Genomic DNA, 56853 nt, shown 5'->3' on the forward strand with positions numbered 1-56853 from the left:
CAGGCTGCCGCGCCGGCCGGCGACGTCGCCCGATGCCGAGACGCGCGGCGCACGTCCGGCGCTGCGGCCCTCCTCGCGCGTGGTCAATGTCTCGCGCGAGGACCAGCAGGCGCTGTCGTCGGGACGGCGCGGCGTCGCGGTGCCCAACCAGCCGCGCCGGCCGGTCGACGTGCCAATCGTCGTCGACCGGACCCAGGCGCCGGTCGGCCGGGCCCTGCCGAACGCCAATCCGCTGGGCCGCGGCGCGGTGATCGATCCCGTCACCGGCGAGGTCGTCTCGTTCGCCCGCAGCCCGGCTCAGGAGCAGGACCCGTTCGCCCCGACCGGCCTGCGGCTCGGCAGCTTCATCGTCACCCCGACCGCGGATGTGACGCTCGGCTACGATTCCAATCCCCGTCGCCTGAACAACGGCGTGCAGGGCTCGCTGTTCACCCAGTCCTATGGCGAGGTCCAGGCGCGCTCCGACTGGTCGCGCCACGAGCTCACCGCGCGGCTGCGCGGCACCTATTCGGCCTATGCCTCGACGCCCGACGTCAACCGCCCCGAGCTCAATGCCGTCGTCACCGGCCGCATCGACCTCGCCCGCACGACCCGCATCGATACCGAGGCGCACTACAACCTGACCGCCCAGTCACCCGGCTCGTCGAACCTGCCGGGGCAGCCGGGCACCGGCCTGCGCAACCTGCCGCTGATCCATCAATATGGCGGCAGCGCCGCGCTGGTCCAGGACTTCGGCCGGCTGCAGGTCACGCTGCGCGGTACGATCGACCGCTATACCTACGAGGACGCGACCGCCGCCGACGGCACGCTCATCCCGCAGGGCGACCGCAACTACAACGCCTATGGCGCGCGCCTGCGCGCCTCCTACGAGCTGACGCCGGGGCTGCGGCCCTTCGTCGAGGTCGGCATCGACCGCCACGCCTTCGACACGCTGCTGTCCTCCGGCGGCATCCAGCAGGGCTCGACCTCGACCAGCTATCGCATCGGCTCGACCGTCGAGCTGACGCGGCTGATCACCGGCGAGATCGCGGTCGGCTATCTCATGCGCAACAATATCGACCCGACGCTGGCCGATATCCGGGTGCCGACCTTCGACGCGACGCTGGTCTGGACGCCGACCGCCCTGACCACCGTGCGCTTTGCCGCGCGGTCGGCGATCGACGAGACCTTCACCACCAATGCGGCCGGCATCCAGCGCCGCGACTTTTCCGTCGAGCTCGAACATTCCTTCCGCCGCTGGCTGATCGGCACGGTCCGGCTCGCCTATGGCCAGGACGTCTATGTCGGCAATCCGCGGCTCGACCAGCGCCTGGTCGCCTCGGCGAGCCTCGTCTATCGCGCCTCGCGCAACCTCCAGATCCGCGGCGAGGTCCGCCGCGAGGCGCTGATGTCGAACCAGCCGGGGGTCAGCTACCAGGCCAACGTCTTCCTGCTCGGCATCAGATTGCAGCGCTGACCGGCCCCGTGGAGGCGGCCGCTCCTGCCGTATCGGCACGTCCTTCTTTTCATATTACGTAACGTCATTTGCGATGCCAAAATGGTTTCGTGCGCAACGGCCCATGAAATCAACGCCTGAAATATCACCCACCGCGCATTCTATATTGCGCGAAACGCCACCTAATTACGTTAGGTAATGCAGTTGTCATGCATTTGATTCAGAGATTGTTTAAAGGTCACGCGCAGTATTCGCGACATGAAAAGGATCGTTACAGGGCTGCGTCAGTTTCGCCACCGCAAGGACGGGGTGTCCGCGGTTGAATTCGCTATCGTCCTGCCGCTCTTCCTGCTGATCCTGTTCGGCATCATCGTATTCGGCAGCTATCTGAGCCTGGTCCACAGTGTTCAGCAGCTCGCGGCCGAAGCCGCGCGGGCCTCGATCGGCGGATTGAGCGACACCGAGCGCGTCGCGCTGGCGACCAGCAACATCCGGACCCAGGCGAGCTTCTATCCGTTCATAGCCCCGGACAAGCTCCTGGTGGAATCGGCGGTGACCGACACCGGCACCAATACCTTCACCGTGCGCCTGCGCTACGACGCCAGCCAGAGCTTCATCTACAGCCTGCCGAACCTCGTTCCCATGCCACCGCCGCAGATCGTCCGTTCCGCGGCCATCCAGCGTGGCGGCTACTGAGCGGAGGACCGGTCGGTGTTCAGCCTGTTCCGCTTCTTTTCACGCGACACCAGGGGATCGATCGCCCTCATATCCGGCATGATGGCCGTCGTGGTCATCGGCTTCACCGCCATCACGATCGATCTCGGCAAGGTCTATGTCGATCGGCGCAAGGCACAGAGCGTCGCCGATCTCGCTGCGCTCGCCGCGGCGAGCGATCTCACCCGCGCGCCGCGCGCTGCCGCCGCCACGGTGCAGCAGAACAACGTCACCATCGACAGTCCGATCACCGTCGCCGTCGGCGCCTATTCGGCCAATGCCGCGGTCCCCCTGGAAAACAGGTTCCAGCCGACCTCGGCCGGCCAGACGCCCAACGCCGCGCGGGTGACGCTCAACTCCCGCAGCGACCTGATCTTCGGCCGGGTGATCACCGGCAAGGACTATTTCGTCATCCGCACCACCGCCACCGCGGCGACCACCGCCTATGCCTCCTTCGCCATCGGCACGCGTCTGGTCACCGTCGACGGCGGCCTGCTCAATCAGTTGCTGAGCAAGCTGCTCGGCACCAACATCAGCCTGACGGCGATGGACTACCAGTCGCTGCTCGATGCCCGCATCGACCTGTTCAACTTCATGAACAACCTGGCGAACCGGACGCTGCTGACCGCCGGCACCTATTCCCAGCTGCTGGCGTCCAACGTCAAGGTGGTCGACGTGCTCGGCGCCATGGTGGCCTCCACCCTCGGCGCGCAGGGAACACAGACCGGCGCCAGCCGGGCGCTGCAGAACGTTCTCCAGTCGCTGAGCGCCGCCACCAACAATGTGGTGCTGGCATCGCTCATCAATGCCGGCCCCTACAAGGACCTGCCCACCGGCCAGTCCTCCACCATGGGCATCAATCTGAGCGCCCTCGACCTGCTCAGCGCCGTCGCGCAGATCGCCAACGGCAACCGGCAGATCGATGTCGGCCTCGGCCTCAATCTTCCGGGCATCGCAGCGATCCAGCTGAAGCTCGGCATCGGCGAGCGCCCGGTCGGTACGAGCTGGGTGACGATCGGCCAGGTCGGCGCGCAGGTTCATACCGCGCAGACCCGACTGCTGCTCATCATCAAGCTCCTGGGCTCGGGCTCGATCGCCGAGGTGAACCTGCCGCTCTATGTCGAGGTGGCACCCGGCACCGCGCGCCTGACCGCGCTCAACTGCGCCTTCCCCGATGCCAGCGCCTCGACCATGACGCTCGGCGTCACGCCCGGCGTCATCGACGCCTGGATCGGCAATGTCTCGGTGTCCGACTTCAACAACTATACGAGCCCGCCGCGGCCCGACAAGGTCGCCCTGGTCGACACGCCGATCCTGTCGATCCTCGGCCGCGCCCACGTCCAGGTCGCCAACATGACCCAGACGCCGGTCACCTTCACCATGTCCGAGATCAACCGGCAGGTGAAGAAGACCGTCGGCACCACCCAGTTCACTCAGTCGCTGCTGGCCGGTCTCCTGAACGACCTGCAGCTCGACATTTCCGTGCTCGGCGGTCTGCTCAATCTGGGCCTCGGCGACCTCGCCGGCCCCCTGCTCTACAGCATCCTGCGCGGCGCCACGCCCTCGCTCGACCAGTTGCTGGTGACGCTGCTCAATACGCTCGGCGTCAGCCTCGGCCAGGCCGACGTCTGGGGCCTGGGGCTGCGCTGCGACGGCGCCGTGCTGGTGCAGTAGCGCCGCCGCGGCCCGAAGCTCAGACGGCGCCGAGGCGCTTCAGCTCCGCCTTCAGCGCAGCGCCGAGATCATCGCGCCGCAGCGCATAGGCGACATTGGCGGTGAGGAAGCCGAGCTTGGTGCCGGTATCGTGGATCTCGCCGTCGAAGGTGAAGCCGAAGAACGGCTGGTTCTGCTTCAGCTTCAGCATGCCGTCGGTCAGCTGGATCTCGCCGCCCGCGCCGCGCTCCTGCGTTTCCAGGATCTTGAAGATTTCCGGCTGCAGGATGTAGCGCCCGGAAATGGCGACGTTCGAAGGCGCCGTGCCCTTGGGCGGCTTTTCCACCATTTCGGCAATCTCATAGGCGCCGCCGGCAGCCGGCTTGCCCTTGCCGAGAATGCCGTACTGATGGGTTTCGTCGTCCGGCACCTCGTAGCCGGCGACATAGTTGCCGCCGGTCGCCTCATAGGCGGCCAGCATGGCGGCGATGCAGCCCTTGCCGCCGGCACGGGCGAGATGCAGCATGTCGGGCAGCAGCAGCGCGAAGGGCTCGTCGCCGACGATGTCGCGGGCGCACCAGACCGCGTGGCCGAGGCCGAGCGGCTCCTGCTGGCGGGTGAACGAGGTGGCGCCGGCCGCCGGCAGATCGCGCTTCAGCTCGTCGAGCAGCGCGGTCTTGCTGCGGGCGGCAAGGGTCGCATCCAGCTCGAAGGCCTTGTCGAAATGATCCTCGATCACCTGCTTGTTGCGGCCGGTGACGAAGACGAAGTGCTCGATGCCGGCTTCGCGGGCCTCGTCCACCACGTGCTGGATCACCGGTCGGTCGACCACGGTCAGCATTTCCTTCGGCACCGCCTTGGTGGCGGGCAGGAAACGCGTGCCGAGCCCGGCGACGGGGAAGACTGCCTTGCGGATGCGACGGACCATGGATCGAGAACCTCGTCGGTTTGGTCAGGGGACGGCATGAATAACTTGCCGTTTCTGAACGGCATGTGACCAGCCCCGGTTCCGCGGCGGCGCCGATTCCCCGGGGTCAGCGCAGGATGTCCGCCTCGCGTGGGGCCGGTGGCTCGGCGCGGAAGGCGTTGAACACCATGTCGGGCGCCGAGGTGTTGTGGCGGGAGGGGACGAGCCGCCCGGCCCAAAGATCCGTGGCTGTGGCGCCCCGGAACGGCATGATGTGCTCCTCGCGCCAGCCGGGCGCGTCCTTCTCGCGCACGGCGATGCGCGCGACATCGGCATTGAACTCGGTCACGTACATGGAGCGCAGGGCGGCGAACGGAGTCCCGGCAATCGGCCTTGCGAAGGCGACGTCCAGGCCGATCAGGTCCTGGTTGAGCGTCGCGAGCCGCACAGTCGCCGAATTGCCGTCGGGATAGGTGAGGGTGAAGGTCCGGCTCGCCGGATCGAAGGCGAGTTCCTTGATCTTGACGAGCGGCCGCCCCTCGACGGTCACCGGGCCGATCATGAACGAGGAGCCATAGGCCGACCAGCGCATATGCGCCGGCGGCAGCGGTCGCGCGCGCCAGTAGCCGTCCGGCGGATAGACGACCAGCACCTCCTCAGCACGCTCGCGGAAGCGGTACCAGATCTGGATCATCGTGATGTTGCGCTCGGCACGCTCGCCGATCCGCACCACCGTGTCGGACGACCGCCAGAAGCCCTTCTCGCGATAGCCGACGACCTGCCATTCGATCGTTTCGAACAGCGTCACGCGCTCCGGAGCCGGCTGGGCCTGTGCCTGCTCGCGCATCGGGCAGGCGGTCCAGTCGGGAGCCCAGCGATCGACGCTCAGGCCGCCGATATAGGCCGGGTGCGCGGCCTCGATGCGGAACGCGCGCACCGCCGGATTGGTCAGGTTCAGCGTGACATTGTCCTTCTCGGCGCAGAGCACCGGTTCGGACGCGTTGGCAATGTCGACGGCCAGGCCGTCGAGGCTCGCCGCGCCGGCGGGCACGCTGGCCAGGATCAGGGCGGCGGCGAGCGCTGCGATGGCTTTCATGCACTTAGTCCCTTTCCAGCACAGCATAGACATCGCCCGAATTGGCGTCGTGAGCGAGGCTAGCGAGGTGAGCCGCCATGGCGTCCCGCGACACCGCGGTACCGAAGGTGAGATGCTGGCTCTCGCCGAGCGCGACGTCGAACCGATAGCGCCCGAGCGCGGCCAGCCGGTCGAGGCAGGCGAACGCCACCTCGCGCTGGATGGTGGTGAATTCGAAGGAGAGCGCGGCGAGCGGCCGGCTCAGCCCGGCCAGCACATCGGCCTCGTAGCCTTCGACGTCGATCTTGACGAAGGCCGGCGCGCCATGGGCCGCGATCAGGCCGTCGAGCGTCGTCGCCGGCACGGTGATTTCGCCGTCCCAGCGCTGCCCCTCCCAGCCGCCGGCGCCATTGGCGGCGGCGATGAAGGCGGCCGACGCGGTGCTGACGGTCGGATTGGCGCTGTTGGTGCGCAGCGTGACGCGGCCTTCGCTGGCGCCGCAGGCGGCGCGGACGAGCGTCACCTCGGCATCGCCGGCAAACAATGTCTCGATCACCGCGGCCGGACCCGGCTGCGGCTCGAGCGCGACGACCCGGGCGCCGAGCCTGCGGAAGCTCGCCACCCGGTCGCCGACATGGCTGCCGATGTCGAAGGCGAGCGCACCCGGCATGAGGAAGCCGGCATAGAGCCGGTCCATGCGGCGCGCCTTGTCGGCGTCGCCGTGATAGGTGACCACCGACCGGGCCACCGCCACGGCCTCCGCGATCCGCCGATCGAGCGTCATGACGCCTCTCCGGCCCGCGCCGAGACGATCTCGTGCGGCGGGTTGAATTCTTCCGGCACACCGCAGAGCTTGAGCGCGACAAAAATACGGCCGATCAGCGGCGAGGCGGTGATGACCGCGAAGGGCACCGCCACCAGGAAGCCGGCTGTCAGCGGCAGCGACCACCAGGCGGCGCGCGGCGAGCCGAGCCAGAGCAGGCCGACCACGCCGAGGCCGAAGGCCATCTGCGGCCAGAAGGCGTCGAAGGCCTCGCGCCAGCTGAGCGCCATCGCGTCGCGCTGCTGCCCGCCCCAGACGACCGACCGGCCGACCACGAGCCCGATCATGAACACGGAGATGCGGAACGAGGTGAGCGCCCCGAGCAGGAAGGAGAAGACGAGCTCGATCGCCGCGGCCGAGACGAAACGAAACGTGCCGCCATAACGCTCGGCGCCGCCCGCGCTGATCAGCACGTCGGCGAAGCCGGCAAGCTTCGGCATCAGGTACATCACGAAGAACAGCAGATAGACGAAGATGGCGAAACCCGACGGGAAGGTCGCCCGGGCCACCGGGCTCAGTGCCAGCAGCGGCGCGAGCGCGATCATCAGCGTCCAGGCCGGCACGCCGACGAACATCAGGACTGCCCAGGTGAGCTGGAACCGGCTCATCGGCAGCAGCCCCTTCACGTCGAAGAGGTTCAGATACTGCATGTTGCCCTGGCACCAGCGCACGTCGCGGCGGGAAAATTCGAGGATCGTCGGCGGGTTCTCCTCCCACGAGCCCTCCTCCTCCGGCAGCACCCGCACCTCGTAGCCGGCGCGCCGCATGAAGGTCGCCTCGACCTGGTCGTGGCTGAGGATATGGCCGCCGAGCGGCGGCTTGCCGGGCAGAACCGGCAAGGCGCAGTGATCGAGGAAGGGGCGGATGCGGACAAGCGCATTGTGGCCCCAGAACGGGCCGCAATCGCCGACCCACCAGGCCTGGCCCATCGTGTAGCTGCGCATGCCCTGGCGCATGCCGAACTGGAAGATGCGGGCGAAGGCCGAGGACGAGGGCATGCCCACCACCAGGCTCTGCAGGATGCCGAGCTTCGGATAGGCCTGCATCATCCGCACATGGCGCACGATGGTTCGGCCGGACATCAGGCTGTCGGCATCGAGCGGCAGCATCAGCTCGTAGCGCATGCCCCAGCGCTCGCAGAAATCCCTGACATTGCCGGCCTTGAAGCCCTGGTTGTCGGTGCGCCGGCGATAGACGACACGATCGGCGCCGGCCTCGGCCGCGAAGGCTGCGGCAAGCGCCTCCTCCTTCTCGGCAATGGCGGCATCGCTGGTGTCGGAGAGCACGAAATAGTCGAAACGGTCGCCATGGCCGGTCGCGTCGACGCTCTGCTTGACGATCCGGAGCCTGGCGATCGCCCGGGCCGGGTCCTCGTTGCGCAGCGTCATGAAGATGGCGGTGCGGATGATGATCGGCGTGTCCGCGTCGCCGGCGGCGGCAAAGGGCGCCACCTGCTCGAAGCCGTCGTCGGCGCCGTGCAGCAGCCAGAAGCCGATCACCGCATTCCAGAAGCCGAGCACCGTCCAGGGCGTCGCGACGGCGAAGGCGAAGGCCAGGACGATATCGACGAGGGTCCAGCCGCCGGCGCCGAGGATCGACCAGGCCGCCCAGTTGAGGATGAACCAGGTGCCGACATTGAGCCCCAGCACCAGCCTGCGCCGCTCGCGCAAGTCCGCCATGGACTGGAGCCCCGCCGGCGTCGTAGAGCCTAGATCGCGAGACTGGCCTCCATCGTTCAGGACGGCGGGGGGAAGCTCGTTCATCTTGAGGACCTCCGTCGCCCCCGACCGGGCGGCGAAAAGGGAGAAGGTGTCATGGCCCTGGCCGCCCGCGCGCTCTGGTACGCTTCGCGCCGCACTGCCGAGCTGCGCGAATGCAATCTGAACGAGCGTGGCGAAACCGAAGCCCTGGTTCGCTTGCTGTATAGCGGGGTCAGCCGCGGCACGGAAAGACTGGTCTTCAACGGCCTGGTGCCCGCGGCCGAGCGAAGCCGCATGGCCGCGCCGCTGCAGGAGGGCGCGTTTCCCTTTCCGGTGAAGTACGGCTACAGCGCCGTCGGCGTGGTCGAGGCGGGTCCCGCCGCTCTGCTCGGCAAGACCGTATTCGCCCTCGCCCCGCACCAGGACCGCATCCTCGTTCCGCTCGACCGCCCCGGCGTCGCCATGCTGCCCCCCGGCGTGCCGGCGCGCCGCGCCATCCTCGCCGCGAACCTCGAAACCGCGCTCAATGCGGTGTGGGACGCGGGCGCAGCGCCCGGCGACCGCATCTGCATCGTCGGCGGCGGCATTGTCGGCCTGCTGGTGACCTATCTCTGCGCCGGCCTGCCCGGCGCCGATGTGACGCTGGTGGATGTCGACCCCGCCCGCCGCGCCTATGCCGAGCTGTTCGGCGTGCGCTTCGCCAAGCCGCTCGACGGTCCGGCCGATGCCGATATCGTCTTCCATGCCTCGGCCACCGCGGCCGGCCTTGCCTGCGCCCTCGCCTGCGCGGGCGACGAGGCCACCGTCTGCGAGCTTTCCTGGTATGGTGATACCGACCCACCCGTGCCGCTCGGCGCGGGCTTCCACGGGCGCCGGCTGAAGCTGATCTCCTCGCAGGTCGGGGCGGTTGCCGCCTCGCACCGGCCGCGCTGGTCGCACCGTCGCCGCCTCGACAAGGCGGTCAGCCTGCTCGCCGACGAGCGGCTCGACCAGCTGATCACCGGGGAGGTCGCCTTCGCCGACCTCGCGCAAGAAATGCCGCGCCTCCTCGCGCCCGGCGCGCCCGGGCTCGCCACCGCAGTCAGCTATTGACGGGACCGCCCGGCGACGCGTTTCCTTGCGGCGCGCGTCCGACGGAGCGACCGGGCGGCAACGGCACGAGACCTCAAGGGAGAACCCGATGTACAGCGTCGAAGTGCGCGACCGCATCATGATCGCTCATTCCCTGCCCGACCCGTTCTTCGGGCCGGCCCAGGGCAAGCACGGCGCGAGCTTCGTGGTCGACGTCGCCTTCTTCCGCGAGACGCTGAACGCCCAGAACGTCGTGGTCGATATCGGGGCGGCGCTCGACGTTCTCGCCGGCACCCTGAAGGAGCTCGCCTATCGCGATCTCGACACCCTGCCGCAATTCCAGGGCAAGCTGACGACGACAGAGTTTCTTTGCCGGCATATTTTCGACGCCTGCTGCGCGGCCGCCAGGGCCGGCGCGCTCGGCGCCGACGGCGCGAACCTCGCCAGGATCCGCGTCACCCTGCACGAGCACGACCTCGCCCGCGCCAGCTTCGAGGGCCCGGTCGCTTGACGGCGGCGGCTTTCGCCATTCCCGGCGACCTCTCAAGTCCGACCGGCGGCTATCGCTACGACCGCGAGGTGCTGGCGCGCGCCGCGGCCCATGGCGTCGCGCTGCGCCACCTCGCCCTTCCCGCGGCCTTCCCCTTCCCCGATGCCGGCGCCCTGGCGACGGCCGGCGACGCGCTCGCCCGGCTCGGCGCCGACACGGTGCTCCTTGCCGACGGGCTGGCCTTCGGCGCCTTTCCCGAAAGCCTGCTGGCGGCGATCAGGAGCCCGATCGTTGCGCTCGTCCACCATCCCCTGGCGCTGGAAAGCGGGCTCGAGCCGGCCCTCGCGGCCAGGCTCAAGGCGAGCGAAACGGCCGCGCTGGCGCGGGCCGAGGCGGTGATCGTCACCAGCCGCACGACCGCCGCGATCCTGGCCGCCGACTACGCGGTCGCGCCGGCAAGGCTGCATGTTGCCGAACCGGGCACGGCGCATGCGTCGCGCGCCGTCGGCTCGCCCGGTCCGGGTGTCAGCCTGCTGGCGGTCGGCGCGGTCTCCGCCCGCAAGGGCTACGACCGTCTCGTCGCGGCGCTGGCGCCGCTCGAGGCCCTCGACTGGCACCTGACCATTGCCGGCGCGACCGACCGGGCGCCGTCAGCGACCGCCGCGCTGCGCGCCGCCATAACCGAGGCTGGCCTCGGCCAGCGCATCCGGCTTGCCGGACCGGTCGACGAGGGTGAGCTTGCCGCGCTCTATGCGGGCGCCGATCTCTTCGTCCTCGCTTCGCTGTTCGAGGGTTATGGCATGGTGCTGACGGAAGCCATGGCCCACGGGCTGGCGATCGTCACGACGACCGGCGGGGCCGCTGCCGAGACCGTGCCCGACGATGCGGCGCTGAAGGTCGCGCCCGGAGCCGTCGGGCCGCTGTCCGAGGCGCTCGGCGCGGCCCTCGCCGATGCCGGCCTGAGGCGGCGGCTCGGCGATGCCGCCTTCGCCGCGGCCGGCCGCCTGCCCGGCTGGGACGACACGACACGCATCATCTGCGATGTTGTCATCCGCATCGCATCGAGGACCATCGGGCCATGAGCTTTTCCGCCGACTGGCTGAGCCTGCGCGAGCCCGCCGACCATGCCGCCCGCGCGCCCGGCCTGCTCCAGGCGGTCGGCCGCCATTTCGAGATGCGGGACGCGCTCACCGTCGTCGATCTCGGCTGCGGCACCGGCTCCAATCTGCGCGGCACGGCGGCAGCCCTGCCGGGCCGGCAGCATTGGCGGCTGGTCGACCACGACCCGGCCCTGCTCGCGGCCGCCCGGTCGAGGCTCGCCGCCTGGGCTGATACCGCGCGCGGTGATGCCGAAGCGCTGGAACTGACCAAGGCCGGCAAATCCCTGCGCGTCAGCTTCGCGCAGGCGGATCTTGCCGGCGATCTCGGCGCCAGCATCGGCACCGATGCCGATCTCGTCACCGCCGCGGCCCTGTTCGACCTCGTCTCCGCCGACTGGATCGAGCGCTTCGTGGCGATGCTCGCGGCAAGGCGCCTGCCGCTCTACACCGTGCTGACCTATGACGGCAGCGAGCACTGGACGCCGCCGCACCCGGCCGACGCCGCCATGCTCGCCGCTTTTCACGCCCACCAGGGCACCGACAAGGGCTTCGGGCCCGCCGCGGGGCCGGCGGCCTGCGGCCTGATGGCCGCGGCCTTTGCCCGGGCCGGCTACCGGGTCGAGGAGGCCGCCAGCCCCTGGCGGATCGGTTCCGATATGGCCGCGCTCGCCGCCGAGCTCACGACGGGCTTTGCCGGCGCCGTCGCCGAGACCGGCCGCGTCGCCCCGGCGACCGTGGCCGACTGGCTCGCCACCCGCCACCGGGGTGTTTCCTGCATGGTCGGGCACCGCGACCTCTTCGCGCGTCCGGACTGACATTCGGTCATTCGCAAACGCAGCAAGAAATTGTGCGACGCAGCAGAAAGACCAGATTTCCCATGGCCTTACGCAATCTCGTTGCGTCAGCCCAGTTTAGAATGAAATCGACATAGCCGTTGGCGCGTGACAGCATCCCCGAACGAGGCGGGCGCCAAATGTGCCCGGCGGAGTTCGCTGGTCGGCGCCTGGACGCGTCCGGCGGACCCGAGGGGACCGAGGCCTGTGAGGCCTCCCGAGAATCTGGAGGGCGCGATGGCGGCAGAGACCGGAGCGGGAACGCCGGCGGCGGCGACGGGGCGCGCCGAAGCCGATCGCCCCAACGCGCTCCGGCTCGATGCCGTCAGCCTCGACGACAAATACGACCTGACCAAGAAGGACGTCTTCATCACCGGCGTCCAGGCCCTGGTGCGCCTGACGCTGATGCAGAAGGAGCGCGACCGGCTGGCGGGACTGAACACCGCAGGCTTCGTGTCCGGCTATCGCGGCTCGCCGCTCGGCGGCCTCGACCAGCAGTTCTTCAAGGCGCAGCGCCAGCTCATCGCTCAGGACATCGTCTTCACGCCCGGCCTGAACGAGGACCTCGCGGCCACCGCCGTTTGGGGCAGCCAGCAGGCCGAAATGCGCGGCGAAGGCAAATATGACGGCGTCTTCGGCATCTGGTACGGCAAAGGCCCGGGCGTCGACCGCTCCGGCGACGTCTTCCGCCACGCCAACCTGGCCGGCTCGGCCCGCTATGGCGGCGTGCTCTGCCTCATGGGCGACGACCACACCGCCGAATCCTCCACCGTCGCGCATCAGTCGGAATTCCACTTCGTCGACGTGATGATGCCGATCCTCAATCCGGCCGGTGCCCAGGAGATCCTCGACTACGGCCTCTACGGCTGGGCCCTGTCGCGTTATTCCGGCAACTGGGTCGCGCTGAAATGCATGAAGGACACGGTCGAATCCACGGGCGTCGTCGACGGCTCGGTCGACCGGGTGAAGATCGTCATTCCGAGCGAAGCCGAATTCGCCATGCCGCCGGGCGGCCTGTCGATCCGGCCGAACGACGACCGGAACGAGCAGGAGCTCAGGCTCCACATGCACAAGCGCGCCGCCGCGCTCGCCTTCGTCCGCGCCAACAAGATCAACCGTATCGTCACGACCGGCGGCCGCAATCCGAAGATCGGCATCATCACGACCGGCAAGAGCTATCTCGATACCCGCCAGGCCTTCGACGAGCTCGGGCTCGACGAGGTCAAGGCCAATGATCTCGGCATCCGCCTGTTCAAGATCGGCTGCACCTGGCCGCTCGATCCCGGCGAGCTCAGGAGCTTCGCCGAGGGCCTCGACCTGATCATCGTGGTCGAGGAGAAGCGCTCGCTGATCGAGGTGCAGGTGCGCGAGGAGCTCTACGGTTCCGCGCACCAGCCGGTGGTCATCGGCAAGAAGGACGAGACCGGCGAATGGCTGTTCCCGGTGCACGGCGCGCTCGACCCGAACGACGTCGCCATCTGCATCGGCGAGCGCATCCTGAAGAGCGCGGGCCATGTCGAGGAGATCGCGGCCGCTGTGCAGCGGCTGAGGCAGGCCCAGGAGGTGCTGAAGGTCACGCCGTCGATCGCCGCCCGCCTGCCCTATTTCTGCTCGGGCTGCCCGCACAACACCTCCACCGTCGTGCCGGAGGGCATGCGCGCCTATGCCGGCATCGGCTGCCACTACATGGCGCTGTGGATGGACCGCAACACGGAAGGTTTCACCCAGATGGGCGGTGAAGGCGCCAACTGGGTCGGTGAGGCGCCGTTCTCCCGGCGCGGCCACGTCTTCCAGAATCTCGGCGACGGCACCTACAACCATTCCGGTTATCTCGCGATCCGCTTCGCCGTCGCCGCCAAGGCCAACATCACCTACAAGATCCTGTTCAACGACGCCGTCGCCATGACCGGCGGCCAGCCGCATGAAGGCACGCTCACCGTGCCGATGATCGCCGCGCAGCTGCGCGCCGAGGGCATCGAGCGCATCGCGGTCGTCTCCGACGAGCCGGACAAGTATGGCGGCACGAGCCAGGCCTTTCCGGCCGGCACCAGCTTCAGTCATCGCGACGATCTCGCCGCCGTGCAGACCGAGCTTGCAGGCATCGCCGGCGTCACCGCCCTGATCTACGACCAGACCTGCGCGGCCGAAAAGCGCCGCCGGCGCAAGCGCGGCACCTTCCCCGACCCGGTCAAGCGGGTGATCATCAACGAAAGCGTCTGCGAAGGCTGCGGCGATTGCGGCGTCCAGTCGAACTGCGTCTCGATCCAGCCGGTCGAGACCGAGTTCGGCCGCAAGCGCACCATCGACCAGTCGTCCTGCAACAAGGACTTCTCCTGCGCCAAGGGGTTCTGCCCGAGCTTCGTCACAGTGCATGGCGCCGAGGCCAAGAAGGGCAAGGCGCTGCAGGCCGTCGCCGACATTTCCGGCCTGCCCGATCCGGTCATTCCGGAAATCGGCCACACCTACAACGTGCTGATCGCCGGCATCGGCGGCACCGGCATCGTCACCGTCGGCGCAATTCTCGGCATGGCCTGCCACATCGAGAAGAAGGGCGTCGGCCTGATCGACATGGCCGGCCTCGCGCAGAAGGGCGGCGAGGTGTTCTCGCACATGCGCATCGCGCGCAAGCCCGAGGACATCCACTCGATCCGCGTCCACGCCGGCTCGGCCGACCTCGTCCTGTCGGGCGATATCGTGATCGCCGGCGGCAAGAAGGCGCTGGCCTCGATGCGGCCGGAGACCAAGGTCGTGGTCAACACGGCGGAGATGCTGCCCGGCCAGTTCACCCGCAACGCCGACTTCTCGCTGCCCTCCGAGCGGCTGAAGCGGGCCATCGTCAGCCATGCCAGCCGCGAGACGACCCATCTCGTCGACGCCCAGCGGCTGGCAACCGCGCTGATGGGCAATTCGATCGCGTCCAACCTGTTCCTCGTCGGCTATGCCTACCAGATCGGCGCCCTGCCGCTCAGCGCCGAGGCGATCGAGCGGGCCATCGAGCTCAATGGCGAGGCGGTGAAGATGAACGTCACCGCCTTCCGCTGGGGCCGCATCGCCGCCCACGACCTTGCCCGCGTCGAGGCACTGGTGCGGCCCGCCACCGCGCCGCTCGCCGCCGAACGGCTGTCGGAGACCCTGGACGAGGCGATCGCCCGGCGGGTCACCTTCCTGACCGCCTATCAGAACGCGGCCTATGCCGCGCGCTACGCGGATCTCGTCGCCCGGGTGCGGGCACGCGAGGCCGCCGTCGCCCCCGATCGGCAGAGCCTCGCGGAGGCTGTCGCCCGCTATCTGTTCAAGCTGATGGCCTACAAGGACGAATACGAGGTAGCCCGGCTCTATACCGACGGCACCTTCGCGGCGCAGGTCGCGAAAACCTTCGACGGCGACAACCTGCGCTACGAATTCCATCTCGCGCCGCCACTCTTCGCCAGGAAGGATCCGCATACCGGCCTGCCGCGCAAGACGAGCTTCGGCCCGGTCATGATGAAGGGCTTCCGCATCCTGGCGAAGCTCAAGGGCCTGCGCGGCACCCCGTTCGACATCTTCGGCTACAGCGAGGAGCGACGGACCGAGCGGCAGCTGATCGCCGACTACGAAGCGCTCGTCGCCGAGATCCTGGACAAGCTGACACCGGAGAACCATGCGGTCGCGGTCGGCCTTGCCGCGATCCCGGAAAAGATCCGCGGCTTCGGCCATGTCAAGGCACGCCACCTCGCCGCCGCCAAGGCCGAGGAGGCGAATCTCATCGCCGCCTTCCGCGGCAAGCCGGAACAGGCCGCCCGGCTCGCCGCGGAGTGACGGCATGGGGCTCGCATGTGCTCTGCACGAATGTGGGCGGTGGTTCGAGGCTCGCCCAAAGTGGCGAGCACCTCACCATGAGGTATGTTGAGAATGGCGCCAGGCGCGCTCATGAAGCGACGCGCTTGAGGAGCATCCGGTACCATCGCTGCTGCAGGACTCCCCTTCCTCACGAGGAGGCGAAAGCGCTGCATCACCACCGGCCCGGGCAGGCCTTGCGTGTAGCGCGTCATGAGCACCCGTAGCGCCGTGCTCTTACACCCCTCATGGTGAGGTACCCGCGCCCTTGCGCGGGCCTCGAACCACGACCGCGCCTGATGCAATGCACGGGGCCAACGCCCCTCCCTCCTGACAATAGGCGTCAGATCTTGAGCACGCGCGAGGGTTCGCGGCCGAAACCCTTGATCTCCAGCCGGTCGGCATGGACCTCGACCACCGCATAGGCCGTGGTGTCGGGCGTATCGACCATGCCGCAGAGATTGACGAAATATTTGCCCTTCACCTCGCCGAAATTGCCGGCGTGGTTGTGGCCGCAGAAATAGGCGACGACATGGTCCTGGGCGGTCAGGAGCTCGACGATCCGCTCGGCGTCCCAGAGATTGTGGATATTGGCCGGATAGATGGGGTAGTGCCCCATCACGATGACCTTCTCGCCGGCGGCGCGCGCCTTGGCCAGCGTCCCGGTCAGCCAGGTGAACTGCGCATCGCTGAGCGAACCGTTCCAGCTCTGGGCATTGGCCGCGCCCTTCGCCTTCAGAGCGGCCAGCCGCTCGGCGGCAAGCTCGCGCCTGGCATCGCCACGGGGCGGCGCGAAAGTGCTGACGTCGTTGCCGTCGAGCACGATGAACCGGTAGCCGCCGCCCGCGAAGTCGTAATAGGCCTTGGGCATGCCGGCATTGCGCACCACCGAGCCGAGATAATCGGCGGCGACATCGAAATCGTGGTTGCCGAGCACGAAGAAGCGCGGATGCTTCAGTTGATCGTAGAGCGGCAGGACATGGCCGAAGCTTTCCCAGTGCCGGTCGATGATGTCGCCGAGCGTCGCGACGAAGGTCAGCTCGTGCTTGTTGAGCTCGTCGATCGCGGCGGACAGCTTCCAGAGCGAATGGGCGTAGTAGCGGTTCATGCGCAGATTGGGCACGACGGGAGCATATTGCGGGTCCGCGACGAGGCCGAAACGGAAGATCGGTCCGGCAGCGCCTTGCGCCCGCGCCGCCGTGAAGCCCGCGAAAGGTGTGACCAGCGAGGCGGCGGCGCTTGCGGCGAGAAGGTTGCGGCGGTTGATCATGGGTCCGGCTCCGGCTGGCGGCTTGAGGGTCGACAGCCATGCTAGCCACGCTGCGGACACGCATTGATGACAGTGCCGCCGCATGCGCCACCTTGATCCCGCCGGCTTTTGCCGTCAAAAGAGCGGTCGACACCCTTCCGGGCCGCTCGCGGCCCCGTACAATTGGACCATCCCTCCATGGCTTCCGGCGCCGATCGCCCGATCAACTGGACGAATGTCACCAATGTCGCCTGCGCGACCATCCTGATCGCCGGCGAGACCATCGCCACCGGCGCAGCCGGCGGCTGGGCGATCGCCGGCCTCATGAAGATGGGCGATCAGGCGGTGACGGCCGCGGTCGTCATCGGCGCGCTGATCGGCGTGGTCGCCGCGGCCGCCTTCTACCGCTCGGCGGTCAGGGCCGAGCCGTTCCGCCCCTGACCACCGGCATCCGCTCCGGCCTCAGCGGAGCGTCTTCGCCATATGCTGCACCTGCCGGTCGGGCAGCGTCTCGACATGGGTGCGGACAAAGCCCCGGCGCCCATACCAGTCGATGCGCTCGGTGAGCTTGGCGTGGGTATAGAGCTTCACGATGCCGGCCCCGAGTGCCCGGGCCCGCGTCTCGCAGAAGGCCAGGATCGCGTCGCCGTAACGTTTGCCCTGCTCGGCCGGATGGACCGCGATCGAATAGATCACCGGCTCGCGCGCCGGCTCGAAAACCGCGCAGGCCGCGAGATGGCCCGCGCCGTCGGCAACCCAGATCTCGTGGTTGCTGATCAGGGCGGCATAATCGGCGACACGCGGCAGCGAGGCGACGCCGATGGTCGCTTCGTTGGGCAGATAGGCGGCGGTCTTCAGCGCCTGGATCGCCGCGATGTCGGCGAGCGTCGCGCGGCGCAGCGCCAGGCCGCCCTCGGCGGCAGCAGGCTGGGTGAGGACGCCGAGCGGCACCTTCTGCCGGCCGGACGCGTCGAAATTCGACGGATCGAGCCAGAACTCGAAGGCGAGCTTGCGTTGCGGCCATTCGATGTCGAGCATCGAGAACCAGGCCGTGTCACGGTTGCGGCCCTTGGCGATGACATGCTGGCGGAACAGCCCCTCGAAAGAGAAGCCGAAGCGCTCGGCGGCGCGCTTGGACGGCGCGTTCAGGTCGTTGCACTTCCATTCGTAGCGACGGTAGCCCAGCGTCTCGAAAACATGGCGCGCCAGGAGATACTGGGCTTCCGTGGCCGCCGCGGTGCGCTGCAGGACCGGCGTATAGAGGATCGAGCCGACCTCGATCACCCGGTTCGCCGGGTCGATGCGCATCAGCGACAGCCAGCCGATCGCCCGGTCCTCGGCGTCGGCCACCGCCCAATAGACGGGATCGGTCGTGCCGGCGGCGATCTTGGCGACATGCGCGGCGAAATCGGCCTTGTCCGGATAGGGACCGGTCAGGAGATAGGCCCAGATGCGGTCGCGTTCCGGCCCATGCGACAGCTCGTAGAGCCGGTCGGTGTCGCGCGCCGGGTCGAGCGGCCGCAGCCGGCAGTAGCGGCCCTCCAGGATCAGGTGCGATGGGCGCGGCGCAGGCGTCGGGTCGACCACCGGTCCGAGATCGATTGCAGTCACGTATCAGCTCCAGTCATGCGGTCGGCGCCAGCTTCAGGGGCGGACGCCATGCTCCTTGAAGAAGGTGTTGAGCGGACCGAAGGGCTCCGCCTCGCCGAGCGCGTTGAACGTACCGGCATCGGCGAGTTCCCGCGCGGCCTTGAGGAAGCCGCCCCAGGCGGCGCGGGCGAGTGCCGAGCCGACGCTGATGCGCCTGACCCCGAGCGCCGCGGCGTCGGCGACCGAAAGGCCGACTGGCCCGGATATCAGGAGATTGACCGGCTTGCCGCCGGCTGCCGCCATCACCTCCCCGATATGCTCGCGGCTGCGGATGCCCGGCGCGTAGAGCACGTCGGCGCCGGCCGCGGCGAAGGCCTTCAGCCGCTTCACCGCTTCGGCCTGCGCATCGGGATGGCCGACGAGATGCGCCTCGCAGCGCGCAGTCAGCAGCACGCCCGTGCCGGCGAGAGCCTTGACCGCGGCCTCGATGCGGGCGAGCGCCAGGTCGAAATCGTAGAGCGGCTTGCCAGGATCACCGCTATTGTCCTCGATCGAGAGACCGGCGACGCCGGTTGCGGCGCAGAGCCGGACATTCTCCGCGACCGCTTCGGGAGCATGGCCATAGCCGGATTCGAAATCGGCATTGACCGGCAGATCGGTCGCCTGGACGATCTCGGCAATATGGCCGAGCGCCATGTCGCGGGGCACTGCCCAGTCCATGTCGGGCAGGCCCCGCGAAAAGGAAAAGCCCGACGAGGTGGTGGCGAGCGCCTTGAAGCCGAGATGTTTCAGCATCATGGCCGAGCCGGTATCCCACGGATTGGGGATCACGAAACAGCCGGTCTCGTGCAGGCGGCGAAAAGCGGCGCGGCGCGCGGCGACATCCATGGCAGCCTCCCTCGGTCTCGAAGGCAGCCACCCTTCCGCCTGACGCCGGCGAGCGCAAGACAATCCTGCTGATGCCGCCGATCGCGCGCGCGAATAGGCTTCGCCCGGCCGGCGGCTCAGCGCGGCGCGAGGATGGCGGCGATCTCGGCCGCGCCGAGGATCCGGTACTGGCCGGGCTCCAGGTCCTCCGGCAGCGCGAGGGAGCCGATCCGCTCGCGGTGCAGCGCCTCGACATGGTTGCCGACCGCCGCGAACATGCGCCGGACCTGGTGATAGCGCCCTTCATGCACGGTCACGAAGGCGCTGGTCGGGCCGATCACCTCGAGCTCGGCTGGCTGCAGCGGCTTGTCCTCGCCTTCGAGCATCAGGGTGCCGGAGGCGAAGATCGCGGCCTCGGTGCCGGCGAGCGGCCGGGCCAGCGTCGCCAGATAGCGTTTCGGCACGTGGCTCTTCGGCGAGATGATGCGGTGCAGGAGGCCGCCGTCATCGGTCATGAGGATCAGGCCGGAGGTGTCCTTGTCGAGCCGGCCGACCGTGGAGATCGCCGGATCGCGCCGGCGCCAGCGCTCCGGCAGCAGGCCGTAGATGAGCGGCCCGGCCTCCTTGTGCGAGCAGGTGACGCCGAGCGGCTTGTTCAGCATCAGCACCATGCCCGGCGGCGGGTCGAGCCGTCGGCCCCTCACCGTCATGCGGTCGGAAAGGTCGGCGGTCACCGCCACGCGCTGGTCGGCATCTTCGAGCGTCTCGCCGTCCAGCACGACGAGCCCGGCGTGAACGAGACCCTGCACCTCGCGGCGCGAGCCGTAGCCGAGATTGGCCAGCAGGCGGTCCAGCCGGAGCTGCGGCGCGGCCTTGCTCATTTCGTCGCCTCGTAGATCTTGTAGCGGCCCGTCTCGGCCCTGAGCGCGACGGTCCTGAACAGCGGTGCCAGCACCGCCTCGTAAGGCAGGTGGCGGTTGGCGACCAGCCACAGCGTGCCGCGGCTCCTGAGCATCTCCGCGGCGCGCCGCACGAAGGTCTGGCCGAGCGCCTTGTCCTCGGCGCCGCCATCGTGGAACGGCGGATTGGTGACCACGAAGTCGAGCCCGGCGAGGCCGGCGGGCGGCAGACGCAGGTCGGCCCACAGGCGCGCCACCCTGGCATCGACGACATTGGCCTTGGTCGCGTCCAGCGCCCGCCGGTCGAGATCGACCAGCGTGAGGTGGCTGACCGCGGGCGACTTCAGGATGGCGCGGGCGAGCATGCCGATGCCGCAGCCGAGATCCGCGCCGCGCCCGGACAGCGCCGGCAGGTGGTCGATCAGCAGCGCCGATCCCGGATCGAGCCGGTCCCAGGAGAAGACGCCGGGCTGGGTGGTCAGCCCGAGGCCGTCGAGAACCCGCGGCGCGCCCTCGGCGATCGCGGCCTCGTGGCCATGGCTGCCGGCAATACGGATGACACTGCAGATGCGGTGATGCCGGCGCGCGGCCTCGTCGACCGTGCAGCCGAAGGCTTCGAGCTCGGCGCGCAGGCGCGCGCCGCCCTTATCCTTCGGCGCCAGCGCGATGAGGCTGCCGCCCGCCGCCAGCGCCCGCAGCGACAGCGCCAGCACGTAGCGCCGCTCCAGCGTCCCGGGCGGCGCGGCGACCACCATGCCGGAGAGCGACGCCTCGACGCAGGCCTCCAGCGTCTCCGCGCCGGGAATGAGCGGGGAGAACTGCAGGGCGCCGGGTGGCAGCTCGGCCAGGCCGGCCGGCGGCAGGCCATAGACGCCGATGATGGAGATGGGCTGGAACGGGGTCATGTCGTCCCGTCATAGCCGCAAGCCGGCAGCAAAGAAAAGCGCTCGTCCGCGCGCCGGCCGCAGCCGCGGGCGGGCCTCCCCCGTGGCCGATGCATCATGTCGGCGCGGCCCCGGCGGGATCCGTCGGGGCCTGGCACGCCGCGCTCAGTGATTGTCGCGCGGAATGCCGCGCTTCTGCGCGATCTTCTGGAACTTCACCGCCGGCTTCAGCACCATGCCGTCGGAGAGCTGGCTGACCATGGACCGCTGGATTTCCTGCCAGGGCGTCTGGCTCCGCGGCACCTTGTAGCCGCCATTCGCCTTCAGCTCGGCCATGCGCGCGGCGAACTCGGCCTCGCTGATCAGGATGTTGGCCGAGCGCTTCTTCAGGTCGATGCGCACCCGGTCGCCGGTCTTCAGCACGGCAAGGCCGCCATTGGCGCCGGCCTCGGGCGAGGCGTTGAGGATGGAGGGCGAGCCCGACGTGCCCGACTGGCGGCCGTCGCCAATGCAGGGCAGGTCGCGGATGCCCTTCTTCAGGAGCGCCGCCGGCGGCTGCATGTTGACGACCTCGGCCGAGCCCGGATAGCCGAGCGGGCCGACGCCGCGCACGAACAGGATGCAGTTCGCGTCGATCTTCAGCGCGGGATCGTCGATCCGGTGGTGATAGTCCTCCGGCCCGTCGAACACGATGGCGCGCCCTTCGAAGGCTTCCGGATCCTTCGGGTTGGACAGGTAGCGCTTGCGGAAATCCTCGGAAATGACCGAGGTCTTCATGATCGCGGAATCGAACAGATTGCCCTTCAGCACGATGAAGCCGGCATCCTTGACCAGGGGCTTCCGGTACGGCCGGATCACCTCCTCGTCGCTGATCACGGCATCCTTGACGTTCTCGCCCATGGTCCTGCCATTGGCGGTGATGGCATTCGGGTGGATCTTGCCGGCCTTGAGGAGCTGGTTCATCACCGCCGGCAGGCCGCCGGCCCGGTAATATTCCTCGCCGAGGAAGAAGCCCGCCGGCTGCATGTTGACCAGCAGCGGCACCTCGTGGCCGACCTTTTCCCAGTCATCGATGTCGAGCTCGACGCCGATATGCTTGGCGATGGCATTGATATGGATCGGCGCGTTGGTCGAGCCGCCGATCGCCGAATTGGCGACGATAGTGTTCTCGAAGGCCTCGCGGGTCAGGATGTCCGAGGGCTTCAGGTCCTCCCAGACCATTTCGACGATGCGCTTGCCCGTCGCGTAGGAGATCTGGCCACGCTCGCGATAGGGCGCGGGGATCGCCGCGCAGCCGGGCAGCGACATGCCGAGCGCCTCGGCGAGCGCATTCATGGTGGAGGCGGTGCCCATCGTGTTGCAATGGCCGACCGAGGGTGCCGACTTGGTCACCACGTCGATGAATTCGTCATAGCTGATCGTGCCGTCGGCCTGCAGCTTGCGGGCCTCCCAGACCACCGTGCCGGAGCCGGCGCGCTTGCCTTTCCACCAGCCGTTCAGCATCGGGCCACCCGACAGCACGATGGCGGGAATGTTGACGGTGGCGGCGCCCATGATCATGGCCGGGGTCGTCTTGTCGCAGCCGGTGAGCAGCACGACGCCGTCCATCGGATAGCCGTAGAGGATCTCGACCAGCGACAGATATTGGAGGTTGCGGTCGAGCGCCGCGGTCGGCCGCTTGAGGGTTTCCTGGATCTGGTGGACCGGGAATTCGAGCGGGATGCCGCCGGCATCGCGGATGCCGTCGCGCACGCGCTTGGCCAGCTCGATATGGTGGCGGTTGCACGGCGAGATGTCCGAGCCGGTCTGGGCGATGCCGATGATCGGCTTGCCCGAGCGCAGCTCCTCGACCGTCAGGCCCCAGTTGAGCGTGCGCTCCAGGTAGATCGCGGTCATGCCGGGATTGTCGGGATTGTCGAACCACTGTCGCGACCGCAGGGCCTTCGGGGACTTCTTGCGGCGGGGGGCCATGCGATCTCCTCCTCATCTGCGGCCGGCATCGACTGGACGCATCCTTTTGGATCGAACCAAGCCCGGCATCGTCATTGAAATGAATTGAACCTCAGCGCTTGAGGAAATCAACGTCCGATGACGAGGGCCGCCCATGCAGGCGCCTGGACCGCGACGGCTTGCGCGCCGCGCGCGATCCCTGTTCCTTAAGGGCCCGCCGCGTCCGTGCGGCCGCACCGATGAGCTCGTTCAGGAACAGCCCCATGACGATCAGGACCGTCCCGCATTTCGACCGCATCGGCGAGGAGAACGCCTTCGCCGTGCTGGCGCGCGCGACCGCCCTCGCCGCCAAGGGCAAGGACGTCATCAATCTCGGCATCGGCCAGCCGGACTTCGCGACGCCCGGACCCATTGCCGAGGCGGCGATCCGGGCGATCCGCGACGGCCATCACGGCTATACGCCGGCCACCGGCATCCTGCCGCTGCGCGAGGCGGTGGCGGCCGATCTCCATCGCCGCTTCGAGGTCGAGGTCTCGCCCGAGGAGGTGATGATCGTGCCCGGCGGCAAGGTCACCATGCATATGGCGATCCTGATGTTCGGCGAGCCGGGCGCGGAGATCCTCTATCCGGACCCGGGCTTTCCGATCTACCGCTCGATGATCGAATATACGGGTGCGACACCCGTCCCCGTGCCGATCCGAGAGGCCAACGGCTTCGCCTTCTCCGCCGACGAACTGCTCTCGCTGATCACCCCGAGGACGCGGCTGATCATCGTCAACTCCCCGGCCAATCCGACCGGCGGCGTCACGCCCAAGGCCGAGATCGACAAGCTGGTGGCGGGCCTGGCGCAATGGCCCGATGTCGCGCTCCTCTCCGACGAGATCTACGACCAGATGGTCTATGACGGCGAGGCCCATGTCTGCCTGCTCGGCTATCCCGAGATCCGCGACCGGACCATCCTGCTCAACGGCTGGTCGAAGACCTATGCCATGACCGGCTGGCGGCTCGGCTATTCGATCTGGCCGGGCAAGCTCTACGACTATGCCCGCAAGCTGGCGGTGAACTCGTTTTCCTGCGTCAACGCACCCGCGCAATATGCCGCCCTCGAAGCGCTGACCGGGCCGCAGGACGCGGTGGGCAGGATGGTCGCCGAATTCGACGCGCGGCGGCGGCTGGTCGTCGAGGGGCTCAACACCCTGCCGGGCGTATCGTGCATCGTGCCGAAGGGCGCCTTCTATGCCTTCCCGAACATTTCGGCGACCGGCTGGAAGGCCAAGCCCCTCGCTTCGGCGCTGCTCGAGGATGCCGGCGTGGCCACCATCGGCGGTCCGGATTTCGGCCTGTTCGGCGAGGGCTATATCCGCCTGAGCTACGCCAATTCGGCCGAGAACATCACCCGCGCCCTCGACCGGATGCGCGGTTTCCTGGAGCGCCGCAACGCGCCGTGAGCGGCGGCGCGGCGGTTCACGGCGGAGAGCCTCACGGACCTCCCGTCCACTGGCGAAGCACCGTCGTCCCCTCCCGGTCGCACGGCCAGAGATGCACGTCGTAGCGATCCTGCCCTTCGAGGTGGTCGGCACTCAATGTGCCGAGCCCCGACGAGACGACCATGACGCAGAGCCTGCCGGCCGGCACCGATGCGCGCGGCGCCGTCGGCCAATAGTCGTTGAGGCCCGCAATGACGATCTGGCCGGAGGAGCGGAAGCTGCCGATCACGACATGATCAGCCTTTTCGGCGTCGATGTCGGGCTGGCGCTCGTACAATTGCACCCGGACCGGCACGGTCATGTTGCGCGCGGTCGAAAAGGTCAGCGTCCGGTCGTTGGATAGGAGGCGAACCGTCAGGCTCTCGCTGTTCCAGTCCGTCGACGTGATCGCCTCGTCCCTGGCATCGGCGAGATAGACCTGATGATAGTCCGCGAACAAGCTGCCGTCGAACAAGACCGTCATCTGGCCCTCATCGCCGTTGCTCCTGCCCGACCCTATCACGGCCCGTCCGGCCGGCAAGGCGGCCGGGTGCCTCATTCGTCCTCCAGGATCGTGTCGAGGAAACGCTGCGGATCGGCCAGGAACCGGCGCGTCACCTGGACATGTTCCAGCTCCTCGTAGCCGACCTCGCGCGGCCCCTTGTCGGCGAATTCGTAGATGCGGGCATGGGGGTAGGCGAGCAGGATCGGCGCGTGGGTCGCGATGACGAACTGGCAGCCCTTGGCGGCGAGCTCGTGGAGCCGGCGCAGGAACCGGAGCTGACGCGTCGGCGACAGCGCGGCCTCGGGCTCGTCGAGCAGATAGATCCCCTTCGGCCGGAAGCGGTGCTCCATCAGCGCCATGAAGCTTTCGCCGTGCGATTGCTCATGCAGCGAAACGCCGCCATAGGCGTTGAGCGGGTTCGGCCGGGGACCGGCCTCGGCCGCGGCGCGGTCCATGATCGAGGCGAAATTGAAGAAGCTCTCGGCGCGCAGGAAGAAGCCTTCCTTGACGATGCGCCGGGTGCGGTCGAGCTTGACGAAGCGATGCAGATGGGAATGGGCGGGATAGCTTGCCGAGCGCGCCTGCAGCGAGCCGCCCTCGGCCCGGAAGCCGAGCGCCAGGGCGAGCGCTTCGAGCAGCGTCGATTTGCCGGAACCGTTCTCGCCGACGAAGAAGGTCACCTTTGGGTGGAAGGCGAGCGTGCCGGTCTCGCGCACGGCGTCGAGATGAAACGGATAGGCCTCCGCCTCCCAGCCGTCGCCGCGATCGAAGGTCATGGAGAACACGATCTGCGGGTCGCGCCACAACCGCTCGAGCTCCGCATCCTCGGTCTCGTCATAGGATCTTTGCCGGCCGGGCCGGGTGTTCGCCATCGGGGCACCCTTTGAGCGAATCGTCGAAGCCGCGGACTATAGACCCGCAGCCCGCCGCGTGAACGGCGGCCCGCAGTGCTACCGCCCGCCGAGCAGCATCACTCCCCAGGCCGCCAGGAAGGGCAGCGGCAGCGAGGCGACGACACGCAGCCAGACCACGCGCGCCGGCATGACCGGCAGTTCCCAGACGAACAGCCGCTGCACCGCGAACAGGGCCCAGGCCGTCGCATAGGCGACCACCGGCACGAGGCCGGCCCCACCCTTCAGCGCGGTCGAGCCGATGGCGAAGCCGACCACCGGTCCGCCCGGCGTCAGCGTGCCCGCAACCGTCGCGATGACGAGGCCGGCGAGCCCGGATTCAGGCCCGAGCCAGGACCTGATGAGATCGGGCGGCAGCAGCGCCGCAAGGAATCCGGAACCGACGACGCCGATGGCGAGGCGCGGCAGCAGGTGCAGGAAATCGAGCGTGCCGCTCTTCAGGCCTGAGCCGAGCACGTCCGGCCCGCGCCGCCAGGCGAGCCATATGAGGACCGCGACGATCAGCCAGAGCGCGACCGACAGGACGAGAACGATCATGTCCGCGGCCCGCCGGGAACGACCCTTGCCAGAGCCTGCGCGAGGAAACCGGCGAGGATCGGCAGGGGCAGCGAGGCGACGGCACGCAGGATGACGAAGTCGATGCCGAAGAACGGCACCTCCCAGATCACCGCGCGGTTGAAGCCGATGAGCGTCCAGCTGGTGACGAAGGCCACCGCTGGTCCGACCCCGGCACCGATCGCCAGGAAGGCTCCGGCGAGCGGATAGATCGTGAACGGGCCGCCGGGCAGGATGGCGCCGATGGCGGTCGCAATCGCGAGGCCGGTGAGGCCGGAATCGCCACCGACCCAGCGCGCCACCACCTCGCGCGGCAGCAGGAGCTGGACGAAGGCACCGATCAGGCAGCCGGCCAGCACTTTCGGCAGGATCTCGACGAACAGCCAGGAATCCTCGCCGAGAATATGCAGGAGACCTCGGCCGCCTTCGCGGCGATAGACGAAGAAGGCCCCGGTCAGCACCAGCGCCAGCACGACCAGCGTCGAGGCGTCGAAGATCTTCCGGGCCGGTTTCGGGCGGTCTGGACTGGTCAAGGGAAGCACGCGGCCAAAGGAAGCGGGCGGACTCCGTCGAGCCCGCCCGCGCCTTAAGTCACATTGTCACCGGCGGCAAGCCGGCGGCCGCTCGGCAGCCCTGCATCCGGCCCGGTCAGGCGGTGCGGGCGGCCTTGGCTTCCGCCGCCGCCTGGTCGAGATGGGCGACGAGCTGCTGGTCGAGGCCGAGCGCCGAGGCGAAATCCTTCAGGAACTGCTCCTCGGCGGGATTGTCGACGGTCATGCCGAGATGGGCGGCGAGATAGGCCTGCGCCTTCATCTCGTCGGTGGTGCAGGCCGCGGCGATCGCCGCGACGCTCGGCGGCGAGGACAGGAGATTGTCGAGATAGGACTTCTCGGCCGTGCCGAGGCCGAGGGAGTCGAGCTGGCCGACGATCGAGGTGCGCTCGTCGTCGCTCAGTTCGCCATCGGCATAGGCGCCGGCGATCATCGACTGCAGCAGCAGTTCGGCGGTGCGGTCGACCGAGCCGGCGGCGTCGGAGAAGCCCTGCGGCGGCTGGCCGAGGCCGAGAATGGCGCTGACATCCTCCATCGTGCTCTGCACGACCGGCTTGCCCTGCTGGAAGTTGCGCAACGCGACATAGGCAAGGCCGCCGATTGCGGCAAGGCCGCCGAGCCGCGCCGCGGTTCCGGCGATCTGCCGGCCGGCCCCCGTGCCGAGCAGGAGGCCGGCGAGCGTGCCGGCGCCGGCGAGACCGGCGAAACCGCCGGTATTCTGCTGGAGCTGGTCGAAGGTCTGTTTCAGAAAGCCACCGAGATTGCCTTCGGCCTGGGCCTTCTGGAAGCCGGAAGCCAGGTCGCCGAAAATATTGCCGGCCTGGGCCTGGGCCGAGCTGGCACCCGACTGGGCGGCATTGGCAAGGCCGCTCAGCAGGCCGCCGAGGCCGCCGAACCCGCCCTGCCCCGCGTCCTGGGCACCCGGCGCGGCGGCAGTGCCGGCCCCCTGGCCCTGGGCGCCCTGCAGCGCCCGGGTGAGCTGATCGAGCAGCGAGCCGCCCGGCGCAGCGCCCGCCTGTGCGCCCTGACCACCCTGTCCTGCCATGCCGGCGAGCTGCCCGAGAAGGCCACCGCCGCCGCCCGGCTGGGTGCCGCCCGACAGCATGGAGGTGAGAATCTTGGAAATGTCGGTCACTTGACTTCTCCCTGAATGCCGGGCCGGTCCGGCCCGAAGTCCCATGCGGTTGGCCCCAACATGCACTGCGACGAAGCTTGCCGCCTCGATACTGCTCCAGCAGAACGAAGAACTATGCCGGTTTCGTGTCAGCCACGCAAAACGCTCGCGGCCCGCGCCAGTTCCTCGATCCGTGAAAAATCTTTTGCCGCGACCGCTTCGTCGGGCACCACCCAGGAACCGCCGACCGCGCCGACATTGGCGAGCGCGAGATAGGCCGGCGCTTTGGCGGCGTCGATGCCGCCGGTCGGGCAGAAGGCGAGGCCGGGCAACGGCCCGGCAAGGCTCTTGAGGAAAGCGACGCCGCCGGCCGGCTCGGCCGGAAAGAACTTCAGGCAGGTGAAGCCGCGCTCGGCGAGCGCCATGGCCTCGCTGGCCGTCGCGCAGCCCGGCAGGACCGGCACGCCGGCATCCGCCAGGGCGGCGGCGAGATCGGGCGGCGTGCCCGGCGAGACGAGGAACTGGGCGCCCGCGCCGATCGCCCGTCCGATATCGTCGGGCCTGGTGATCGTGCCGGCTCCGACCACGGCGTCCGGCACGCCGGCCCGCATGGCGGCGATCGCCTCGAGCGCCTGCGGCGTGCGCAGCGTCACCTCGAGCACGCCAAGGCCGCCGGCCACCAGCGCGCGCGCCAGCGGCACGGCGGTCGCAGCGTCCTTGATGGTCAGCACCGGGATCACCGGGCCGAGGGCAAGCAACGGGCGGGCGTCGACGACGGACATGGGCAACCTCGGTGAAAGGCCTGTCGCAGCAAGGCGGGCGCACCTTGCCCGGCCTCCTGTCATAGAGCAAAGGCGCGGGGCTGCGCACCCACGGGCGCGCGAAATAACGGCGCGCTCAGCCCCGCAGCGCGGCCGGATCGTAGAAGAAGCGCTCGCGGACGATCTTGTCGCCGCGCCAGAGCTGCAGCGCCATTTCGTCGAGCCGGCGGGTGACGCCGTCCTTGCCGGTCATCTCGAACACCCAGTTGATCGCGACATGGTCGCCGTCGACGAGAAAGGTCGTCACCTTGTGGGTATGGACCTTGGTGCGAGCCAGCACGGCCGCCTCGTGCGCCACCAGCACGTCGCGGCCGACCCGCGGCGGGGCGGTGTTTTCCTGCATCGAGGCGTCCTCGGCATAGAACTCCTCGATGGCGCGCACGTGGTCGTTGCTTTCGACGGTGCGGATGAAACGCTCGACGGTCTCGCGGCTCGGCATGGTCGGCAATCCCTTCTGCGGCATGGGCGGCCGAGCCTCGCCCGGATGGCAATGGCCCCGCCATCGGGAACGACGCGGATCTTGCGCGGTACCGATCGTCAGCGCGACAGCGGCAGCCGCGGATCGTCCTTCAGCGTATCCAGAACGATCGAGGAGCGCACGCGGGCGACGCTTTCGTGCGGCAGCAGCACCTCGTTGACCAGCGTCGCCAGCGCCTTGAGGTCGCGCACGATCAGCTTCATCAGATAGTCGGCATCACCGGTCATGGCATGCGCCTCCTGCACCTCCGGCATGGCACGCACGAGATCGCCGAAACGTTTGGCATTGAGGCCGGAATGGGTGGCGAGCGACACGAAGATGAAGACCGTGACGCCGAAGCCGAGCCGCACCGCGTCGAGATCGGCGCGGTAGCGCCGGATGAGACCGGCTTCCTCGAGGCGCTGGCGCCGGCGCGACACCTGCGAGGCCGACAGGCGCACGAGATCGGCGAGTTGCTGGTTGGTGCGCGCGCCGTCCGCCTGAAGCGCGTCCAACAGGCGCAGATCGAACGTGTCGACGTCGGTGGTCGTGATCATCGTTCGGCAGGATAGAGCACGAAACGTGCACGCGGAAGCACGCGCGCAAGCGCATGGCGCGCACTTTGCTCAACCTGCGCATGATGCGCCGTGCCAGCAGCCGGCGCTAGAGGATCGGGTAGACGACCCCGACCCAGGGGAGCGCCGCAACCGCAAGCGCCGCGGCCATCACCGAACGATTGGCCGGCTCGATGTCGGAGGCATCCGTCACCGGGCCGTCGACCGCAACGATCTGCGCCTGGCTCATGAGGACGAAGCAGAGCGCGAGATTGCCGAGGTGCCGGGCATAGTCGAAGGTGATGACGTTGGTCACCAGGAAGCCGGCGAGCACCACCGCGGCGATGGCGAGATAGCTGCAATAGGCCAAAGGCGCACGCGTCCTGAGCGCACCGATGCGGCGGGCGAAGAACAGGATCAGCGGCAGGTGGATCAGCACCAGCGTCGCATAGATCGGCGCGCGCCTGACATGGCCTGGAACCATGGTCAGCGACTGGCGGAACTCCTCGCCGATCGTCGAATACCACATCAGGACCTGACGCGCGGGCACCGGCTGCAGGGCGCGGGCGTGCAGGCCTTCGAGGAACGCATCCGGCGACACCATCGCCGCGGTCGCGGTGAGCAGATAGGCGAACAGCGCGGCGAGCAGCACGAGCGAGACGGCGATGCGCGCCATGGCATGGCCCTCGATCCGGCCTGCCGCGCCGATCGAGCGGATGGCGAGGATGCCGTAAATGGTCGGCAGGTAGATGGTGGCATGGACGTGGTGGACGAACAGGAGGAGCGCGCTCGCCCCGCCGATCAGCCACCAGGTCGCGCGCCTCAGCGGCAGCAGCACGGCGAGCATGGCGACGATCGCGCCGAGAACGTCGAACTTGCCGAGATTGCCGACGAAATTCTTGAACAGCAACGGCGAGCCGAACAGGAAACAGGCGAGCACGAGCGTTTCCAGCTGCCGGGGGCGATAGGTTCTGGCGAAGATCGTCACGTAGAGGGCGAGCGCCACGAGGATCGCGGCGAAGCCCTCGATGCGCACCGCCCAGGGCGAGACGAGATCCGTGAACCAGGAATAGATCTCGCCGACCAGTCCGCGCCGGATCAGCCCGTGCTCATAGCTCACCAGGCGATGGACATATTCCGAATCGGGCAGCGGCCAGGCCGAGCGGTGGATCGTCACCACCGCGAGCGCCAGGAGATTGATCCAAAGCGCGAGCCGGTAGACCCCGAGGGTGTCGGCTTTTCGCGCGATGGTTGTCGTCATGCAGCCTCACCCCCGGGTGGCCGCATGTAACAATTTGTTTCTCAGGCAGCAAGCCGCCCTTCTGCGACAGCATGACACGCCACCGTGCCATAGGCATCGGACACCGGTGCCGGCATCTCGGTCCGGCACCGGCCATTGGCCAGCGGACAGCGCGGGTTGAACGGGCAGCCGGCCGGCGGGGTGATCGGATTGGGAATCTCGCCGTCGACGGGCTTGCGCGCCCGGCCCGACATTTCGAGATCCGGCACCGCATCGAGCAGCATGCGCGTATAGGGATGGCGCGGCGCCTGGAACATCTGCCTGGCCGGCGCCACCTCGACCAGCCGGCCGAGATACATCACGCCGATGCGCGTCGCCATGTGGCGGACCACCGCCAGATTGTGCGAGATGAACAGATAGGTCAGGCCGAACTCGTCCTGCAGGTCGCGCATCAGGTTGAGGATCTGCGCCTGCACGGAGACGTCGAGCGCCGAGGTCGGCTCGTCGCAGACGATGAATTCGGGCTTGGACGACAGCGCCCGGGCGATCGCGATGCGCTGGCGCTGGCCGCCGGAGAACTCGTGCGGATATTTCGCACCGTCGGCGGGGTCGAGGCCGACCGTCTTCAGGAGCCGGCCCACCTCGGCCTCGATGGCGGCGTTGTCGCGCATCAGGCCGAAGGCGCGGATCGGCTCGGCAATGATCCGGTCGACCCGCCAGCGCGGATTGAGCGAGGCGAACGGCGACTGGAAGATCATCTGGATCTTCTTGCGCAGCGTCCTGAGCCGCGCCTGGTCGTCGCGTTTCCAGATGTCGACGCCTTCGATCGACACCGAGCCGCCGGACGGCGGCAGCAGGCCGACGACCATGTTGGCGACCGTCGACTTGCCCGAACCGGATTCGCCGACGAGCGCGAAGGTCTCCCGGCGGCCGATGGTGAAGGACACGTCCTGCACGGCGCGGAGGAAGCGCTTCTCCTCGCGCTCGATCATCCGGTTCAGCCAGGGCTTGGATACGTCGAAGGTGCGCGACAGATTGCGCACGGTCACCAGCGGCTCGCTCACGCCACCGTCTCCTCTGACTTCGCATAGAGCCAGCAGGCGGCGGCTCCGGCACCGAGCGGTATCGGATCGGGACGTTCCGTCCGGCAGCGGTCGAACACTTTCGGGCAGCGCGGATTGAAGGCGCAGCCCTTCGGAATGGCGGTCAGCCGCGGCATCGAGCCCGGGATCTGCACGAGCCTGTCGGTATCCGTGTCGAGCGTCGGGATCGAGCCCATCAGGCCCTCGGTATAGGGATGGCGCGCGCGCTTGATCACGTCCTGCACCGGACCGATCTCGGCGATGCGGCCGGCATACATGACGGCGACGCGGTCGGCGGTTTCGGCAATGACGCCCATGTCGTGGGTGATCAGCATCACCGCCGTGCCATGATCCTTGCAGAGCTTCTTCAGGAGGCCGATGATCTGCGCCTGCACCGACACGTCGAGGGCGGTCGTCGGCTCGTCCGCGATGACGAGCTCTGGACCCGCGCAGAGCGCCAGCGCCAGCACGACGCGCTGGCGCATGCCGCCGGAGAACTGGTGCGGATAGGCGTCGATGCGCTTTTCGGGGGCGGAAATGCCGACCTCGGCCAGGAGGTCGATCGCCTTGGCGCGCGCCTGCGCGGCGCTCAGCGGGGCATGGGTGCGGATCGTCTCGACGAGCTGCTCGCCCACCGTATAGAGCGGGTTGAGCGAGGTCAGCGGATCCTGGAACACCATGCCGATGCGTTTTCCCCGCATCTTCCGCATCGCTTCGGGGGCGAGATTGTCGATGCGCTCGCCCTTCAGGCGGATCTCGCCGCCGGCGATCCGGCCGGGCGGTTCGAGCAGGCCGATCACCGCGGTGCCGGTCATCGACTTGCCGGCTCCGGACTCGCCGACGACGCCCAGCACCTCGCCCGGCTGGATGTCGAAGGAGATGTGGTCGACCGCGGTGAGGATGCCGCGGCGCGTCGGAAATTCGACCACGAGATCGCGGACGGACAGAACGGGTGTCGTCATTTCAACTCGTCAACTCAGCGCAGCCTCGGATTCAACGCATCGCGCAGCCAATCACCTAACAGATTGATCGACAAGGCCAGCAGTACCAGCGCGAGCGCCGGGAAGAACAGAATCCACCATTCTCCCGAGAAAAGATATTGCTGGCCGAACCGGATCAGCGTGCCGAGCGAGGGCTGGGTCGGCGGCACGCCGACGCCGAGGAAGGACAGCGTCGCCTCCTCGATGACGGCGAGCGCCAGATTGATGGTCGAGATGACCAGCACCGGCCCGGTGACGTTGGGCAGCACATGGCGCAGCATGATGACGAAGGGCGGCCGGCCGATGACGCGTGCCGCCTGGACATATTCCTTGTTGCGCTCGACCAGGGTCGAGCCGCGCACGGTGCGGGCATATTGGGCCCAGTTGGACAGGCCGATCGCTACGATCAGCACCCAGATCGCCATCTGCTCGTGGTTCGCCGCGGCGATCAGCCCGCGCGCCACGCCGAAGAACAGGAGCGCGATCAGAATGGCGGGGAAGGACAGCTGGATGTCGGCGACGCGCATGATGAAGGCGTCGGTGCGCCCGCCGACATAACCGGCGACGAGCCCGAGCGCGACGCCCATGGCGACCGAGAAGAAGACCGCGGCGAAGCCGACGAACAGCGAGACGCGCGAGCCGTAGAGAATGGCCGAGAGCAGGTCGCGGCCCTGATTGTCGGTGCCGAGCCAATAGACCGTGCCCGAGCTCGCGCCCGCCTCGCCCGGCCGGGTATAGGCGTCGAGCAGGTCGAGCGCCGCCGGATCGAAGGCGTTCTGCGGCGCGATCCGGTCGGCGAAGATCGCGGCGAGGATCAGCACGACGGTCATCACCGCCGCGATCATCGCGACCGGCGAATGCCGGAAGCTCCAGGCGATGTCGGAGTCCCAGGCCTTTTTCAGGCGGGTCGCAAGGCCGGGCCGTGCGGGTTCGGTGGAGAGTGTCATCCCGGCCTCAATGCGCTGCCGCCGCGCCGGCGCCGCGCAGGCGCGGATCGAGCGCGAAATAGAGGAGGTCGACGACGAGATTGGTCACGACGAAGACGAAGGCGACGAACATCAGATAGGCCGCCATGACGGGGATGTCGACGAACTGGACGGCGTTGACGAACAGGGCGCCGAGGCCCGGCCACTGGAACACGCTCTCGGTGACGATGGCGAAGGCGATGACCGAACCGAGTTGCAGGCCGACCACGGTGGTGACCGGGATCATGGTGTTCTTCAGGGCATGGCGGAACCAGATCACCCGCTCCGGCACACCGCGGGCGCGGGCGAACTTCACATAGTCGGTGCGCAGCGTTTCCAGCATTTCGGCGCGGACCAGGCGCATGATCAGGGTGAGCTGGTAGAAGCCGAGGGTGAGCACCGGCATGACCAGCGACTTCAGCCCCGAGGCGGTGAGGAGCCCGGTCGTCCACCAGCCGAAGGCGATGACGTCGCCGCGCCCGAACGAGGGCAGCCAGCGCAATTCGACCGCGAACAGCCAGATGAGGCCGATGCCGATCAGGAAGGTCGGCAGGGAAACCCCGACCAGCGACAGGGACAGGATGGCATGGGCGAGGATGCCGTCGCGCCGGATGGCGGTGACGACGCCGAGCACGATGCCGACGATCAGCGCGAAGGCCGCCGAGAGCACGGCGAGCTCGACGGTCGCCGGCAGCCGCTCCTTGATGAGGTCGATCACCGGTCGGCCCTGGCGGAAGCTGACGCCGAACTGCAGCTGCGCGGCATTGCCGACGAAACGCAGGAACTGGACGGGAATGGGATCGTCGAGGCCGAGCTCGCGGGCGAGCTCGAGCCGGTCGGCGATCGTCGCCTCCTGGCCGACCAGGTTCGACACCGGGTCGCCGACGAAGCGGAACATGGAAAAAGCCACCAGCGCCACGGCCAGCATGACCAGCACGGCCTGCGCGAGGCTTTTGACGGCATAAGCGATCATGGCTCGATCCGATCACGGCACGCCGCCCGTCCCCGCCCGGCGGCAGGAATGGGCGGCGCCCGATGCGACGTGATCACGCTGCCGGCGATCAGGAGGTGCCGAAGCGGAAATATTTGAACCAGGCCTGGGCGTCGGGATGGACCGGCACCTGCAGGCCGCCGCGCATGGCGTGGCTGATCGACTGGACGTGCAGCGGCACGTAGATCGTCTCGTCCTTCAGGATGCGCTGAAGATCGGCGATCTCGGCATTGCGGCGCGCCACGTCGGGCATGGTCTGCAGGGCGATCATGCGCGCGTCGAGCGCGGGATTGGAATAGCGCGTGCCGTTCCAGGTGCCGTTCGAGGCGGTCCGGGTGTGGAACATGAAGGTCAGCACATATTCCGCGTCATAGGTCGGGATGCCCCAGCCGACCAGGAAGAAGTCGAGCTCCTCGCGCTGCAGCTCGGGGAAATGCTGGGCAGCCGGCTTGGCCACCAGATTGGCCTTGATGCCGATCTGGCCGAGCATGCCGACCAGCGCCTGGCAGATGTTCTCGTCCGCCACATAGCGGTTGTTGGTGCATTGCAGGGTGACCGAGAAGCGCGTGTTGCCGGCATCCGGGCGGCGCGGATAGCCGGCCTCGTCCAGCGCCTTGTTGGCACCCGCGACATCGACCCGCGGCACGGCGGCGATCTCCGGCGAATAGCCGGAAATGAAATTGGTGCCGACATAGCCGATCGGCACGCCCTGGCCGCGCATCACGACGCGGGTGATGGCGTCGCGGTTGACCGCGCCGTTGATCGCCGCGCGCACCCGGCGGTCGGCGAACGGATTGCGGCCGCGGATGTCGGAGGATTTCAGCTCCGCCGACCCGACATTGAAGCCGAGGAAGATGACCCGGTTCTCGGGCCCGGTATTGACCTTGACGCCCGGGCTCTGCTGCAGGCGCGCAATGTCCTGCACCGGCACGTCGTGGACGGCGTCGACCTCGCCCGACAGGAGCGCCGCGATGCGCGTCGCATCCTGCTGGATCGGCACCAGGATCAGCTCGGATACTTCGAGCGGGAACTGGCTGCGGCCCCAATAACCTTCGAAGCGGCGCATCACCGTGCGCACGTCCGGCTCGCGCGAGACGAGCTGATAGGCGCCGGTGCCCATGGCGTTGCGCGTGGCGCCGTTTTCCTGCCGCTCGCGGATGTTCTGCGGTTGCACCGCATTGTTGGCCTCGGCCCAGGCCTTCGACATCATGAAGATGTTGGTCAGGTTCTCGAACAGCAGCGGGTTCGGCGCCTTGGTCTTGATCCGCACGGTATGCGCATCGACCTTGGTGACGCTTTCGATCGAGGTGATCAGGCCGCGGAAGTCCGATGTCGGCGAGCGCGCGCGATCGAAGGAGAACACCACGTCGTCGGCGGTGAAGGCGCTGCCGTCGTGGAACTTGACGCCCTGGCGCAGCTTGACCTCCCAGACCGTCGGATCCTCGGCGAGGTTGCGCCATTCGACGGCAAGGGTCGGCACCAGCTTGCCGTCATAGCCGCGATGGACCAGCGGCTCGTAGATCTGATGCGCCACCGCGGTGGTCGGCCCGATGTTGGCCGACATCGGGTCGAGCGTCTGGGCATCGACCGAACGCGCCCAGCGCACGGTGCGGGCATCCGCGTGCGATGCGCCGGCAAGGCCGGCGGCGGCGAGCGCCGCCGCGAGCCAGAGCGAATGCAGGCGCGGCCTGCGGATTCCAGATGTCCGAGACAAGGACGACATGAGCCCCTCCAGGCCGTTTTCTGCCGGGTCAGCGCCCGGTTTCTGGAGGGGATCATAACAAGGCGTAGAACAGTGTCACCGGCGCGGCCGACAAAAAAGCCGCGCCCAAACGCCGCGAATCTTACGGCTTGATCTCGATTTCGATGAAGGCGTAGGGCTTGCCGGAGGCGTTGATGATGTTGTGCTCGATACCCTCGGCGCGGAAATAGGGCACGTGCTGGGTCAGCACCGCTTCCGACGAGGTGCCGTCGGGCAGTTCGGCCAGCAGCTTGCCGTCGGCGAGCGGCACCACGACATAGTCCCAGCCATGGCGGTGCCAACCCGTCTCCGCACCGTCGGAGAAGTTCCAGCGGGTGACCTTGACCTTGTCGTTGTCGACGAGGACTTCGGGTTCGGCAGGCGGCCGGCAGGTGAAGGTCATGATCTCTTTAGTCCTTTGCGGAATTGGCGCCGGCCGACCGGCCGGCAACGAGCCAATAGAGGAAACCGGAGGCAAGTCCGGCGACGACATGAACGACGAGCCGCTGCATGGTGAAGGCGGGAGCATCGTCGAGCAGCGGATCGAAGGCATCGTCCACGCCCTTGAGCAGCACGAAACCGAGCGCGCCGAGCGAACCGACAAGACCGAACGCGAGATAGACGAGGAGCGAGCGCCAGCGCAGCACCTCGGCGGCGAGCACGGCGATCAGCAGCGGCCAGACATACCAGGCGACCTGGCTCATCAGGAAGCCGACGATCAGGCTGCCCGCGAGCGGCTCGGGAATCCGCCCCTTGTTCAGGTCGAAGACCAGCACGATGGCGCAGGCGACCGCCAGCGCCACGACGAAGGCGACGATCGCGCGCAGGACGCGCAGGAGAAGGGAGCCGAGCCGATTCATCGCCGGGAAGCTAACCCCGCGCCCCCTGGCTTGGAACCCCGCTTTGCTCAGGGGAGCCCTCCGGCACCGGCTCGAGCCAGCCGCGATAGCGCACGATCAGGCCGAGACGGCGATGGCCGATCTCGACGTGGAAGCGGAAGCGGCCGTCTTCGACCGCCTCGAAGGCGGATCCCGCCGGCGCCAGAGCCAGCGGCAGGGGAACGCCCAGCACCGACCATCGGCGCGGAACGAGCGACAGGCGCCCGTCGGCAACCACCAGCGCGAGGTCGAAGCGGGCGACGCCAAAGCGCTCGATGAGCAGATGCCCTGCCTTGCCATGGCCGGCTTCCTGGATGCTGGAGAAACTGCGGCCGGCAAAGCAGCGCCGCCAGATCTCGCGGCCGCCGTCGCGCGCGAACACCACTTCGAGCGGCACGTCGGCTGCGGCTTTCGGAAAACCGATGAGCGCGCCGGCGAGCCAGGACAGCGGGCCACGGCCCCGCTCGACCTCGGCCCGGCCGCGCACGACGAAACGCGGTTCCGCGCCGTGCATCGCCCGGATCTCGGCCGGCAGACGGTCGAAGGCAGGACCGAGGATGCGCCGGTAGAGCGAGGGCTCGGCGGCCGCGGCCCGATCGTCGCGTGTCCCGTGCACGATGCCGGCAGCCGCGAAGCTCGCCGCGAAATCGTCGAGCTCGAGACCTGCCGCCGCCGAGCGCGCGCCGGATGCCGGGCGCCTGCCATCAACGCAGCGGCGGACCAGAACCGCCGCCGGCATCGCGGGAATGAACGGTCCGGCATCGCCTTCGGCAAGGAGATGCCAGGAGCGCGCGAAGGGCTGGCCCTCGGCCGTCAGGCCGGTGGCCTCCACCAGCATGCCGCCGCGATGTTCGCCCCAGGCAAATCGCGCCGTGACCGTGTGGAACAGCGGGGCGAGGCGTTCGAGCGAGGGCAGAAGGCCGCGCCGGACCAGCCTGGCAAACCCGTTGAGACCGCGCTGCCAGACGGCCGGCAGGGTGCCGGCGCCGACCCAGACCGAACGAAGCTCCGGCCAGAGCCGCGGCAGCTCGGTCAGGTCGGGCACCTCGACCAGCGAGAAGCGGCGCGCGCCGAGCGGCAGATGGCCGGGCGGCGCGACGGTCCGCGTGATGCTCTCGACCAGCGCGACGCCGGTCGTGTCCAGGCCCTCGCGGCGCAGCGCGATCGGCCGGCCGGCATAACCCGCAATGGCGCGGATCACGTTGAGGCCGATGCCGGCGCGCGGCGACGGCGCGACGCCGCCGGTGATCGTTTCGACCGTGCCACCATCGGCGAGCCGGCGGGTCACCGCCGCCGACAGAACCGGAAAGCTGCTGGCACCGGACAGGACGAAGACATTCCTCGCCCTGGCCGCTGCGTCGCGCGTGCCGATGCCGGCGACGAAGGCCGCGCCGTCGGCGAGGTCGATATAGCCCATGCCCGCGGCAATCGCCGCATCCACCACCCCATAGGGCTCGACGCCATAGGCCTGGAACGGCCCGGAGGCATCGACCACCAGGTCGGCGCGGACGGCGGCGAAGGCGGCCGCGAGATCGCCCGCGCGGTCGAGGACCAGCGGCTCGGCGCGCGCCCTGCCCCCGAGCGCGCGGCAGAACGCCTCGGCCTTGTCCTGCGATCGGCCGGCAATGATCAGGTCGAGGCGTGCTTGGTCGGCGAGCAGGCGCGCCAGCCGGCCGCCGAAAGTGCCGTAGCCGCCGAGGATGAGGACGCGAAAGCGGCCCTCGGTCATGCGAGGAACCGGTCCTCGTCGCCCCGCTCGGTCAGATAGCAGCGGTCGCGCCGGCCGAGGCGCAGGCGGTTGCGCGCGACGATGTCGTAGAGCCCGTCGCGCCAGGCGACCGGCAGCAGCCGGCCGGCGCGCAGGACCGACCAGGGCGGGCCCAGCGCCTCGCCGATCCGGATGACGCCTTCGGCCTTGAGGAAGGTCCGGCCCTCATCGATCAGGATGCTCGTCGTATAGTCGGTCGGGTCCAGCCGGAAATGGCGGAACAGCGCTTCGCCGAGCGGCGACTGGGCGGCAAGGAAGCGGAAGCGGCGCGCCTTGTCGCGCTTGAGGATGAAACGCACCCAGCCCGAGCAGAAGGCGCAATGGCCGTCGAAGACGATGAGCGGACGGTCGTCGGGGAAAGCCGGCACGGCGGGATCGCCGCGCCAGCCATAGAGTTCGCCGGCGCCGGGCCTGCGATCGGTCGGACCATCGCTCATGGCGCCGACCCTATCGCCGGCGCCCCGGCCGGGCAATTGCCGCACCGTGCGCCGGTTCAGCGCACCACCGCTCCATAGAGCAGGTTCTTGAACAGCATGCGCGTCTGGATGCGCGTCGAAGGGCCCTGCGCCATCAGGATGCCGACGATCTGTTCGCGCGGGTCGATCGTGAAGCTGGTGCCCCACGCGCCGGCCCACATGGCATCGCCGGTCGAGCCCGGCACCACCGCAAAGCCTTCCTGCAGGCGCACCGCGAAGCCGAGGCCGAAGCCGTAGCCCGGGCCGGTCGAGGCGGCCGGCGAGCCGCCCATGCCGACGAGGTGGTTCGACAGCATGAACTCGACCCATTTGCGCGAGACCAGCCGGCGGCCCTCCAGCTCGCCGCCGTTCAGGATCATCTGGGCGAAACGCAGATAGTCTTCCGCCGTCGAGACGAGGCCGCCGCCGCCCCTGAGGTACTGGCCGATTTCAACCGGATTGTCGAAGATCCGGTAGGACTGCCACATCGCCGCCTTCAGGGGATCGGCATCGAGCGCCTCGGCCACGCGGTTGCGCTGGCCCTGCGGCACGTACCAGGACGTATCCTCCATGCCGAGCGGCTCGAGAAGCGTCTCCTTGACGAGGATATCCAGGCGCTTGCCGCTGACCCGCTCGAGCAGCAGGCCGAGCACGTCGGTGGAGATCGAATATTCGAAGGTCGTGCCCGGCTGGTGGGCGAGCGGGATCTGGCCGAGACGGCGCAGCATCTCGTCGCCGGAAATGGCCGCGTCGCGCCCTTCGATATTCTGGCTCTCGTAGAGCTGCTTCAGGCGCGGCGAGCGCACCGAGCCGGCATAGAAAAGGCCCGACGTGTGGCGCAGCAGATCCTGGACGGTGATCGGCCGGTCGGCCGCGACGTCCTCGCTGGTCGCCTGCCCGTCGGTGCCCGTGCGCCGCACCTCGACCTTGAGGTCGCGCAACTCCGGCAGCCAGGTGCTGATCGGATCGGACAGCTTCATGCGCCCCTGCTCGATCAGCATCACCGCCACGGTCGAGACGATCGGCTTGGTCATCGAGGCAAGCAGGAACAGGGTGTCGCGCGTCATCGGCGTGGTCTTTGCCGCGTCGCGGAAGCCATGCGCCTCGAAATGCACGATCCGGCCGCCGCGCGCGATCAGCGTCACCGCACCGGCGAAGGTGCCGCGATCGACCTCGCCGCGCATGACGGTGGCGATGCGCGCGAGGCGCTCGCGCGACATGCCCTGGACGAGGCCGCCATCGGGCCCGCCGCGGCTGCGCTCGCGCCGGGGCTGGCGGTCGAAGCCGGGAACACGCTCGAAGCCGCGATCGCCGTCCCGGCGGCGTTCGAGGTCCGAACCGCGGTCGAAGCCGCGGTCGGGCGCCGGCACGAACTGGGCGAAGGCCGCACCGGGCAGAGAGGCAGAAGCGAGCGTCAGCAACAGCGCGAGAGCGCTTGGGCGTACCAGCCGCATGGTGTCTCCTCAGGATCGAGCTTTGCGCAGCCGGTCTTGCCGCCGGCCGGCAAAGCTGACCATCGGAACCGCCGACGGGTCAAGGCACCCGCCGGCGCACGCCCCGCCCCGGTCTTCAGGAATAGGTCCAGACCGGCCGGACCTCGATCGTGCCGATGCTCGCGCCCGGGCAGCGTGCGGCCCAGGAAATGGCCTGGTCGAGGTCGGGAACGTCGATGAGGTAGTAGCCGCCGAGCTGCTCCTTGGTTTCGGCATAGGGGCCATCCAGCACCTGGTTCCTGCCGTCGACCACCCGCACCGACGTCGCCGTCGCGACCGGCCTCAGCCGGTTGCCTGCGAGGAGATGGCCGGCCGACTGCAGGGCCGCGGTATAGGCGTGATAGGCGGCGATCGTCTGGTTGATCGCGGCTTCGGTCCAGCCCTCGCGCTTGGATTCGTCTTCGTAGATCATCAGCAGATATTGCATGGTCGTCTCCTTGACCGTCGCGACGCGCCATGCGCCGCCGGTCCAGTGACGCGCGATCCGGCTGGATTTTGACAGGCGCCGAAAAAATAATGGCGCGGCGCGGGACCGGCGTCGAGGCGGCCCGCGCGTCCCGGTGGCTCACCCCACGGCCGGGATGCCGGCGAGCCCGTCGCGCCGCAGTGGCGGCGCACCGTCCGGCAGCGGGCCGGCGGCGATGAAGCCGACATCGGGGGCAGATCGCGCCGGAGCGGCCTTGGTCAGCGGATGACGCGGTGACACGCCATGGCCGGCACACCGGTGCGGCTGGCGGCGACGGTCAACTGCCCGACGCCGACCGCGCCGAACCGGTCGCGCGCGGCGGCATGGTGCCAGCCCCGCGCCGGCGGCGGAGCGCTCAGTCGACCATCGCCATGGCGCGGAACGCGTCCTGCTCGCTCTTCGACAGGAGCGCCGCCCGATCCTTGGCGCGCAGCCGCTCGGTCTCGCTCTTCAGCTGGCCGCAGGCGGCCTGGATGTCGCGGCCGCGCGGCGTGCGCACGGGCGAGGAATAGCCGGCCTCGAACACCACGTCGGAGAAGCGCTCGATCTGCTCCCAGTCGGAACATTCGTAGCGCGAGCCCGGCCAGGGATTGAACGGGATCAGGTTGATCTTGGCCGGAATGCCCTTGAGCAGGCGGACGAGGCGGTGGGCGTCCTCGATGCTGTCGTTGACCCCCTTCAGCATCACATATTCGAACGTGATGCGGCGGGCGTTGGACAGGACGGGATAGTCGCGGCAGGCCTGCATCAGTTCGGCGATCGGATATTTCTTGTTGAGCGGCACCAGCTCGTCGCGCAGCGCGTCGGTCGTCGCGTGCAGCGAAATGGCGAGCGACACGCCGGTCTCGGCGCCGACCTCGCCGATCATCGGCACGACGCCCGAGGTCGACAGCGTGATGCGCCGCTTGGAGAACTGCAGCCCGTCCTGATCGAGCAGCACCTTCAGCGCGGTGGTGACGTTCTCGACATTGTAGAGCGGCTCGCCCATGCCCATCAGCACGATGTTGGAAACGAAACGGCCGCCGTCATCGGGCACGAAAGCGCCGTCGGGCGGCTGCTGGCCCGGCCAGTCGCCGAGCCGGTCGCGCGCCACCACGATCTGCGCGACGATCTCGTCGGCCGTCAGGTTGCGCACCAGCTTCTGCGTGCCGGTATGGCAGAAGCTGCAGGTGAGCGTGCAGCCGACCTGGCTCGAAATGCACAGCGTGCCGCGATCGCGGGTCGGGATGTAGACCGTCTCGATCTCGTGCCACTTCTCGCCTTCGAACTGCGGCGGGATGCGCAGAAGCCATTTGCGGGTGCCGTCGGCGGAGACCTGCTCGACCACGACCTCGGGCCGCTCCAGCGTATAGGCATCGGCGAGCGCAGCGCGCAGGTGCTTGGAGACGTTCGACATCTCGTCGAAGCTTTGCGCGCCGCGCTGATAGATCCACGACCAGAGCTGGGCGACGCGCATGCGCGCCTCGCGGCCTTCGACGCCGACCGCGGCGAGCGCCTCGCGCAGCGCATCACGGTCGAGGCCGACCAGCGAGCGCTTGACCGGCAGCGGGCGGATCGCCGGATCGGGGGGCGACGGCATCGGGGCGACGGGGGTTGCGGCGGATTTGGCTTTGCCGCGGGCATTGGCAAGGTCGAGCGTCGGCATCGGTCACGTCTCTGGCCACGGCACGATCCTCGAGGGCCGGGTTCCGTTCACCCGCGGACCATGTCATGTGGGAAATCAGTCAATGCTCCGGCCGGCCGCGATTGGCGCCGGGGAGCGCGTCAGGCGGGCCTATAACACGAAAGGCCGCCCAAGGGCAGCCTTTCGACGGAAATGCGGTTTGCGGCCGAAGGAGATCCGGCCGCGCCGGCGCTCAGCGGCATTCCTGCGCGACGCGATCGAGCGCCTGGGCGAGGCCGTTCAGCGAATAGGTGTCGGTGGTGACATTGCCGCGCTGCGAGGTCGAGCGGACGACGAGCTGCGAGCCGGCGCGCATGCTGGTGATCATCCGGCCCTCTTCGGCCGCGTTCTTCACCCAGGCGCCCTTGTCCTGCGTCCACATGGCGAAGCTGGTCGGGCCGATGACGACGGTGGCATCGCCGCGCAGCGCAAAGCCGAGGGTCAGCGAGACCTCGTTGCGCACGTTTTCGCCGGGACGCGAGGTGATGAAGAAGAAGGCCGGATCGCGCTGCAGGTTGGCGGGAGCGCGGGTCTTCGGCTGGGAGGCCGCATAGCAGACCTTGCCGCGCGGCGTGTTCGAGGTGAACACGCCCCAGTCGCCGAACTGGGCCACCGCCGAGCCCTGCTGGGCGGCACCCGCGGCGCGGGAATTCTGGGCCGGCCGCTGGGCCCGCTGCGCCTGTGCCTCGGACACGATGGGAAGAGCGACAGCCGCGAGTGCGAGGATGGTCAGGGCAGAAAAGGAGCGCAGCATCGCATAAACTCTACGGGTTCGGTGGGCACCAGGCAGGAATGGTTCCTCCCCATTTTTCCGTAGCATTGGAACGTCACGGTAAAGACGGGGTAAAGGATGAGACAAATCGATGGCACGAGGGGCGCGCCCGGTCGTTGACGAAGCGCCCCCCGCTTCCGGAGTGAGGTAATCACCAGCCAATCCGGGCAAGACAATGGCAAAACCGTCATGCCCAGGCAAAACGGCCCAGCGTCCAGGGACTTGGACCGAATCCCGACAAGATCGCGCGGTCATGGTCAGCGATCATAAACCATAATGCCGGACCGGCCAGATCGCCGCATCCGGCGCATCGCCGCCCCTTCGCGTGCGCGCGCAATCCCGCTGCCGGCCGGTGACCGCGAGCCCGGCCAGGCCGGGCGGCCATCGCCTGGTCGGCGGCCGCCATGGCCTGAACGGCAATGGTCCGGCGCACCGTCAAGCACGCCGGACCACGATTCCTGCCGATAATGTCGTGCCTTGCGGCGATCAGCCCCAGCTGCGCACGTCCACGAAGTGCCCCTCGATGGCGGCGGCCGCCGCCATGATCGGCGAAACCAGATGCGTGCGGCCCTTGTAGCCCTGGCGTCCCTCGAAATTGCGGTTCGAGGTGGAAGCGCAGCGCTCGCCCGGCTTCAGCTTGTCCGGGTTCATGGCAAGGCACATCGAGCAGCCCGCCTCGCGCCATTCGAAGCCGGCGGCGAGGAAGATCTTGTCGAGGCCTTCCTGCTCGGCCTGCTCCTTCACGAGGCCGGAGCCCGGAACGATCATGGCCGAGACGGTAGGGGCCACCTTGCGGTCGCGGACGACGCGGGCGACCTCGCGCAGGTCCTCGATGCGCGAATTGGTGCAGGAGCCGATGAACACCTTCTCCGGCCGGATGTCGGTGATCTTCGTGCCCGGCGTCAGGCCCATATATTCCAGCGCCCGCCACTTGGAGAGGCGCTTGTTCTCGTCCTCGATGTCGTCGGGGTTGGGCACGACGCCATTGATCGAGATGACGTCCTCCGGGCTCGTGCCCCAGGTGACGATCGGCGGCAGGTTGGCTGCGTCGAGCACGACGGTGCGGTCGAAATGCGCGCCCTCGTCGCTGTAGAGCCCCTCCCAATATTTCACTGCCATGTCCCAGGCGGCGCCCTTCGGCGCCTTCGGTCGACCCTTCAGATAGGCGAAGGTCTTCTCGTCCGGCGCGATCAGGCCGGCACGGGCGCCGCCTTCGATCGACATGTTGCAGATGGTCATCCGGCCTTCCATCGAAATGGCGCGGATGGCTTCGCCGGCATATTCGATGACCGAGCCGGTGCCGCCGGCCGTGCCGATCTCGCCGATGATGGCGAGGATGATGTCCTTGGCGGTGACGCCGTCCTTCAGCTGCCCGTCCACCCGGACGAGCATGTTCTTCGCCTTTTTCTGGATCAGCGTCTGGGTGGCGAGCACATGCTCGACCTCCGAGGTGCCGATGCCGTGGGCGAGCGCGCCGAAGGCGCCGTGGGTCGAGGTATGGCTGTCGCCGCAGACGATGGTGGTGCCGGGCAGCGTGAAGCCCTGTTCCGGGCCGATGACGTGGACGATGCCCTGACGGATATCCGCGGCATCGTAATATTCGACGCCGAAATCGGCAGCGTTCTGGGCGAGCGCCTCCACCTGCAGGCGGCTCTCCTCGTCCTTGATGCCCTGGACGCGGTCGCTGGTGGTCGGCACGTTGTGGTCGACGACGGCCAGCGTCTTGTGCGGCGCGCGCACCTTGCGGCCCGTATTGCGCAGCCCCTCGAAGGCCTGCGGGCTGGTCACTTCATGAACGAGGTGCCGGTCGATGTAGAGAAGGCAAGTGCCGTCGTCCTGCTGCTCGACCACGTGGTCGTCCCAGATCTTGTCATACAGGGTGCGGGCCTTGGCCATGGCAGACCTCTTAAGATACCTTCCAGTGTGGCAGGTCTCATATCGTTGAATTCGCCGCCTGAGAAGAGGCGCGCGCCGCCTGCATGGCAGAAGGCCAGGACAGGCAAGGTTTCGTGCCGGCGCGACCAGCCGCCGCCGGCCGCGGGCGCTGGCATCGCGGCGGCCGCGCTCCCAAATGTCGGAAAGGCATGCTGACGCGAGACGGGACCTGGCAATGATCCACCAGCTGCGCATCTGCGAAATCTTTCCGCACAACAAGGCGGCCTTCCACGACCGCTTCCGCGATCACGCGACGCGCATCATGGCCCGCCACGGCTTCGACATTGCCGCCATGTGGGAAAGCGCCGGCGCGGCGCGCATCGAGTTCATCTACCTTCTGCGCTGGCCCGACGAGGCGGCCAAGGACAGAGCCTGGACCGCCTTCTTTGCCGACCAGGAATGGGCCGACATCAAGAAGCGCACCGCGGCCGAGCACGGCACGCTGGTCGGCGCGATCGAGGACCGGATCCTGCGGCTGACCGACTATTCGCCCGATCCCGGCGGGCCCGCCTGACGGGCGGGCGCCGGGACCGCCGCGCGCCTCAGACGCCGAAGCACCAGGCCAGCACGCCCTTCTGCGCGTGCAGCCGGTTCTCGGCCTCGTCGAAGACCACCGATTGCGGCCCGTCCATCACCTCGTCGGTGACTTCCTCGCCGCGATGGGCCGGCAGGCAGTGCATGAACAGCGCATCGGAATTGGCGGCGCTCATGAGCTGCTTGTTGACCTGATAGGCCTTGAGGAGATTGTGCCGGCGGCCGGCATCCTCGTCGCCCATCGACACCCAGCAGTCGGTGACGATGCAGTCGGCGCCCTCGACCGCGTGGTAGGGGTCCGACGACCAGGTGACGTCGGCACCCTCGCGCTGGGCGGCCGCGATCAGTTCGCGGCGCGGCGCCAGCTCCTCGGGCGTTGCGATGTTCAGCTTGAAGCCGAACCGCGAGGCCGCCTGGATCCACGAGCCGAGCACGTTATTGGCATCGCCGGCCCAGGCGATGGTCTTGCCCCGGATCGGACCGCGATGCTCCTCGAAGGTGAGGATGTCGGCCATGATCTGGCAGGGATGCGACATCTTGGTCAGGCCGTTGATCACGGGCACGCTGGCCGCTTCCGCCAGCTCGCGCACCGCATTGTGATCGAGCATGCGGATCATGATGGCATCGACATAGCGCGACAGGACGCGCGCGGTGTCGGCAATGGTCTCGCCGCGGCCGAGCTGCATCTCGGCGCCGGTCAGCATGATCGTCTCGCCGCCGAGTTCGCGCATGCCGACGTCGAACGACACGCGCGTCCGCGTCGAGGGGCGCTCGAAGATCATCGCCAGCACCTTGCCGGCGAGCGGCTTCGTCGCGCCGGGCGTGCGCCTGACGCGCTTCAGGTCGCGCGCCTTGTCGAGGATCAGCTTCAGCTCGGCGCCGGCGAAATCGCTGAGATCGATGAAATGGTTCGGCTGCCCCGCCGCGGCAGTCTTGGCCGCGGCGGTGGTCGTCTCGGAACGATGGGTCACTCGGCGGCTCCCTTGACGAGGGATGCCTCGATCCGGCGCGCGGCCTTGTCGAGGCGGTTGACCGCTTCGCCGATCTCTTCTTCCGAGACGTTCAGCGGCGGGATCAGCCGGATCACATTGTCGCCGGCCGGCACCACCAGGAGATCCTGGTCGCGCAGGGCGGCGGTGACCTCGCCGTTCGGCAGCGCGCATTTCAGCCCCGTCAGGAGCCCGAAGCCGCGCACCTCCTCGAACACCTGCGGGTGGCTGTCGACGAGCCCCGCCAGCTTCTGCTTGAAAAGGAGCGACAGGCGCTGGACGTTGTCGAGGAAGCCCGGCGCCAGCACGACGTCGAGCACGGCATTGCCGACCGCCATGCCCAGCGGATTGCCGCCGAACGTGGTGCCGTGGGTGCCGGGCGTGAACACGGCGGCGCATTTCTCCACCGCCAGGACGGCGCCGAGCGGAAAGCCGCCGCCGATGCCCTTGGCGATCGACATGATGTCGGGCGAGATGCCCGCCCATTCGTGCGCGAACAGCTTGCCGGTGCGGCCGATGCCGGTCTGCACCTCGTCGAGGATCAGCACGAGGCCGCGCTCGTCGCAGAGCTGACGCAGATAGCGCAGCTCCTCGGTCGCGACCGTGCGCAGGCCACCCTCGCCCTGGATCGGCTCGATCATCAGGGCGGCGGTGTCCGGGCCGATCGCGGCGAGCAGCGCGTCGCGGTCGCCGAACGGCACCTGATCGAAGCCGTCGACCTTGGGGCCGAAGCCTTCCAGATATTTGGCCTGGCCGCCGGCGGCGATGGTCGCCAGCGTCCGGCCGTGGAAGGCGCCTTCGAAGGTGACGATCCGATAGCGGTTCGGCTCGCCGCGCGAGGCGTGATATTTGCGCGCCATCTTGATGGCGCCCTCGTTGGCCTCGGCGCCCGAATTGCAGAACATGACGCTGTCGGCAAAGGTCGCCTCGGTCAGGCGGCGCGCCAGGCGCTCGCCTTCCGGGATCTGGTGCAGGTTCGAGACGTGCCACAGCTTCTGCGCCTGGCTGGTCAGCGCCTCGACCAGGTGCGGATGGGCATGGCCCAGCACGTTGACCGCGATGCCGGAGCCGAAATCGAGGACTCGTCGCCCGTCCGCCGTCACCAGCCAGCTCCCCTCACCCCGCTCGAAAGCAAGGTTGGACCGCGCATAGTTCGGCATCAACGGCGTGATCACTGCGATATCCTCCTGAAGGATTCCAAGGCGCAAAGAAGAACGGGACTCCATGGCGCAAAGAAAACGGCCGCCCCCGAAGGGGCGGCACGGCGGAAAGCTAGGACAGATCGGTCAAATGTCAAGGAACATGGCCCCGGCACCCGCCGCCCGCCTCGCCTGCCGGCCGCGGCCGGTCACGCCGAGATCCAGCCGAGCTCGCTAAACCAGCCGTGCAACGCCCGCGTGACGGTCTCGGCCACCGGCCCGCCGAACCCTGGATCACCCGGTCCCGCCACGGTCTTCAGGTTATGGCCGACAGCGTTGAGAAGGCTGACCGAATAGACATTGGGCCCGAGCCTGCGGCTCGCCAGCGCCATGCCCAGCGCCAGGGCATCGCGGTCGGGCGAGACCTGCAGATCGGCCGTCCCGTTGATCACCAGCACCGGCACCTCCACCCGGGCGGCGAGATCGACCGGGCGCAACCCGGCCAGGCTGCGCAGAAAGGCCCTGAGATAGGGTTGGTAGAGCGCCCTGAGACCAGGGGAAATGACCGGCGGATAATCGCCGGTCGTCTCGACATGCGCGAGAATGCGGTCGTTTTCGTCCAGCAGTGGCAAGAGCGCAGCATCCCCTGCGCCCTGCGCCCGGCCGAGCCGCTCCAGCTGGTCGCGCAGCACGGCGGCGAGCGGCCGGCCCGGCGTCGCCGCCAGAACCAGCGTCGCCGGCGCGCCCGCCCCGCCGCGGGCCGCCAGGACCAGGCCGATCAATCCACCCTCGCTGTGGCCGAAGAGACCGACCCGCGTCGCGTCGACCTCCGGCCGGGCCCTGAGCTGCGCCAGCATGGCGGCGGCATCGTCGACGAAATGCTCGAAACGGACGAAGTCGCGGCGCGCGGCCTCCTCGGCCGGCAGGCTCGCCGTATTGGCGTGCATGCCGCGCTTGTCGTAGCGCAGGCTTGCGATGCCGAAGCCGGCCAGCGTCTCGGCAAGCTGGCGCAGCAGGTCGGTGATGAGCGCGGGCGGCTGATTGCCGTCACGATCGGTCGGGCCGCTGCCCTGAACCAGCAGGACCGCCGGCGCCGGGCGGGCGGGCGGCAGCACGAGCGTGCCCCGCAGCGGCGCCCCGCCTGCCCCGGTCGTCTCGACGTCGATCGCAGTGTTTTCGACCATTCCGGCACCGACATTTTTGCAACACTTGGCAGCGATGAATGCGGATCGCCGAAGGTTTCGCATGCCGTGGCGGCCACCGACCTCGATCTCGGTCCCGGCCCGTGATGGAGTCAAGATGTTGTTATGACTCCCACTTCTTCGGACGCCGCCGGCGCCTTGTGGATGATTTTCCGGTCCCGGCGAAGCTTTTGGGGAAAACAACGGGCTGATTCCCGGGACTCTTGCGTGAGATTCAACGAGTAGCGTAATGTCCGGCCGTCGGCATACGACATCTCGTGCGGCGGACCTGAATTCCTCACCTGTAGCGTTCCGGCGGCAGCTTTTCCGAAGCTGCCGAAGGCGGAGGGATTCGGCCTCTGGCAGGAGGCTCACCCCTTGGAGGAGACGACCAGATGCAGCAACTGCAGTGGACCGACGAACGGGTCGAGCTCTTGAAGAAGCTCTGGAACGACGGTCTGAGCGCCAGCCAGATTGCCGCAGAGCTCGGATCGGTCACCCGCAACGCCGTGATCGGCAAAGTCCATCGTCTCGGCCTGTCCGGCCGGGCCAAGGCGCCCTCGTCCTCGACGCCGCGTCCGCGCAAACCGCCGCGGGCGGCCCCTTCGGCGCCGCCGCGCCCGTCCATGCCGGCGGCCCGCGGCAATCTTGCGCTGAAGCCGCGCGCGGTGCCGATCGTCGCCCCCGAAATCGACCTGACGCCCCTGCCGGAAATCGACAATGTCGTGCCGATGGGCGAGCGCTGCACCATCATGGAGCTGAAGGAGCATTCCTGCCGTTGGCCGATCGGCGATCCCGGCAAGGACGATTTCCGCTATTGCGGCGCCCGCTCCAATACCGGCCTGCCCTACTGCGCCTATCACTGCCGCATCGCCTACCAGCCGGTCGCCGACCGGCGGCGCGACCGCAAGGCGGCCGGCGGCCGCTGAGCACCAGCCCCGAAGGAAGCTCCGGCCCGGTCGGAGCTTTCCCGTCCGACCATCCTCACGGCCGGCCCGCGTCCCGGCGTCGAGCGGACCTGCGACACCGGTCCCGTCGATCCGGCAATAACCGTTCCCGAGCGTCCGGACGCCTAGGTGTTTAGTCCCAGCATGTCATGGCCTGGCCGACGGCTGAACAGCTCTGGCTTTTCGGTGCTGATTTGCTTGATGGCCTCAAGCGGGGTCCTGAACCGCAGCGCCTTGAGCTGCTTGGCGTAATTGTAGGCCAGCAGCCAGTCCCGGACGTGGCGCCTCAGGTCGTTGATCGAGGCGTAGTGGAAGGTGCGGACGGTGGCGTCCTTGATGGTTCGGACCATTCGTTCCGCCTGGCCGTTGGTCCACGGATGATAGGGCTTGGTGAGCCTGTGCGCGATGCTGTTCTCGGCGCAGGCTCTTCCGAAGACGTGAGCGAGGAAGCCGCCCTCGGCCCTCTTGTCGTGCTGGACGAACTGAACGCCGTTATCCGTCAGCACCGTGTGGACCTTGTAGGGAACGGCCCTGACCAGCGCCTTGAGGAAGCCCGCCGCCACGAGCTTTGTCGCCTTCCGGTAGATCCTGGCGAAGACCAATTTGGAGGTCCGGTCCACGGCCACGAACAGACAGGCCTTGCCGCCTTCATAGCGCAGCTCGGCGATGTCGATGTGGAAGTAGCCGATCTCGTAGGCCTTGAACCGCTTCGGTTTTTCGCGATCGGCCTTCGGCAGGCGAGAGATTCCGTGACGCTGAAGGCAGCGATGCAGCGACGAGCGCGTCAGATGCGGGATGACGTCCTTCAGCGCGACGAAGACGTCGTCCAGCGGCAGGCGGGCCTGCACACGCAGAGCGACGATCGCGGCCTCCTCGATGGCAGAGAGAACGGAACTGTGGCTTTCCTTCGGACCCATCGGCTCATCTTCGACCGTCTGCCGGGACCGCCACTTCCTTACGGTCTTCTCGTTGATCCCGAAGCGCCGCGCGAGCTCCGCGGCCGAAGCTTGCGATCGCTGTAGCTCCGTTCGAACGGCGTGCGTGGTCGTGGCGCTCCCGTGAAGAACCTGGCCCATAGCGCGTCCCTCTCTGATGACGATAACGATACGCCATCACACCGTGGGACTAAACACCTAGAACGGCATGGTCCGTTCCATCACGAGATAGCCGGTCAGAAGGCCGAGGCCGAACAGCACGACGACGACCGCCGCCGCCACCTCCGCGGCGCTGAGCGCGAGGGTCGACAATCCCGTGCGCGCGCCGGCGAGCCGGACGGCGAGCCCCTTGGCGCCGGATGCGAGCATGGCGATGGCCGCGACCGTGATCGCCGTGCCGACCGCCATGGCGAAGGCCGAGACGATTCCGGCGGGGACGATCCCCTGGGCCATGGCGAAGACCAGCACCAGCACGGCGCCCGAACAGGGCCGCAGGCCGACGCCCAGCACGATCGCCATGGTCTCCCGCCAGGAGCCGACCCGCGCCACCTGCTCGGCCGCAGGCAGGTGCACGCAATTGTCATCGCAGCTCATGCCGGCCACCGGCCGGCCGGTGCGCCAGGCGGCGAAGCGCGCGGCGAAGGCGCGGCCCTTGTTGAAGAGCAGGCGCAGGCCGATCAGCACGATCAGGCCGTAGGCGACGATCTCGATCCAGTCGACGACGCGTCCCATGGTGCGCGCCGTGGTGCCCAGCACGAGCGCGAGCACGCCGACGAGCGCGATCGCGGTGACGGCCTGGACAAGCGAGGACAGGGCCGCCAGCGCGATGCCGCGCCGGACGGTCTCGCCGGTCGCGACGATGTAGGAGGAGATCACCGCCTTGCCGTGTCCCGGCCCGGCGGCGTGGAACACGCCGTAGAGAAAGGAGAGCCCGACAAGGGTCATCAGCGCGCCCTGGTCGCCGGCACGGATGGCGCGCACCGCGCCGGCGAGCTGGCGATAGAACCGCGCCTGCTGCTCGATGATCATGCCGATGATGCCCGACGGCGCCGATGTGCGGGCCGCGCCGCCGAAGGCCGAGGGCGGCGCCTGGGCCAGAAGCGGATCGGCCAGCAGGGGCAGCAGCACGGCCGCCCCGGCCAGCGCCATCATGCCGAGGACGAGCGCCCGGCCATGCCGATGCGATGGCGTCACGGGCAGTTCACCGTGAAGCGGCCGGCAAACTGCTGGCCGAAATTCGAACCGGCATTCAGCGACTGGAAGAAGCTTTCCGAGAGGTTCGCCGCGGCGCTCGCATTGCGCGGCGGCGCATAGTCGAGCTTGCAGCCCTGCGGCGCCGCGACGAGGCGCATCGGTTCGCCGTCGGCCGGCTCGAAGGCGACGAAATATTCGGGATCGTAGACCTCGACCGACAGCGGCTTGCCGCCCGGCTTGAACGGGGTCGCCACCGGCACGGTGAAATGCAGGATCAGGCGGCCGTCCTTGACCTCCGACCAAGCATCGCGTGCCGGCCCGAAGGAGACGAAGCGCCGGTCGTGGCGCATCACCGTGAAATATTTCTGCTCGCCGAGATTTTCGACGTTGATCCGCGTCAGCTCGGCCAGTTCCTCGCGCGAATAGACGCCGTCCCGGTTGGTGTCGAGGTTCTGGATGGCGAAGGCGCTGTACATTTCGTCGAACGTCCAGATCTGCTCCATGGCGACCGCCTGGCCGTCGGCGTCGAACATCATGTGCGTCTCGGTTCTGACCTGCACATGCGGATGGGCCGCGGCCGGCGCGGCCGCAAGGCTCGCCGCGAAGGCGCCGATCACGAGGGGCAGCGTCAGGCGCGGCACGGCAGGCATCTCCGGATCAGGACGCCCCCACTCAAAGGCGGCGAAGGCGGCCAAGATAAGGCGAGCCGACGGTTAACGAAACGTTGCGCCTGCTTTCCGGCGTCCGTCCCTTGAATTGGCATGGCCGCATGCGCATCCCGCCTCTTGCCTGACGACGGACGCGGTGGAATGGTCGCGCCTTCTCGAAAAAGCCGAAGGCATGACCGGAGAGACCATGAGCACCCCCACCAGCGGCAACCTCACCATCGACAGCCAGCGGCTCTGGGACATGCTGATGGAAACCGCTGCCATCGGCGGCACCGCGAAAGGCGGCATCCGCCGCCTGACCCTGTCGGACGAGGACCGGCGCGTGCGCGACTGGTTCAAGGCCGAATGCGAAGCGCTCGGCTGCACCGTGCACGTCGATACGGCCGGCAACATGGTGGCGATCCGCCCGGGCAAGGACAACAGCCGCAAGCCGATCGCCATGGGCAGCCATCTCGACACCCAGCCGACCGGAGGCAAGTTCGACGGCGTGCTTGGGGTGCTCGGCGGCCTCGAAGTGCTGAAGACGCTGCACCATGCCGGCTTCGAGACCCAGTCGCCCCTGGCGCTGGTCAACTGGACCAACGAGGAAGGCGCACGCTTCTCGCCGTCCATGGTCGGCTCGGCGGTCTATGCCGGCGCCTACAGCCAGGCCGAGATGGACGCCTTCAAGGATGCCGACGGCATCACCCAGGGCGATGCCCTGGAGGCGATCGGCTACCGCGGCAAGGAGAAGCCCGGCGCGCTCGGCTTCCAGGCCTATTTCGAGCTGCATATCGAGCAGGGCCCGATCCTGGAGGAAGAGGCCAAGACCATCGGCATCGTCACCGGCATCCAGGCGATCAAGTGGTTCAACATCACGATCACCGCGCGCGAAAGTCATGCCGGCACCACGCCCATGCCCTATCGGCGCGATGCCCTCGCCGCCTTCGCGGAGGCCGCGAGCGCCATCCGTCAGGTCGCGCTCGACCATGCTCCGAACGGCCTTGCCACCATCGGCATCGTCTCGGCCCATCCCGGCTCTCCCAACATCATCCCGGGCGAGATCCGCTTCACGCTCGACATGCGCCATCCGAGCGACGACGAGCTTGCCGTGATGGTCACCAAGGCCAAGATCGCGGTTGCCGAGGCGGCGGCGCGCCATCACGGTGCCTACGACATCCAGCCGCTGCAGGACTCGCCCGCCACCCCCTTCGACAAGACCTGCATCGCCATGGTGCGCGGCGCGACCGAGAAACTCGGCCTGAAGGCGCGCGAGATCACGTCCGGCGCCGGCCACGACGCCATGTACGTCGCCCGCGCCTGCCCGACCTCGATGATCTTCGTGCCCTGCAAGGAGGGCCTGTCGCACAACGAGGCCGAGAGCGCGACGCTCGCCGATTGCGGCCACGGCGCCCAGGTGCTGCTCGAGGCCGTGCTCGCCTACGATGCGCGCGGCTGACCGTCGCGCCGCGGCCCGGGCCCGTTCGGCGCGCCGGGCCGCGGGCATGGACCAGCGCCATGGACCCAAGCCATGGACCCAAGCCATGGACCCAAGCCATGGACCCAAGCCATGGACCCAAGCCATGGACCCAAGCCATGGACCCAAGCCATGGACCACCGCGCGAAATCGGGCTAGATCGCGCGTCGAACCATTTGCCGCGCCAATGAGGAAGCCATGTCCGAAATGCGCCTGGTCGTCGCCGGAGCCGCCGGCCATATGGGCCGCGTGCTGGTCCGCCTGATCCAGGAAATGCCGGGCGTGAAACTGGCGGGCGCGATCGAGCCCGCCGGCCACGTGGCGATCGGCGAGGATGCGGGCCTGCTGGCCGGCACCGGCCGCGCGCTGGTGCAGATCAGCTCCGATGCCGGCGCCGCGCTCGCCGGCGCCGACGGCATCATCGACTTCACCATTCCCGCCGTCTCGGTGGATCTCGCCGGCCTCGCCGCCAGCCTGCGCAAGGTGCATATCGTAGGCACCACCGGCTTCAGCGCCGCCGAGAACGATGCCATCGCCTCGTCGGCCGGCACCGCCACCATCGTGAAGTCCGGCAATTTCTCGCTCGGCGTCAACCTCCTCGCGGCGCTGGTCAAGCGCGCCGCCCAGGCGCTCGATGAAGACTTCGACATCGAGGTCGTCGAGATGCACCACAACCGCAAGATCGACGCGCCATCGGGCACCGCGCTGCTGCTCGGCGAGGCCGCCGCCGCCGGCCGGGGCATCGGCCTTGCCGAGCATTCCGAACGCGGCCGCGACGGCCAGACCGGCGCCCGGCGGCGCGGCGCCATCGGTTTTGCCGCCCTGCGCGGCGGCACGGTGATCGGCGAGCACACCGTCACTTTCGCCGGCCCGACCGAGCGCATCAGCCTCAACCACATTGCCGAGGACCGGGCGCTCTTCGGCCGCGGCGCGATCAAGGCCGCGCTCTGGGCCCGCGGCCGACCGGCCGGGCTCTATTCCATGGCCGATGTGCTCGGCCTTTCCGACATCTGAACACCCCCGACCGGCCTGTTCGGCATTTCCGATCTCCGAAACGCTAGGATCTGAACCTGATGACAGAACGCCTTCTCGTGCTGACCCGCCACGGCGAGAGCGAGTGGAATCTGAAGAATCTCTTCACCGGCTGGAAGGACCCCGGCCTGACGCCCAAGGGGGTCGAGGAGGCGCGCCGCGCCGGCCGCCAGCTGAAGGCGCTCGACATCGGCTTCGACATCGCCTTCACCTCCGCGTTGAGCCGCGCACAGAAAACGTGCGAGCTGATCCTCGGCGAGATCGGCCAGCCGGACCTTGCGACCATCAAGGACTGGCGCCTCAACGAGCGCGACTACGGCGACCTCTCCGGCCTCAACAAGGCCGAGACCGCCGCCAAA

The 56853-nt window shown here is 68.5% G+C and carries 54 protein-coding genes (1 of these 54 only partly in view); 15 read left to right on the forward strand and 39 right to left on the reverse strand.

Translation table 11 applies throughout. From position 1 onward, the window contains the following. The 3 genes from OZ671_RS21210 to OZ671_RS21220 form a co-directional block, all read left to right on the forward strand. On the forward strand, nt 1–1456 hold a 1456-nt coding region (locus tag OZ671_RS21210; RefSeq protein WP_268862566.1), incomplete at its 5' end, for an outer membrane beta-barrel protein. Between the two features lie 288 nt (nt 1457–1744). Next, on the forward strand, nt 1745–2131 hold the full coding sequence (locus tag OZ671_RS21215; RefSeq protein ID WP_328286394.1) for a TadE/TadG family type IV pilus assembly protein: 387 nt from the start codon (nt 1745–1747) through the stop codon (nt 2129–2131). A gap of 15 nt (nt 2132–2146) precedes the next feature. Beyond that, nucleotides 2147–3823: a pilus assembly protein TadG-related protein gene (locus OZ671_RS21220; RefSeq protein WP_268862568.1), complete on the forward strand. Its 1677-nt coding sequence runs from the start codon at nt 2147–2149 to the stop codon at nt 3821–3823. A gap of 19 nt (nt 3824–3842) precedes the next feature. Here the strand turns inward: OZ671_RS21220 and OZ671_RS21225 are convergent, their stop codons facing one another. The 4 genes from OZ671_RS21225 to mdoH form a co-directional block, all read right to left on the reverse strand. After that, nucleotides 3843–4730, reverse strand: coding sequence for a UTP--glucose-1-phosphate uridylyltransferase (locus OZ671_RS21225; RefSeq protein ID WP_268862569.1), 888 nt, complete (start codon nt 4728–4730; stop codon nt 3843–3845). A 106-nt stretch (nt 4731–4836) separates the two neighbouring features. Next, nucleotides 4837–5805, reverse strand: coding sequence for a hypothetical protein (locus OZ671_RS21230; protein WP_268862570.1), 969 nt, complete (start codon nt 5803–5805; stop codon nt 4837–4839). 4 nt (nt 5806–5809) lie between these two features. Then, nucleotides 5810–6568 (reverse strand): FkbM family methyltransferase, encoded by a 759-nt coding sequence (locus OZ671_RS21235; RefSeq protein ID WP_268862571.1) that lies wholly within the window; start codon nt 6566–6568, stop codon nt 5810–5812. Continuing rightward, on the reverse strand, nt 6565–8370 hold the full coding sequence (mdoH, locus tag OZ671_RS21240) for a glucans biosynthesis glucosyltransferase MdoH (RefSeq protein WP_268862572.1): 1806 nt from the start codon (nt 8368–8370) through the stop codon (nt 6565–6567). The genes OZ671_RS21235 and mdoH overlap by 4 nt, the downstream gene beginning before the upstream one ends. Nucleotides 8371–8421: 51 nt before the next feature. On the opposite strand from mdoH, the gene OZ671_RS21245 reads away from it, so the two are divergent. The 5 genes from OZ671_RS21245 (at nt 8422) to OZ671_RS21265 (ending at nt 15599) form a co-directional block, all read left to right on the forward strand. Beyond that, nucleotides 8422–9399, forward strand: a complete 978-nt coding sequence (locus OZ671_RS21245; protein ID WP_268862573.1) for a zinc-dependent alcohol dehydrogenase — start codon at nt 8422–8424, stop codon at nt 9397–9399. An 88-nt stretch (nt 9400–9487) separates the two neighbouring features. Next, on the forward strand, nt 9488–9889 hold the full coding sequence (locus OZ671_RS21250; protein WP_268862574.1) for a 6-pyruvoyl trahydropterin synthase family protein: 402 nt from the start codon (nt 9488–9490) through the stop codon (nt 9887–9889). Beyond that, entirely contained in the window at nt 9886–10950 is a 1065-nt protein-coding gene (locus tag OZ671_RS21255) for a glycosyltransferase family 4 protein (RefSeq protein WP_268862575.1), read from the forward strand. The genes OZ671_RS21250 and OZ671_RS21255 overlap by 4 nt, the downstream gene beginning before the upstream one ends. Continuing rightward, nucleotides 10947–11783, forward strand: a complete 837-nt coding sequence (locus OZ671_RS21260; RefSeq protein ID WP_268862576.1) for a methyltransferase domain-containing protein — start codon at nt 10947–10949, stop codon at nt 11781–11783. The genes OZ671_RS21255 and OZ671_RS21260 overlap by 4 nt, the downstream gene beginning before the upstream one ends. A 255-nt stretch (nt 11784–12038) precedes the next feature. Further along, nucleotides 12039–15599, forward strand: coding sequence for an indolepyruvate ferredoxin oxidoreductase family protein (locus OZ671_RS21265; protein WP_268862577.1), 3561 nt, complete (start codon nt 12039–12041; stop codon nt 15597–15599). A 361-nt stretch (nt 15600–15960) separates the two neighbouring features. Here OZ671_RS21265 and OZ671_RS21270 read toward each other — a convergent pair whose 3' ends face one another. After that, nucleotides 15961–16887 (reverse strand): metallophosphoesterase, encoded by a 927-nt coding sequence (locus tag OZ671_RS21270; protein ID WP_268862578.1) that lies wholly within the window; start codon nt 16885–16887, stop codon nt 15961–15963. Between the two features lie 177 nt (nt 16888–17064). On the opposite strand from OZ671_RS21270, the gene OZ671_RS21275 reads away from it, so the two are divergent. Further along, nucleotides 17065–17307, forward strand: a complete 243-nt coding sequence (locus OZ671_RS21275) for a hypothetical protein (RefSeq protein ID WP_103169333.1) — start codon at nt 17065–17067, stop codon at nt 17305–17307. 21 nt (nt 17308–17328) lie between these two features. On the opposite strand, the gene OZ671_RS21280 is transcribed toward OZ671_RS21275, so the two are convergent. The 5 genes from OZ671_RS21280 to OZ671_RS21300 all read right to left on the reverse strand — a co-directional run bounded on the left by OZ671_RS21280 (nt 17329) and on the right by OZ671_RS21300 (nt 23077). Then, the gene (locus OZ671_RS21280; RefSeq protein ID WP_268862579.1) at nt 17329–18477 is read right to left on the reverse strand and encodes a GNAT family N-acetyltransferase; all 1149 of its coding nucleotides are present in this window, start codon (nt 18475–18477) and stop codon (nt 17329–17331) included. Nucleotides 18478–18510: 33 nt separating this feature from the next. After that, the gene (locus OZ671_RS21285) at nt 18511–19344 is read right to left on the reverse strand and encodes an isocitrate lyase/PEP mutase family protein (RefSeq protein WP_268862580.1); all 834 of its coding nucleotides are present in this window, start codon (nt 19342–19344) and stop codon (nt 18511–18513) included. Between the two features lie 116 nt (nt 19345–19460). Next, nucleotides 19461–20204, reverse strand: coding sequence for a pseudouridine synthase (locus OZ671_RS21290; RefSeq protein ID WP_268862581.1), 744 nt, complete (start codon nt 20202–20204; stop codon nt 19461–19463). Next, entirely contained in the window at nt 20201–21127 is a 927-nt protein-coding gene (locus OZ671_RS21295; RefSeq protein ID WP_038301319.1) for a class I SAM-dependent methyltransferase, read from the reverse strand. Before OZ671_RS21295 ends, OZ671_RS21290 begins: the two co-directional genes overlap by 4 nt. 144 nt (nt 21128–21271) lie before the next feature. After that, nucleotides 21272–23077, reverse strand: coding sequence for an IlvD/Edd family dehydratase (locus tag OZ671_RS21300; protein WP_268862582.1), 1806 nt, complete (start codon nt 23075–23077; stop codon nt 21272–21274). A 242-nt stretch (nt 23078–23319) separates the two neighbouring features. Between OZ671_RS21300 and OZ671_RS21305 the strand changes: the two genes are divergently transcribed. Continuing rightward, on the forward strand, nt 23320–24504 hold the full coding sequence (locus tag OZ671_RS21305) for a pyridoxal phosphate-dependent aminotransferase (protein WP_268862583.1): 1185 nt from the start codon (nt 23320–23322) through the stop codon (nt 24502–24504). A gap of 31 nt (nt 24505–24535) precedes the next feature. On the opposite strand, the gene OZ671_RS21310 is transcribed toward OZ671_RS21305, so the two are convergent. The 23 genes from OZ671_RS21310 to leuC all read right to left on the reverse strand — a co-directional run bounded on the left by OZ671_RS21310 (nt 24536) and on the right by leuC (nt 46380). Next, nucleotides 24536–25006, reverse strand: coding sequence for a hypothetical protein (locus tag OZ671_RS21310; RefSeq protein WP_268862584.1), 471 nt, complete (start codon nt 25004–25006; stop codon nt 24536–24538). A 71-nt stretch (nt 25007–25077) separates the two neighbouring features. Further along, nucleotides 25078–25899, reverse strand: a complete 822-nt coding sequence (locus tag OZ671_RS21315; protein ID WP_268862585.1) for an AAA family ATPase — start codon at nt 25897–25899, stop codon at nt 25078–25080. 78 nt (nt 25900–25977) lie between these two features. Beyond that, nucleotides 25978–26475: a hypothetical protein gene (locus tag OZ671_RS21320; protein WP_038301315.1), complete on the reverse strand. Its 498-nt coding sequence runs from the start codon at nt 26473–26475 to the stop codon at nt 25978–25980. Then, nucleotides 26472–27026 (reverse strand): permease, encoded by a 555-nt coding sequence (locus OZ671_RS21325; protein WP_268862586.1) that lies wholly within the window; start codon nt 27024–27026, stop codon nt 26472–26474. The genes OZ671_RS21320 and OZ671_RS21325 overlap by 4 nt, the downstream gene beginning before the upstream one ends. A 115-nt stretch (nt 27027–27141) precedes the next feature. Next, nucleotides 27142–28179 (reverse strand): tellurite resistance TerB family protein, encoded by a 1038-nt coding sequence (locus OZ671_RS21330; protein WP_268862587.1) that lies wholly within the window; start codon nt 28177–28179, stop codon nt 27142–27144. A gap of 128 nt (nt 28180–28307) precedes the next feature. Continuing rightward, nucleotides 28308–28940, reverse strand: a complete 633-nt coding sequence (gene eda, locus OZ671_RS21335; RefSeq protein WP_038301313.1) for a bifunctional 4-hydroxy-2-oxoglutarate aldolase/2-dehydro-3-deoxy-phosphogluconate aldolase — start codon at nt 28938–28940, stop codon at nt 28308–28310. 115 nt (nt 28941–29055) lie between these two features. Then, a complete protein-coding gene (locus tag OZ671_RS21340) occupies nt 29056–29442 on the reverse strand; it encodes a nuclear transport factor 2 family protein (protein WP_328286395.1) in 387 nt (128 codons plus the stop codon). A gap of 74 nt (nt 29443–29516) precedes the next feature. Then, nucleotides 29517–29993: an Lrp/AsnC family transcriptional regulator gene (locus OZ671_RS21345; protein WP_268862588.1), complete on the reverse strand. Its 477-nt coding sequence runs from the start codon at nt 29991–29993 to the stop codon at nt 29517–29519. 106 nt (nt 29994–30099) lie between these two features. After that, nucleotides 30100–31251 carry a hypothetical protein gene (locus tag OZ671_RS21350; RefSeq protein ID WP_268862589.1) on the reverse strand — a complete coding sequence of 384 codons (1152 nt, stop codon included), beginning with the start codon at nt 31249–31251 and terminating at the stop codon, nt 30100–30102. Nucleotides 31252–31292: 41 nt separating this feature from the next. Beyond that, a complete protein-coding gene (locus OZ671_RS21355) occupies nt 31293–32294 on the reverse strand; it encodes an ABC transporter ATP-binding protein (protein WP_268862590.1) in 1002 nt (333 codons plus the stop codon). Further along, a complete protein-coding gene (locus OZ671_RS21360; RefSeq protein WP_268862591.1) occupies nt 32291–33274 on the reverse strand; it encodes an ABC transporter ATP-binding protein in 984 nt (327 codons plus the stop codon). Before OZ671_RS21360 ends, OZ671_RS21355 begins: the two co-directional genes overlap by 4 nt. Nucleotides 33275–33288: 14 nt before the next feature. Beyond that, nucleotides 33289–34239, reverse strand: coding sequence for an ABC transporter permease (locus OZ671_RS21365; protein ID WP_268862592.1), 951 nt, complete (start codon nt 34237–34239; stop codon nt 33289–33291). A 7-nt stretch (nt 34240–34246) separates the two neighbouring features. Then, nucleotides 34247–35230: an ABC transporter permease gene (locus OZ671_RS21370; protein ID WP_268862593.1), complete on the reverse strand. Its 984-nt coding sequence runs from the start codon at nt 35228–35230 to the stop codon at nt 34247–34249. Nucleotides 35231–35318: 88 nt separating this feature from the next. Continuing rightward, nucleotides 35319–36971: an ABC transporter substrate-binding protein gene (locus OZ671_RS21375; RefSeq protein WP_268862594.1), complete on the reverse strand. Its 1653-nt coding sequence runs from the start codon at nt 36969–36971 to the stop codon at nt 35319–35321. A 121-nt stretch (nt 36972–37092) separates the two neighbouring features. Continuing rightward, complete coding sequence (locus tag OZ671_RS21380; protein WP_268862595.1) at nt 37093–37392, reverse strand: cupin domain-containing protein; 300 nt, start codon at nt 37390–37392, stop codon at nt 37093–37095. 7 nt (nt 37393–37399) lie between these two features. Then, nucleotides 37400–37849, reverse strand: a complete 450-nt coding sequence (locus tag OZ671_RS21385; RefSeq protein ID WP_268862596.1) for a hypothetical protein — start codon at nt 37847–37849, stop codon at nt 37400–37402. Nucleotides 37850–37859: 10 nt separating this feature from the next. Beyond that, nucleotides 37860–39596 carry an SDR family oxidoreductase gene (locus OZ671_RS21390; protein ID WP_268862597.1) on the reverse strand — a complete coding sequence of 579 codons (1737 nt, stop codon included), beginning with the start codon at nt 39594–39596 and terminating at the stop codon, nt 37860–37862. Then, nucleotides 39593–40072: a thiol-disulfide oxidoreductase DCC family protein gene (locus tag OZ671_RS21395; RefSeq protein WP_268862598.1), complete on the reverse strand. Its 480-nt coding sequence runs from the start codon at nt 40070–40072 to the stop codon at nt 39593–39595. Before OZ671_RS21395 ends, OZ671_RS21390 begins: the two co-directional genes overlap by 4 nt. Before the next feature lie 56 nt (nt 40073–40128). Further along, the gene (locus tag OZ671_RS21400) at nt 40129–41544 is read right to left on the reverse strand and encodes a serine hydrolase domain-containing protein (RefSeq protein ID WP_268862599.1); all 1416 of its coding nucleotides are present in this window, start codon (nt 41542–41544) and stop codon (nt 40129–40131) included. Nucleotides 41545–41659: 115 nt separating this feature from the next. Continuing rightward, nucleotides 41660–42010 carry a YciI family protein gene (locus OZ671_RS21405; RefSeq protein ID WP_038301301.1) on the reverse strand — a complete coding sequence of 117 codons (351 nt, stop codon included), beginning with the start codon at nt 42008–42010 and terminating at the stop codon, nt 41660–41662. Between the two features lie 394 nt (nt 42011–42404). Continuing rightward, nucleotides 42405–43694, reverse strand: coding sequence for a 23S rRNA (adenine(2503)-C(2))-methyltransferase RlmN (gene rlmN / locus OZ671_RS21410; RefSeq protein ID WP_442957112.1), 1290 nt, complete (start codon nt 43692–43694; stop codon nt 42405–42407). 211 nt (nt 43695–43905) lie between these two features. Continuing rightward, a complete protein-coding gene (locus OZ671_RS21415) occupies nt 43906–44466 on the reverse strand; it encodes an invasion associated locus B family protein (protein WP_268862600.1) in 561 nt (186 codons plus the stop codon). 504 nt (nt 44467–44970) lie between these two features. Then, complete coding sequence (gene leuC / locus OZ671_RS21420) at nt 44971–46380, reverse strand: 3-isopropylmalate dehydratase large subunit (RefSeq protein ID WP_268862601.1); 1410 nt, start codon at nt 46378–46380, stop codon at nt 44971–44973. A gap of 214 nt (nt 46381–46594) precedes the next feature. On the opposite strand from leuC, the gene OZ671_RS21425 reads away from it, so the two are divergent. Then, nucleotides 46595–46933, forward strand: a complete 339-nt coding sequence (locus tag OZ671_RS21425) for an NIPSNAP family protein (RefSeq protein WP_268862602.1) — start codon at nt 46595–46597, stop codon at nt 46931–46933. Between the two features lie 28 nt (nt 46934–46961). Here OZ671_RS21425 and argF read toward each other — a convergent pair whose 3' ends face one another. The 3 genes from argF to OZ671_RS21440 form a co-directional block, all read right to left on the reverse strand. Continuing rightward, on the reverse strand, nt 46962–47924 hold the full coding sequence (gene argF, locus OZ671_RS21430; RefSeq protein WP_442957113.1) for an ornithine carbamoyltransferase: 963 nt from the start codon (nt 47922–47924) through the stop codon (nt 46962–46964). Continuing rightward, complete coding sequence (locus OZ671_RS21435) at nt 47921–49117, reverse strand: aspartate aminotransferase family protein (protein WP_268862603.1); 1197 nt, start codon at nt 49115–49117, stop codon at nt 47921–47923. Before OZ671_RS21435 ends, argF begins: the two co-directional genes overlap by 4 nt. 173 nt (nt 49118–49290) lie before the next feature. Next, entirely contained in the window at nt 49291–50265 is a 975-nt protein-coding gene (locus tag OZ671_RS21440; RefSeq protein ID WP_268862604.1) for an alpha/beta hydrolase, read from the reverse strand. A 392-nt stretch (nt 50266–50657) separates the two neighbouring features. Here OZ671_RS21440 and OZ671_RS21445 point away from each other — a divergent pair, with 392 nt between their 5' ends. Continuing rightward, nucleotides 50658–51191 (forward strand): GcrA family cell cycle regulator, encoded by a 534-nt coding sequence (locus OZ671_RS21445; protein ID WP_038301297.1) that lies wholly within the window; start codon nt 50658–50660, stop codon nt 51189–51191. 143 nt (nt 51192–51334) lie between these two features. Here OZ671_RS21445 and OZ671_RS21450 read toward each other — a convergent pair whose 3' ends face one another. Genes OZ671_RS21450 through OZ671_RS21460 form a run of 3 tightly spaced genes read right to left on the reverse strand, consistent with a single transcriptional unit; the run spans nt 51335 to nt 53979 of the window. Continuing rightward, nucleotides 51335–52285 carry an IS481 family transposase gene (locus OZ671_RS21450; RefSeq protein ID WP_268862605.1) on the reverse strand — a complete coding sequence of 317 codons (951 nt, stop codon included), beginning with the start codon at nt 52283–52285 and terminating at the stop codon, nt 51335–51337. 57 nt (nt 52286–52342) lie between these two features. Continuing rightward, a complete protein-coding gene (locus OZ671_RS21455; RefSeq protein WP_268862606.1) occupies nt 52343–53338 on the reverse strand; it encodes a nickel/cobalt transporter in 996 nt (331 codons plus the stop codon). Continuing rightward, nucleotides 53335–53979: a DUF1007 family protein gene (locus tag OZ671_RS21460; protein ID WP_268862607.1), complete on the reverse strand. Its 645-nt coding sequence runs from the start codon at nt 53977–53979 to the stop codon at nt 53335–53337. The genes OZ671_RS21455 and OZ671_RS21460 overlap by 4 nt, the downstream gene beginning before the upstream one ends. 214 nt (nt 53980–54193) lie before the next feature. On the opposite strand from OZ671_RS21460, the gene OZ671_RS21465 reads away from it, so the two are divergent. The 3 genes from OZ671_RS21465 to OZ671_RS21475 form a co-directional block, all read left to right on the forward strand. Then, on the forward strand, nt 54194–55444 hold the full coding sequence (locus tag OZ671_RS21465) for a M20 family metallo-hydrolase (RefSeq protein WP_268862608.1): 1251 nt from the start codon (nt 54194–54196) through the stop codon (nt 55442–55444). 216 nt (nt 55445–55660) lie between these two features. Further along, nucleotides 55661–56476, forward strand: a complete 816-nt coding sequence (gene dapB / locus OZ671_RS21470) for a 4-hydroxy-tetrahydrodipicolinate reductase (RefSeq protein WP_268862609.1) — start codon at nt 55661–55663, stop codon at nt 56474–56476. A 59-nt stretch (nt 56477–56535) separates the two neighbouring features. Beyond that, nucleotides 56536–56853, forward strand: partial view of a 2,3-bisphosphoglycerate-dependent phosphoglycerate mutase gene (locus OZ671_RS21475; protein ID WP_038301291.1) — the 5' portion only. 306 nt of this gene lie beyond the right edge of the window; only the first 318 of its 624 coding nucleotides appear in the window; its start codon is at nt 56536–56538; its stop codon lies beyond the right edge, outside the window.

It is taken from the genome of Phreatobacter sp. AB_2022a (genome assembly GCF_026847585.1).
GTDB lineage: Bacteria > Pseudomonadota > Alphaproteobacteria > Rhizobiales > Phreatobacteraceae > Phreatobacter.

Coding starts and splice junctions, on each gene's coding strand:
- OZ671_RS21305 (WP_268862583.1), top strand. CDS start 23,320: ATGACGATCAGGACCGTCCCGCATTTCGACCGCATCGGCGAGGAGAAC.
- dapB (WP_268862609.1), top strand. CDS start 55,661: ATGTCCGAAATGCGCCTGGTCGTCGCCGGAGCCGCCGGCCATATGGGC.
- OZ671_RS21350 (WP_268862589.1), bottom strand. CDS start 31,251: ATGACGACAACCATCGCGCGAAAAGCCGACACCCTCGGGGTCTACCGG.
- OZ671_RS21300 (WP_268862582.1), bottom strand. CDS start 23,077: ATGGCCCCCCGCCGCAAGAAGTCCCCGAAGGCCCTGCGGTCGCGACAG.
- rlmN (WP_442957112.1), bottom strand. CDS start 43,694: ATGCCGACGCTCGACCTTGCCAATGCCCGCGGCAAAGCCAAATCCGCC.
- OZ671_RS21465 (WP_268862608.1), top strand. CDS start 54,194: ATGAGCACCCCCACCAGCGGCAACCTCACCATCGACAGCCAGCGGCTC.
- leuC (WP_268862601.1), bottom strand. CDS start 46,380: ATGGCCAAGGCCCGCACCCTGTATGACAAGATCTGGGACGACCACGTG.
- OZ671_RS21365 (WP_268862592.1), bottom strand. CDS start 34,239: ATGACACTCTCCACCGAACCCGCACGGCCCGGCCTTGCGACCCGCCTG.
- OZ671_RS21295 (WP_038301319.1), bottom strand. CDS start 21,127: ATGACCCCGTTCCAGCCCATCTCCATCATCGGCGTCTATGGCCTGCCG.
- OZ671_RS21315 (WP_268862585.1), bottom strand. CDS start 25,899: ATGGCGAACACCCGGCCCGGCCGGCAAAGATCCTATGACGAGACCGAG.
- OZ671_RS21425 (WP_268862602.1), top strand. CDS start 46,595: ATGATCCACCAGCTGCGCATCTGCGAAATCTTTCCGCACAACAAGGCG.
- OZ671_RS21230 (WP_268862570.1), bottom strand. CDS start 5,805: ATGAAAGCCATCGCAGCGCTCGCCGCCGCCCTGATCCTGGCCAGCGTG.
- OZ671_RS21245 (WP_268862573.1), top strand. CDS start 8,422: ATGGCCCTGGCCGCCCGCGCGCTCTGGTACGCTTCGCGCCGCACTGCC.
- mdoH (WP_268862572.1), bottom strand. CDS start 8,370: ATGAACGAGCTTCCCCCCGCCGTCCTGAACGATGGAGGCCAGTCTCGC.
- OZ671_RS21415 (WP_268862600.1), bottom strand. CDS start 44,466: ATGCTGCGCTCCTTTTCTGCCCTGACCATCCTCGCACTCGCGGCTGTC.
- OZ671_RS21440 (WP_268862604.1), bottom strand. CDS start 50,265: ATGGTCGAAAACACTGCGATCGACGTCGAGACGACCGGGGCAGGCGGG.
- OZ671_RS21400 (WP_268862599.1), bottom strand. CDS start 41,544: ATGCGGCTGGTACGCCCAAGCGCTCTCGCGCTGTTGCTGACGCTCGCT.
- OZ671_RS21445 (WP_038301297.1), top strand. CDS start 50,658: ATGCAGCAACTGCAGTGGACCGACGAACGGGTCGAGCTCTTGAAGAAG.
- eda (WP_038301313.1), bottom strand. CDS start 28,940: ATGTCCGTCGTCGACGCCCGCCCGTTGCTTGCCCTCGGCCCGGTGATC.
- OZ671_RS21385 (WP_268862596.1), bottom strand. CDS start 37,849: ATGAATCGGCTCGGCTCCCTTCTCCTGCGCGTCCTGCGCGCGATCGTC.
- OZ671_RS21370 (WP_268862593.1), bottom strand. CDS start 35,230: ATGATCGCTTATGCCGTCAAAAGCCTCGCGCAGGCCGTGCTGGTCATG.
- OZ671_RS21320 (WP_038301315.1), bottom strand. CDS start 26,475: ATGATCGTTCTCGTCCTGTCGGTCGCGCTCTGGCTGATCGTCGCGGTC.
- OZ671_RS21345 (WP_268862588.1), bottom strand. CDS start 29,993: ATGATCACGACCACCGACGTCGACACGTTCGATCTGCGCCTGTTGGAC.
- OZ671_RS21290 (WP_268862581.1), bottom strand. CDS start 20,204: ATGAGCAAGGCCGCGCCGCAGCTCCGGCTGGACCGCCTGCTGGCCAAT.
- OZ671_RS21275 (WP_103169333.1), top strand. CDS start 17,065: ATGGCTTCCGGCGCCGATCGCCCGATCAACTGGACGAATGTCACCAAT.
- OZ671_RS21265 (WP_268862577.1), top strand. CDS start 12,039: ATGGCGGCAGAGACCGGAGCGGGAACGCCGGCGGCGGCGACGGGGCGC.
- OZ671_RS21260 (WP_268862576.1), top strand. CDS start 10,947: ATGAGCTTTTCCGCCGACTGGCTGAGCCTGCGCGAGCCCGCCGACCAT.
- OZ671_RS21375 (WP_268862594.1), bottom strand. CDS start 36,971: ATGTCGTCCTTGTCTCGGACATCTGGAATCCGCAGGCCGCGCCTGCAT.
- OZ671_RS21270 (WP_268862578.1), bottom strand. CDS start 16,887: ATGATCAACCGCCGCAACCTTCTCGCCGCAAGCGCCGCCGCCTCGCTG.
- OZ671_RS21405 (WP_038301301.1), bottom strand. CDS start 42,010: ATGCAATATCTGCTGATGATCTACGAAGACGAATCCAAGCGCGAGGGC.
- OZ671_RS21340 (WP_328286395.1), bottom strand. CDS start 29,442: ATGCCGCAGAAGGGATTGCCGACCATGCCGAGCCGCGAGACCGTCGAG.
- OZ671_RS21380 (WP_268862595.1), bottom strand. CDS start 37,392: ATGACCTTCACCTGCCGGCCGCCTGCCGAACCCGAAGTCCTCGTCGAC.
- OZ671_RS21250 (WP_268862574.1), top strand. CDS start 9,488: ATGTACAGCGTCGAAGTGCGCGACCGCATCATGATCGCTCATTCCCTG.
- OZ671_RS21390 (WP_268862597.1), bottom strand. CDS start 39,596: ATGACCGAGGGCCGCTTTCGCGTCCTCATCCTCGGCGGCTACGGCACT.
- OZ671_RS21310 (WP_268862584.1), bottom strand. CDS start 25,006: ATGACGGTCTTGTTCGACGGCAGCTTGTTCGCGGACTATCATCAGGTC.
- OZ671_RS21225 (WP_268862569.1), bottom strand. CDS start 4,730: ATGGTCCGTCGCATCCGCAAGGCAGTCTTCCCCGTCGCCGGGCTCGGC.
- OZ671_RS21285 (WP_268862580.1), bottom strand. CDS start 19,344: ATGGATGTCGCCGCGCGCCGCGCCGCTTTTCGCCGCCTGCACGAGACC.
- OZ671_RS21235 (WP_268862571.1), bottom strand. CDS start 6,568: ATGACGCTCGATCGGCGGATCGCGGAGGCCGTGGCGGTGGCCCGGTCG.
- OZ671_RS21360 (WP_268862591.1), bottom strand. CDS start 33,274: ATGACGACACCCGTTCTGTCCGTCCGCGATCTCGTGGTCGAATTTCCG.
- OZ671_RS21395 (WP_268862598.1), bottom strand. CDS start 40,072: ATGAGCGATGGTCCGACCGATCGCAGGCCCGGCGCCGGCGAACTCTAT.
- OZ671_RS21450 (WP_268862605.1), bottom strand. CDS start 52,285: ATGGGCCAGGTTCTTCACGGGAGCGCCACGACCACGCACGCCGTTCGA.